At 46.1% G+C, this 56,386-nt stretch carries 49 protein-coding genes; 21 read left to right on the forward strand and 28 right to left on the reverse strand.

Annotated features, from left to right (window positions below):
* Positions 1-114: 114 nt before the first annotated feature.
* The 18 genes from DXA87_RS12075 (at position 115) to DXA87_RS12165 (ending at position 15,789) form a co-directional block, all read left to right on the forward strand.
* A complete protein-coding gene (locus tag DXA87_RS12075; RefSeq protein WP_117504573.1) occupies positions 115-747 on the forward strand; it encodes a hypothetical protein in 633 nt (210 codons plus the stop codon).
* Between the two features lie 13 nt (positions 748-760).
* A complete protein-coding gene (locus DXA87_RS12080) occupies positions 761-1,681 on the forward strand; it encodes a DUF4316 domain-containing protein (RefSeq protein ID WP_117504575.1) in 921 nt (306 codons plus the stop codon).
* On the forward strand, positions 1,681-2,379 hold the full coding sequence (locus DXA87_RS12085) for a hypothetical protein (RefSeq protein ID WP_117504577.1): 699 nt from the start codon (positions 1,681-1,683) through the stop codon (positions 2,377-2,379). The genes DXA87_RS12080 and DXA87_RS12085 overlap by 1 nt, the downstream gene beginning before the upstream one ends.
* The gene (gene mobC / locus DXA87_RS12090) at positions 2,376-2,720 is read left to right on the forward strand and encodes a plasmid mobilization relaxosome protein MobC (RefSeq protein ID WP_117468891.1); all 345 of its coding nucleotides are present in this window, start codon (positions 2,376-2,378) and stop codon (positions 2,718-2,720) included. The genes DXA87_RS12085 and mobC overlap by 4 nt, the downstream gene beginning before the upstream one ends.
* Positions 2,721-2,805: 85 nt before the next feature.
* Positions 2,806-3,096, forward strand: coding sequence for a CD1845 family protein (locus DXA87_RS12095; protein WP_117504579.1), 291 nt, complete (start codon positions 2,806-2,808; stop codon positions 3,094-3,096).
* Between the two features lie 88 nt (positions 3,097-3,184).
* Positions 3,185-4,594: a relaxase/mobilization nuclease domain-containing protein gene (locus tag DXA87_RS12100; RefSeq protein ID WP_117504581.1), complete on the forward strand. Its 1,410-nt coding sequence runs from the start codon at positions 3,185-3,187 to the stop codon at positions 4,592-4,594.
* Positions 4,595-4,856: 262 nt separating this feature from the next.
* A complete protein-coding gene (locus DXA87_RS12105; RefSeq protein WP_002578893.1) occupies positions 4,857-5,240 on the forward strand; it encodes a GntR family transcriptional regulator in 384 nt (127 codons plus the stop codon).
* Positions 5,233-6,093: an ABC transporter ATP-binding protein gene (locus DXA87_RS12110; protein ID WP_004611597.1), complete on the forward strand. Its 861-nt coding sequence runs from the start codon at positions 5,233-5,235 to the stop codon at positions 6,091-6,093. Before DXA87_RS12105 ends, DXA87_RS12110 begins: the two co-directional genes overlap by 8 nt.
* Positions 6,086-6,736 (forward strand): ABC-2 transporter permease, encoded by a 651-nt coding sequence (locus tag DXA87_RS12115; protein ID WP_117468893.1) that lies wholly within the window; start codon positions 6,086-6,088, stop codon positions 6,734-6,736. The genes DXA87_RS12110 and DXA87_RS12115 overlap by 8 nt, the downstream gene beginning before the upstream one ends.
* Positions 6,737-6,864: 128 nt before the next feature.
* The gene (locus DXA87_RS12120; protein WP_074021989.1) at positions 6,865-7,044 is read left to right on the forward strand and encodes a cysteine-rich KTR domain-containing protein; all 180 of its coding nucleotides are present in this window, start codon (positions 6,865-6,867) and stop codon (positions 7,042-7,044) included.
* 80 nt (positions 7,045-7,124) lie between these two features.
* Positions 7,125-7,748 (forward strand): VanZ family protein, encoded by a 624-nt coding sequence (locus DXA87_RS12125; RefSeq protein ID WP_025580950.1) that lies wholly within the window; start codon positions 7,125-7,127, stop codon positions 7,746-7,748.
* 575 nt (positions 7,749-8,323) lie between these two features.
* Positions 8,324-8,581: a sugar ABC transporter permease gene (locus tag DXA87_RS12130; protein ID WP_117504583.1), complete on the forward strand. Its 258-nt coding sequence runs from the start codon at positions 8,324-8,326 to the stop codon at positions 8,579-8,581.
* Between the two features lie 131 nt (positions 8,582-8,712).
* The gene (locus DXA87_RS12135) at positions 8,713-9,105 is read left to right on the forward strand and encodes a winged helix-turn-helix domain-containing protein (RefSeq protein WP_117504585.1); all 393 of its coding nucleotides are present in this window, start codon (positions 8,713-8,715) and stop codon (positions 9,103-9,105) included.
* 505 nt (positions 9,106-9,610) lie between these two features.
* On the forward strand, positions 9,611-10,033 hold the full coding sequence (locus tag DXA87_RS12140; RefSeq protein ID WP_015542925.1) for a hypothetical protein: 423 nt from the start codon (positions 9,611-9,613) through the stop codon (positions 10,031-10,033).
* Between the two features lie 600 nt (positions 10,034-10,633).
* Positions 10,634-10,849 (forward strand): DUF6870 family protein, encoded by a 216-nt coding sequence (locus tag DXA87_RS12150; protein ID WP_005361189.1) that lies wholly within the window; start codon positions 10,634-10,636, stop codon positions 10,847-10,849.
* A gap of 135 nt (positions 10,850-10,984) precedes the next feature.
* On the forward strand, positions 10,985-12,613 hold the full coding sequence (locus DXA87_RS12155; protein ID WP_117504587.1) for a recombinase family protein: 1,629 nt from the start codon (positions 10,985-10,987) through the stop codon (positions 12,611-12,613).
* The gene (locus tag DXA87_RS12160; protein WP_117504589.1) at positions 12,614-14,263 is read left to right on the forward strand and encodes a recombinase family protein; all 1,650 of its coding nucleotides are present in this window, start codon (positions 12,614-12,616) and stop codon (positions 14,261-14,263) included. It abuts the gene before it with no gap.
* Entirely contained in the window at positions 14,248-15,789 is a 1,542-nt protein-coding gene (locus DXA87_RS12165) for a recombinase family protein (RefSeq protein WP_117468782.1), read from the forward strand. Before DXA87_RS12160 ends, DXA87_RS12165 begins: the two co-directional genes overlap by 16 nt.
* A 23-nt stretch (positions 15,790-15,812) precedes the next feature.
* On the opposite strand, the gene DXA87_RS12170 is transcribed toward DXA87_RS12165, so the two are convergent.
* Both DXA87_RS12170 and DXA87_RS12175 read right to left on the reverse strand, forming a co-directional pair.
* Positions 15,813-16,802 (reverse strand): site-specific integrase, encoded by a 990-nt coding sequence (locus tag DXA87_RS12170; protein WP_117504591.1) that lies wholly within the window; start codon positions 16,800-16,802, stop codon positions 15,813-15,815.
* 17 nt (positions 16,803-16,819) lie between these two features.
* Positions 16,820-17,041, reverse strand: coding sequence for a hypothetical protein (locus DXA87_RS12175; RefSeq protein ID WP_022356662.1), 222 nt, complete (start codon positions 17,039-17,041; stop codon positions 16,820-16,822).
* 335 nt (positions 17,042-17,376) lie between these two features.
* Here DXA87_RS12175 and DXA87_RS12180 point away from each other — a divergent pair, with 335 nt between their 5' ends.
* Positions 17,377-17,910 (forward strand): helix-turn-helix transcriptional regulator, encoded by a 534-nt coding sequence (locus DXA87_RS12180; protein ID WP_117504593.1) that lies wholly within the window; start codon positions 17,377-17,379, stop codon positions 17,908-17,910.
* A gap of 14 nt (positions 17,911-17,924) precedes the next feature.
* Positions 17,925-18,530 carry a hypothetical protein gene (locus DXA87_RS12185; RefSeq protein WP_117504595.1) on the forward strand — a complete coding sequence of 202 codons (606 nt, stop codon included), beginning with the start codon at positions 17,925-17,927 and terminating at the stop codon, positions 18,528-18,530.
* 226 nt (positions 18,531-18,756) lie between these two features.
* Here DXA87_RS12185 and guaA read toward each other — a convergent pair whose 3' ends face one another.
* The 10 genes from guaA to rfbA form a co-directional block, all read right to left on the reverse strand.
* On the reverse strand, positions 18,757-20,301 hold the full coding sequence (gene guaA, locus DXA87_RS12190) for a glutamine-hydrolyzing GMP synthase (protein ID WP_117504597.1): 1,545 nt from the start codon (positions 20,299-20,301) through the stop codon (positions 18,757-18,759).
* 373 nt (positions 20,302-20,674) lie between these two features.
* Positions 20,675-21,823 carry a beta-aspartyl-peptidase gene (gene iadA, locus DXA87_RS12195; protein ID WP_117504599.1) on the reverse strand — a complete coding sequence of 383 codons (1,149 nt, stop codon included), beginning with the start codon at positions 21,821-21,823 and terminating at the stop codon, positions 20,675-20,677.
* Positions 21,824-22,160: 337 nt separating this feature from the next.
* Complete coding sequence (gene uvrA, locus DXA87_RS12200) at positions 22,161-25,010, reverse strand: excinuclease ABC subunit UvrA (RefSeq protein ID WP_117504613.1); 2,850 nt, start codon at positions 25,008-25,010, stop codon at positions 22,161-22,163.
* 289 nt (positions 25,011-25,299) lie between these two features.
* Complete coding sequence (locus DXA87_RS12205; RefSeq protein ID WP_117504601.1) at positions 25,300-25,791, reverse strand: hypothetical protein; 492 nt, start codon at positions 25,789-25,791, stop codon at positions 25,300-25,302.
* 106 nt (positions 25,792-25,897) lie between these two features.
* The gene (locus tag DXA87_RS12210) at positions 25,898-27,142 is read right to left on the reverse strand and encodes an FOG: Glucan-binding domain (YG repeat) (RefSeq protein WP_015552510.1); all 1,245 of its coding nucleotides are present in this window, start codon (positions 27,140-27,142) and stop codon (positions 25,898-25,900) included.
* Positions 27,143-27,479: 337 nt separating this feature from the next.
* The gene (leuA, locus tag DXA87_RS12215; protein ID WP_117472428.1) at positions 27,480-29,153 is read right to left on the reverse strand and encodes a 2-isopropylmalate synthase; all 1,674 of its coding nucleotides are present in this window, start codon (positions 29,151-29,153) and stop codon (positions 27,480-27,482) included.
* Positions 29,154-29,729: 576 nt separating this feature from the next.
* Positions 29,730-31,088, reverse strand: coding sequence for a phosphoglucosamine mutase (gene glmM / locus DXA87_RS12220; RefSeq protein WP_117472430.1), 1,359 nt, complete (start codon positions 31,086-31,088; stop codon positions 29,730-29,732).
* Between the two features lie 316 nt (positions 31,089-31,404).
* Complete coding sequence (gene rfbD, locus DXA87_RS12225) at positions 31,405-32,253, reverse strand: dTDP-4-dehydrorhamnose reductase (RefSeq protein WP_117472432.1); 849 nt, start codon at positions 32,251-32,253, stop codon at positions 31,405-31,407.
* A gap of 31 nt (positions 32,254-32,284) precedes the next feature.
* A complete protein-coding gene (gene rfbB / locus DXA87_RS12230; protein ID WP_015552506.1) occupies positions 32,285-33,322 on the reverse strand; it encodes a dTDP-glucose 4,6-dehydratase in 1,038 nt (345 codons plus the stop codon).
* A 160-nt stretch (positions 33,323-33,482) separates the two neighbouring features.
* Positions 33,483-34,385 carry a glucose-1-phosphate thymidylyltransferase RfbA gene (gene rfbA / locus DXA87_RS12235; RefSeq protein ID WP_015552504.1) on the reverse strand — a complete coding sequence of 301 codons (903 nt, stop codon included), beginning with the start codon at positions 34,383-34,385 and terminating at the stop codon, positions 33,483-33,485.
* A 430-nt stretch (positions 34,386-34,815) separates the two neighbouring features.
* Between rfbA and DXA87_RS12240 the strand changes: the two genes are divergently transcribed.
* Positions 34,816-36,153 (forward strand): MATE family efflux transporter, encoded by a 1,338-nt coding sequence (locus tag DXA87_RS12240; protein WP_117470444.1) that lies wholly within the window; start codon positions 34,816-34,818, stop codon positions 36,151-36,153.
* Positions 36,154-36,430: 277 nt separating this feature from the next.
* Here the strand turns inward: DXA87_RS12240 and prfA are convergent, their stop codons facing one another.
* From prfA to DXA87_RS12320, 16 genes are all read right to left on the reverse strand, one after another.
* Positions 36,431-37,504: a peptide chain release factor 1 gene (gene prfA / locus DXA87_RS12245; RefSeq protein WP_015552502.1), complete on the reverse strand. Its 1,074-nt coding sequence runs from the start codon at positions 37,502-37,504 to the stop codon at positions 36,431-36,433.
* Positions 37,505-37,517: 13 nt separating this feature from the next.
* A complete protein-coding gene (locus DXA87_RS12250; protein ID WP_242990616.1) occupies positions 37,518-38,681 on the reverse strand; it encodes a HemK/PrmC family methyltransferase in 1,164 nt (387 codons plus the stop codon).
* Entirely contained in the window at positions 38,678-39,679 is a 1,002-nt protein-coding gene (locus DXA87_RS12255) for a DUF1385 domain-containing protein (protein WP_021905622.1), read from the reverse strand. The genes DXA87_RS12250 and DXA87_RS12255 overlap by 4 nt, the downstream gene beginning before the upstream one ends.
* A 260-nt stretch (positions 39,680-39,939) precedes the next feature.
* Complete coding sequence (rpmE, locus tag DXA87_RS12260) at positions 39,940-40,149, reverse strand: 50S ribosomal protein L31 (RefSeq protein ID WP_015552500.1); 210 nt, start codon at positions 40,147-40,149, stop codon at positions 39,940-39,942.
* A 222-nt stretch (positions 40,150-40,371) separates the two neighbouring features.
* Positions 40,372-41,109: a GntR family transcriptional regulator gene (locus DXA87_RS18645; RefSeq protein WP_282433270.1), complete on the reverse strand. Its 738-nt coding sequence runs from the start codon at positions 41,107-41,109 to the stop codon at positions 40,372-40,374.
* A gap of 252 nt (positions 41,110-41,361) precedes the next feature.
* Positions 41,362-42,360, reverse strand: a complete 999-nt coding sequence (locus DXA87_RS12270; RefSeq protein ID WP_021905624.1) for an SIS domain-containing protein — start codon at positions 42,358-42,360, stop codon at positions 41,362-41,364.
* 31 nt (positions 42,361-42,391) lie between these two features.
* Complete coding sequence (locus DXA87_RS12275) at positions 42,392-44,131, reverse strand: hydantoinase B/oxoprolinase family protein (protein ID WP_117504603.1); 1,740 nt, start codon at positions 44,129-44,131, stop codon at positions 42,392-42,394.
* A gap of 1 nt (position 44,132) precedes the next feature.
* A complete protein-coding gene (locus DXA87_RS12280; protein ID WP_117504605.1) occupies positions 44,133-46,196 on the reverse strand; it encodes a hydantoinase/oxoprolinase family protein in 2,064 nt (687 codons plus the stop codon).
* Between the two features lie 374 nt (positions 46,197-46,570).
* The gene (locus DXA87_RS12285) at positions 46,571-47,476 is read right to left on the reverse strand and encodes a PfkB family carbohydrate kinase (protein ID WP_117504607.1); all 906 of its coding nucleotides are present in this window, start codon (positions 47,474-47,476) and stop codon (positions 46,571-46,573) included.
* A gap of 19 nt (positions 47,477-47,495) precedes the next feature.
* Positions 47,496-49,304, reverse strand: coding sequence for an amidohydrolase (locus DXA87_RS12290; protein ID WP_117504609.1), 1,809 nt, complete (start codon positions 49,302-49,304; stop codon positions 47,496-47,498).
* 49 nt (positions 49,305-49,353) lie between these two features.
* The gene (locus DXA87_RS12295; protein ID WP_117472446.1) at positions 49,354-50,355 is read right to left on the reverse strand and encodes a dipeptide ABC transporter ATP-binding protein; all 1,002 of its coding nucleotides are present in this window, start codon (positions 50,353-50,355) and stop codon (positions 49,354-49,356) included.
* Positions 50,356-51,339, reverse strand: a complete 984-nt coding sequence (locus DXA87_RS12300; protein ID WP_117472448.1) for an ABC transporter ATP-binding protein — start codon at positions 51,337-51,339, stop codon at positions 50,356-50,358.
* A 19-nt stretch (positions 51,340-51,358) separates the two neighbouring features.
* Positions 51,359-52,774, reverse strand: coding sequence for a M20/M25/M40 family metallo-hydrolase (locus DXA87_RS12305; RefSeq protein ID WP_117472450.1), 1,416 nt, complete (start codon positions 52,772-52,774; stop codon positions 51,359-51,361).
* Positions 52,775-52,803: 29 nt separating this feature from the next.
* On the reverse strand, positions 52,804-54,474 hold the full coding sequence (locus DXA87_RS12310; RefSeq protein ID WP_117504611.1) for an ABC transporter substrate-binding protein: 1,671 nt from the start codon (positions 54,472-54,474) through the stop codon (positions 52,804-52,806).
* A gap of 20 nt (positions 54,475-54,494) precedes the next feature.
* Positions 54,495-55,361: an ABC transporter permease gene (locus DXA87_RS12315; RefSeq protein WP_117472454.1), complete on the reverse strand. Its 867-nt coding sequence runs from the start codon at positions 55,359-55,361 to the stop codon at positions 54,495-54,497.
* A gap of 14 nt (positions 55,362-55,375) precedes the next feature.
* Positions 55,376-56,386: ABC transporter permease (locus DXA87_RS12320; protein ID WP_348982226.1), on the reverse strand; the 1,011-nt coding region annotated here is incomplete at its 5' end.

Here is a 56,386-nt window from a genome sequence, read left to right on the forward strand (position 1 = left end):
GACTCTGAGTGGTCGATTCCTCCGGGCTCTAACAAAGAATACTCCAGTGCTTTGAAATGAGGTTAAGTTGCGGACAAAACATATATTTTAACAAAAACGATAGGAGGCGATTTTTTGAATATCAACACGATTACTGCGGAGGATCTTCGCCGTACGCCGGATAAGGAAGGACTGATTTTACAGGGCTGTGGCGGGGATCTGACAGAATGGGTAGACGGAATCAATGAAATGCTGACACAGGCAGGCATATTGAAAGATGGCAGTCAGTTTGAGAATGTGTTTGCTTTTCAGCACGGAGAACTGACCTGTTTGCTTTACCCGTTTGATGATGTGAAACTGGATATAGGAAAACTTGCCCTGTGGCGTTTACAGACCCATGAAGTCTATGGCGGCACATGGCTGTCGGACTTTGTGCCGAATTATTTAGGCGGATTTATAGAAACACCGGAAGCGTTGGCAGATAAACCGGATTGTCCACTGATCGGAGCAGATGGGAACATTTTTAATCTGCTGGGTATTGCTTCCCGTACTTTGCGGGAGCATGGTCTGAAAGAACAGGCAAAAGAAATGTCTGATCGGGTATTTGCTTCCGGCAGTTATGGAGAAGCGCTCTGTATCATTGGCGAATATGTCAACATCACAGATTCCGAACCGGAGCATAAGAATTCTCTCCGTCAGCAGCTAAAAGCAACAAAACCGGCAGACCCGGTAAAAAAGCAGCAAACTTCCAAACAGCAGGAACGATAAGGAGGGATGCGGAATGGAAAAGAAACTGACCTATGGTGTATGGGCGGTACGAAGCAGCACTTCTATTTTCGGACCGGCACAAAGCTGGTGCAAGGAAAATGGAAAACCGTTGGAATTTGATAGCAAAGCCGATGCTGAAAACTATGCAAAGGAAGCCAACGAGCATACGACAGCAAATGTCCGATACTATGTGAAAGAAAAAGAACCGGAACCCGGTGCTGTTCGGAAAGGAACATCTCAACCGGAGCTGGATGCACGCAGCCATGAAGAAGTGACACCAAGAAATGATGCATCGGAAAAACAAAATGAGATTCCGGGCAGACAGATTCCTTCTCAAACAGATCCGCTGGTAGAAATCCGCTCTGCGGTTCATAGTAATTACGCAGGCATGGTCGCTATGCTGGGTGCGGACAACCGTGTGTATTTGGGGCGTGAGGAACGCTGCCATTGTCAGGATATGCAGCCATCTTACTATGACAATCAGGATGGTTCCCTGTGCTTTGTCTGTGATCAGCCCGACATGTATTATTTTCTTTATGGAGAAGGCTGGGCGCATACCCAGACGGAAATGCTGGAACGAGGGCTTACCCTGCGCCAGTATGAAGAATTTGCGAGACTGCAAAATGGCGTCCTTGCACAGTTTACCACACAAAGAGAAATCCTGTTTGCCGGACAGCCATTTCAAGCGCCAGAAAGTTATCTTCGCAATGCGGAACTTTATGAGGAAGGACAAACCGGCAACTACAATATGCTGGATGGCAGGCTGAACAACGAACCTCTTGTGCGTCCGGATCTGACAGATGGACAGACGGATGAAGAAATCCGGGAGCTCGTGCCGGAAGCAAAGCCGTCCTTGATGGACCGTCTGAAAGCAGATAAACCGGAGCATGAAGCAAGGCAGATGATCCCTCCGGTGCCGGAAAGGGAACGCTGATGGCTGGGGTAAGATTTGAGGATGTAGATCTTCTGGGTGCTCTTTCCCGTATCGTAGATCTTCATACCCAACATTATAAAGAGGACTTTGACCTGGATAAAGAACTGATCTCAAAACTGGCTGTGTCAGACCGTTCAGAGGATAAACAGCTTCTTTGGATGTCACGCCCCTGCGGAACCTATACCCTGCGTGAACGGGAAGTTTATCTGGAGGGCAGCCATGAAAACAAAGTGTGGCGGTTTTACCAGGAACAGACAAATGATCCCGTTTTGGCTTATGCTATCTCTTTGAAAGAAGTCAGGGACGGAAAAATATTTGGCGATCTCTATCCGCTAAATTACAGAGAACATGTGGAACGGATGAAAAAACTGACCTGTCCAATCGGAAATGTAGCCGTTGCATTTGAGGATGGAAATATTATCACGATTCCCTATCAGGAACGGAGACAGCTTATGAACCGGCTTATGCCAGAGCATGGAGCACCTAAAACAATGACGTATCTGCCAGAAAATGAGCCGGAGTTGATGATGATCCTAAAACGGGAACGCTTCAAACGCAGCTATCATGCGGCAGCCGGAAATCTGGAGGAATATCTTGATAAGCTGGAAAAGACCACCTTGCGGGAAAAACTCAAAAGAGCAAAGACGGTGGTTTCAACACAGGAGGTCTCATCTCATAAAAGAGGGTTGGAACGATGAAGGGCAGGCATAACAAAAAATCTGTCCGCGTCGAATTTGTCATGTCCGAAGCGGAGGCCGAACTGGTAAAAGAACGCATGGCGGAACTTGGCATTACCAATCTGTCGGCATATCTGCGAAAGATGGCCGTAGACGGTTACATCATTCACCTTGATATGGGAGACATTCAAGAAATGATCCGGCTTCTCCGCATTTGTTCCAATAACTTAAACCAATATACCAGACGGGCCAATGAGACCGGCAATATTTATGCCGCAGATATAGAGGACATCCGCACCCGTCTGGACAGCCTTTGGGATGGCATGGACAAACTGATCCGGGGATTTGCAAACATTTCATAAACAGCCGGAAAGCCGTTGCTTTCTTTTTGCCGTCACGGTAAAATTTTTATAAGGGCAGATACCCTTCTGAAAGGAGGCAAAGCGTATGCGTTTGATAGGTAAATTACTGGCACTTCCCTTTATGCTGGTTACGGGGATTCTTTATCTGGTATGTAAATTTTTGGTGGTCCTTTCCGGTGCGGTACTTGGGATTCTTTCCGGGATCATCTTTTTGGCAGCATTGGTGCTGTTCTTTGTCTCAGGATTTTTGCCGGGTCTTGCCTGGCTTATGATCGCCTTTCTTATCAGTCCATACGGTCTGCCTCTGGCGGCTGCATGGCTGGTAGGGATCATTGGCGGGACAAACAGTGCCTTAAAGGATTTTATATTTGGTTAAGCAGATTTGGCGGGGCGCATAGGCAGCCCCGCTCTTTTTCTGCAATTATAACTTCTCTGATTGAAATTAAGTTAAGGAGGTGACGAAAATGGCGACCACAAGACTGATGCCTCTGCATGTAGGAAAAGGTCGGGACATCTCTACTGCGATTGCAGATATTATTGATTATGTAGAAAATCCGCAGAAAACCGATTTTGGAAAATTCATTTATGGCTATGAGTGTGATACCCGGCTTGCTGATGTAGAGTTTCTTCTTTCTAAACGACAGTATGCAAATCTGACCGGCAGAAACCAGGGGGCGGATGATGTGATCGCCTACCATCTCCGTCAGGCATTTAAGCCCGGCGAAGTTACGCCGGAAGAAGCCAATCAGATCGGCAGGGAGCTGGCGCTAAAACTCACAAAAGGAAAACATGCCTTTGTCGTCTGTACCCATGTAGATAAGCACCATGTCCATAATCACATCATTATCAACTCTACTACACTGGACTGTCAGAAAAAATTTCGCAACTTCTGGGGCTCTACCTGGGCAATCCGGCGAATGAATGACAAGCTGTGTTTGGAGCATGGACTTTCGATTGTTGAAAATCCGAAACCCAGCCGGGAGCATTATGGCACATGGCTGGGAAATAAAAAGCAGCCTTCCTTTCAGGAGCAGATACGTATTGCTATTGATGCTGCATTAGAGGAAATGCCAAAAGATTTTGAGGAACTTCTAAAGAAGCTGGAGGCTGCCGGGATTGAAGTTAACCGTGAAAGAAAACATCTTCGGTTCCGAGTTCCGGGACAAGAAAATTATACCCGATGCGATACGCTCAAAGGCGATTATACAGAACAGGCCATCAAAGAACGAATTGCCGGTACACGGACAGTAAAATCCCGCCATACTTTTTCAAAAAAACCGGTTTCCAAAGTTGGATTGCTGGTAGATATAGAGGCTGCAATCCGTTCCGGCAAAGGTCCCGGTTATGAGCGTTGGGCAAAAGTGTTCAACTTAAAACAGCTTTCCCAGGCAGTGCTCTACTTAAAAGAACATGGCGATATGGGTTATGAGGATCTTCTGGAAAAAGCCAACGCCGCTACCACTAATTTCAATACCTTATCCGTTCAAATTAAAGATTTAGAGTCAAGAATGAACGCCAATGCCGAGCTACAAAAGCAGATCGTAAACTATGCGAAAACGCGGGCTGTCTATGTAGAATATCGCAAAGCCGGGTACAGCAAAAAATACCGAATAGTACATGAGGCTGAAATTCTGCTGCACCAGGCGGCAAAGAATCATTTTGACGAGCTAGGAATCCAAAAGCTCCCCTCTGTTAAATCTCTCCGGGAGGAATACACCGATCTTCTGGAACAAAAACGGAAAGCCTATTCTGCCTATAAGCAGGCCAAAAATGATATGAAAGAACTTCATAATGTTCGGGCTAATGTGGAATATCTATTAGAGATTTCTTCCCCACCGCTACCGCAGCGCAGCACAGAAAAATCACGTCAATAAGGTTTGTCAGCTTTTCGTTTTCAGCGTTCCAACGGAACGCGCAGCCATTGCCACCCGCAATGATCTCAGGGGTTTGGGGATATGTCACCAACAAGCATTTAGCAGGAATTCCGGGAACGGGATTTCTGCTAAATACGCAATCTTACGTAAGATTGCATTGCTTGCCAGTAAGTTTAGCTCCATGTATTGACATCTTAGCCGCGTTTGTGTTATACTGTTATACACAACAGCATAACAGTTAAAACACACGGAGGATGCAGAAATGAAACTGATTATTTCAAATGTATCTGGCGTCCCCATATACGAGCAGATTAAACAGCAGATCAAGGCGGCTATTTTATCTGGCGAGCTTCAAGCCGAAGAAACTTTGCCCTCCCTTAGAACACTTGCCAAAGACTTAAAGATCAGCGTCTTAACAGTGACAAAGGCATACACAGAATTAGAGCAAGAGGGCTTTGTTAAAAATGTGCAGGGGCGTGGATGTTTCGTAATGGGGTCTGGTTCAGAACTGATTAAGGAGCAGCTTATTTGCAAAGTAGAAAACAATCTCACCGAAGCAATAAAAGCTGCAAGAATGGCAAATCTATCCACAGAGGAATTACATCGCCTTTTGGACATTTTAACGGAGGTAAAAACAGATGACTAATTATTTAGAGGTAACGAATCTTTCGAAATCTTTTGATTCTTTTCAGCTTCACAATATCAGCTTTACTTTGCCAAAGGGATATATTATGGGCTTGATTGGCCCGAATGGTTCTGGCAAAACAACGACAATCAAACTGATTTTGAATATGCTCAAGCGCACCGGTGGCACAGTCAAAGTGATGGGGCTGGATAATATCGCAGAAGAACAAAAAGTAAAATCAGAGCTGGGCGTTGTTTTCGATACAAATTATTTCAGTGATGATTGGAAAGTGTCGCAGGTTGAAAAATCCATTTCGGTATTTTATCCAAATTGGGACAGCCAGAAATTTGCGGATATGTTACGGAAATTTCACATTGCACCAACCAAAAAGGTAAAAGAACTTTCCAAAGGTATGCAGATGAAGTTAATGCTTGCCTGTGCGTTTTCATACGACGCCAAACTGCTGATCCTCGACGAGCCGACCAGTGGACTTGATCCGGTTTCCAGAGATGAACTTTTGAAAATTCTTTCAGAGTATATTGAAGATGGCGAGCATAGTGTTTTGTTCTCCACCCATATCACAGGCGATTTGGAGCGTGCAGCCGATTATATTACCTACATCAGTTATGGCGAGCTGTACTTTACTGGCAGCAAAGATGATTTTGTAGATATGTTCCGCATTGTAAAAGGTGGAATTGAGGAACTGTCCGATGATCTGAAAAATAAGGCGGCTGGTATTCGTACATTCCCTACGGGATTTGAGGCTCTGATGAAAACCGAAGATATTAGCGGTTTCCCTAACCTGACCGTTGATCCTGCCACCATTGATGAAATTGTAGTGTTTACAAGCAAGAAAGGTGACGATTATGAGTAATATTTTGAAATCCACAAAATTAGATATTGCATTGGTAAAACCATATTTTAAGACGATTTGCTTTACCCTGCTCCTGCCGATTGTGTTTGCCGCAATCAATCGTTCTTTGCTGACAGGGGTATCATTTGCTATGTGCTTTATTGCCATGACGACGGGATATACCTTTTCCATCACAGAAAAAAACAGCATGGATCGTCTGTTTGGTATTTTACCTGTTCGTAAAAGCGAGCTTGTGATCGGACGCTATGTTTTTGTCCTTGCAATGGGGCTTCTTTCCTTGATTATTTCTTTGATTGCACAGCCGCTTGTCTTGAAAGTGCTGGGTGAAACAGTTGGCGTATTTGATATTGTAACTGCCGCTATTGCAGGAGTATTCTTATTTGCACTCTATACCGTGTTCCAGATTCCGGGATATTACAAGTACGGCTCAATCAAAGGACGGGTATTTATGTATATTCCAGTGGCCGGTTTTTTGGTGACTTTACTTCTTCTCTCTAAAATGCCAGCTATCGGGAACTCAATTATTTCAGTCGTTGAATCTTCTCCGATACTTCTCGTTTTCCTTGCGGTTTTTGCTATTGTTGTGATGTATGCGGTTTCAATCTTCTTGTCCATTCGGATTATGAAGAACAAAGAAATGTGAGGTGATTGTATGGATTTTACAATTTTGGTAGTTGTGCTTTTGCTTGGTGTTGGCGTTCCTATCCGTAATAAACTCATACGGAAATATCGGGATAAGAAAAAGAATGATCGCAATTCGGAGTGAACAATATGGAGAAAACAGAGTTCATCCGCTGCCCAGTCTGCGGGAATAAAACACGCGACAAAATTCGGGAAGATACCGTACTTAAAAATTTTCCTCTCTTTTGTCCAAAATGCAAAAGTGAATGTCTAATCGACATTGAACAATTAGACTTACGATTAGCATTATGGGAATACCGTCGTTACTAATGACAGTATTCTGTTTGCTTTATGAGAAAATGCTCAATGCTGGAATGGGCAATAAATTTGAATTTGACAAGGAGATAATAATGATACCAATTTCTGATATTCTCATCCGCTCAATTAGTGGGTATGTGTTTATGGTTCCAGTCTTCGTACTGTATTTCTTGTGGCTCAAAAAATTGGGGAGAACACAAAGTTTTCTCCATACCGCTGCAGTGTTTGTTTTTGGTTATTATTTATTCGGACTTTTGACCGTCACAGGCATCGGCTTTACAAGCACAATGACCTTTCGCCCGAACATTTCTTGGACTCCATTTATCGGTATGATAACTGGGCCAATTGATACCATTCTGAATATTATTCTGTTTGTCCCGTTGGGATTTTTCCTGCCGCTGCTGTACAAGAAATATCATCACATGAAGACGGTTGCATTGACTGGCTTTCTGTTTTCTTTGGCTGTTGAAATTGTCCAGATGTTTGGCTGGGGTTCTTCCGACATCAATGACTTGATGACAAATACCGCTGGAGCCTGTATTGGATTTTTAGTTTATTGTCTGCTGTCAAGAATCTTGCCTGCCAATCTGAAAAAGCAACTTCAATCCAGCCGTGTCAATGCTGTGGCTGAAGTACTTCTCTTTGCTATTTGCACATTTGCCATTATGGTCACGGCTCAGACTTGGTTTGTCCATGATGTGCTGAATGTTCCATAAATTGTATCGGAAACAATCGGTCTCAGATATAAAAAAATAGTGTCTTCTGTTTGACACACCTGCAGACCGATTTTTCCGTATTGAACTTAGTCGCGTCAACGAAGCCACTACCTATGGAATTTCAATCTTTTCCTTCCTGTTATGCTTGGACAGATTGAATAATTCTCTTTGTGTTATATCTATTATTTTTAGGTAATAGTCCACAACGGCTTCTAACATGAAGGTACAAAAAATAAAAGTTGATCCTCAATCAACCCTATTATTGTACTCTTCAATTCATACTTTTCGATCTCAATGGTAGTATGGTTAGATAGACATCTGTTGCCGCTATCCCTTGGTAAGTTACCCGTTCAGCTTACCTACAAATTTAGAATACAATAAATGGCATCATTTGAACAGACTATATTTTTTTAAAATAACTGTTCTACTATGAGAGCTTCGGTCTGTTTGCTGTGCTGATTCTGGTACAGTTGGCGGCCACCGGCGCAGCAGCGTTCCGCTTTTACTACAAACAAAGAAAAGGCTGAATAGAAAATAGGTATCATCAATCAAAAATATCATTGGAGGTATAACTTATGGAAAAAGAAACAATGGGAACTGTAATTTCAGTTACAAAACAATGGTGGTTAAAAGTGAATCGTAAACCTGCCCGCGTTCATGCGATGGATGGCGCAGCCTTTCCGCATACTATCAAGGTCAAATATACGATAGACGGTAAAGATTACATCTGCCGAAAATGGATTGGTGCAGGAAACAACGTTCCTGACAAGGGAACAACGATTAAAGTTACCTATTGGGAAGATAAGCCATCGAAAGCAAGAATTGAGCTCTAATCAATAAATTTATCAAAATATGGAGGTGATGATGTGATGGGACATTAGCTGTTTTTGATATTGAAGAATCCGGCAAGAAGATTGGTGAAAAGTTATTTCTGCTTCTTAACGAGGAACAAAAGAATGCTCTAATGCAATATATTTTGGAACAAGGAGTCAGTCATGGAACAGTATTCAATTCCTGTCACACTTTCTCCGCAGCAGAGAAGAATCCTCTTACAGAAATACAAGAAGGCGAGCTTTATCTATGTCTGGAACACCGCACTGTCAGGGTTAGGGAACGGATTATCAACTTGACAAGTAAGGAGTTTGATATACTGGCATTGCTCATTGCCAATCCCAAACGTGTTTTTACTTACGAACTGATTACCGATTTGGTTTGGAAAGAGGATTGTGATTTCTATTCGAGAAAAGCGATTCATAATCATATGAGTAAGTTGCGTAAGAAATTGCGTTTTGAACCGGATCTTCCAAACTACATTGAGAGTGTCGCCGGGATCGGCTATAAATTTGAACAACTATAATATGAGCCCACAAGGTGTCGGTTCCCCTTGTGGGCTTGCTTTTTGCAGCATATATTCTAAGGAGCAGAATATGTAGAAAATTGCGAATATAAAGAGTAAAAAGCGAATGTCTGCGGACTGATACAGGAAACATAATCGATATAATTTTCTCCCAAGGAGGTATCAAGCAGCCGATTCAGGCCCCTCCTTGATGGGAGGAAATGCCTATGCGTCTATGCAACACAGATCCGCAGATAAACTGCTTTACATTCAGTCACCTATACGTCGTAGTCCAGCTCGTATGGATTGTGGCGTTTTTGGTTTCGACAAAGTTTGAGCATTTTCGCTGTCAACCTCCCGGAAAAATTTCATACTGTTGCTTTGGCGCGCCTGTTCTTTGTACGGGCGCGCTTTTTTGTACCCTTTTTTTAATCAGAAAGAGACTTAGACCTTATCGCTGCCGCAGCCCACCCTCTGGTTTCGATTTTTGCCATCAACTCAAACATCGAAATTGGAGGAAATTACTATGAAGAAAATCAATCTTCGGGATTATTACCCGTATTATACACAGGACATGATCGTTGAGGTGCCGGATGAAGTTGCTTTGTTGCTTCGGGAATATATGTTGTTGGAAGAAGCCTATCGGATTCGTACATACCGCTATAAAGCATTTTACTCTCTGGATCGAGACGAAGGTATTGAGCGTGAGATATTGCAAAAGCCTCTTAACCCGGCAGAAATTTGGGAACAGCGTCAAATGACGGAGTTGATTTATAAAGGTCTTTCCAAACTTCCGGTAAAGCAGCGCCAACGGATCTATGCACACTTTTTTCTTGGCATGAGCAAAGCAGATATTGCCAAAGCGGAAGGAACACACAAAAGCCGGATCACCCGTTCTATTGAAGCCGGATTGCGTAGTCTGGAAAAATATTTCAAAGAAATTTTATAACAGACGGCAACTTTGCCCCTAAAAATGTACTGAATAGTAGAGGGACATATTCGGTGGGACAAGCTGGACGGGTGTGGTAAGGAAGCATATACATCCTCCCACCCCAACTGCAATATCAATTTGTCTGCCATGCCCCTTGCTTGTTCCTTGACAACCGAATATACGCTGTTACAGGTACTTCATTCTGTGTTCCGAGCGGCAGATGGGGCGGCGCGGTGACAGGCAGCCTAAGGAGGTGATGAATCCAAGCTGTCCGAGCGATAAACGCAACCTACGAAACCGGTTGTGGCAAGCCGGACGCGATAACGACACAGATCATAATGGTACTTCTTCACAGCTTCCTAAAGACTTGGGGAGAGTTCCTGCGGCGTTTGCTTGCTCTGGCAAAGCGGCGGCGTATGTGGGACTATGATGCGGTGACGCTACCCGCAGCCTGTAACAGCCCCGTCCTTATAACAGAAGGACTTGCCGGGGTGCGTGGCAAATACGGCAGTAAAATCGAAATCAGATATAATGGGCCGGATTTATGTGTGCAATAACCATAGATCCGACCTATTCATGTGGTTTTGATAACACAGTTTTCAGAAGGGAGTTGATACTATGGAATTGAACACCATTGTCAGTGAAGTGGGTACGCTGGTAGACATTCGGGATGTCTCTGTCAACAAAGAACTTTCCCGTGATGAACGGATTGCAGAATTTGTTCAGCAGATAAAAAATCCATACCATTTTAAGTGTGGCCGTTTTACTGTACAGGCCAGCTTTTCTGCTGAAGGAGCTACCCTGGAAGAATGTATCAAGGGTATTTTACGATAGGCGCAATTTTAAGAAAGGGGCTGACTTTTCCGTAAAAGCATGGTAGAATAAGAATCGGAAAAGGAATTGAATATGGCATAACCACACTTCTTGAATTGCGGGGATTTTTCTGTGCAACGAAAGGAGTGTTTTTTTATGCAGGTTTACAAAGCGATTAAGTACATCCGTCTTTCTTATACGGATGATAAAACAGTAGAAAGTGACAGCGTTGCCAATCAGCGGCGCCTGATCGATGATTACATAGCCCGACACCCGGAAATTGAGGTTGTGGCAGAAAAAATTGACGATGGTTATAGTGGAGTTTTGTTTGATCGCCCGGCATTTCAGGAAATGATGCGGATGATCGAACAAGGCGAAGCTAACTGCGTGATTGTCAAAGACCTCTCCCGCTTAGGTCGTGAGTACATAGAAACAGGCCGTTATATGCGCAGAGTATTTCCAGCCTATGGAGTGCGTTTTATCGCAATTAACGATAATGTAGATACGGAAAATGACGCTGCCGATGATCTCACAGTTTCTGTCAAAAACATTATGAATGAGGCTTACTGTCGGGATATTTCCGTTAAGACACGGAGCGCCCTGGAAGTAAAACGGCGCAGCGGGGATTTTGTGGGTGCTTTTACCATCTATGGTTATGTGAAAGCCGGCGATAAACACAAGAGCCTGGAAGTAGACGAATATGCTGCCAATGTTGTGCGGGATATTTTCAGAAAACGGCTGGAAGGATTCAGCGCTTCCCATATAGCGGATGAACTGAACCGATTAGGAATTCTTTCACCGTTGGCGTATAAGCGCAATCACGGAATGCCTCATGCAAAAGGTGGCTATACAGACCGAAAGGATTGCAAATGGTCTGCAACTACAATCATCCGCATTTTACAAGATGAAACTTACACCGGAACACTGGTCCAGGGCAAGCAGACAACGCCCCATTTCAAATTAAAAGAGCGTGAGGACAAACCTTCTTCGGAATGGATTCGTGTGGAGGGAACCCATGAGGCAATCATACAAAAGCACGATTTTGATCTGGTGCAAAGGCTCCGCAGGATTGACACAAGGACTTCTCCCAAATCGGATAAGGTTTACCTGTTTTCCGGCATTTTGATCTGCGGCTGCTGTGGCTGCCGTATGACCCGCAAGACGAACCGCTATAAAGATAAAGAGTATCACTATTATTACTGCCCGACCGGCAAAAAGAATGGCTGCACATCGTCGGTCATGCTGAAAGAGTCGGATCTGATTGAATGTGTACAGGACAGTTTGAAAGGACATATTGAAAATGTTGCTTCTCTGGATGCCCTGCTGTCCAGTATCAGTCAAGAACGGATTAACCGGGAATTGGCGCAGGAATATGCCGCACAGATCAGAGTAAATGAGAAGCGTGTGGCACAGACCGAGGGCTTTAAGGCAAAACTCTATGAAAATCTGGTAAGTGGAATTCTGACAAAGGAAGAATTTCTCTCTTACAAGCGAAAATACAATGCAGATATTGAACTGTTCCAAAAAGCAATCGCTGAATGGAACGAAAAACTTACAGATGTATTAGAAAACCGAAGCGAACGAAACCGTTGGATCAACCATTTTATGAAATTTTCTACTATGGAGGATATTGACCGTCGGGCAGTCATGCAGCTTATCCGAAGCATACGGGTAATGGGTAAAGATGAACTGCATATTGAATTTAATTACCAGGATGAATATCAGAAAGCAATCTTTTTGGCAAAACAGATTGCTACAAAAAATGAAGAAAGGATGGTGGGTTAAATGGCAAGAAAAAGCAGAAAACAGACGGCAGTTCCTATGCCGGCACCATCTTTGTATGTACATGTGGCTCTGTATATCCGTCTTTCTGTGGAGGATAACAAAAAGCGAGGCTGCTCAGTAGAAAACCAAAAACTGGTACTGAATGACTTTCTTTCGGATAAACCGGACTTCGTTGTGTATGATACTTATATCGACAACGGAGCAACAGGGACAAATTTTCACCGCCCTGGATTTCAGCAAATGCTATCTGATATTGAAGCAGGCCACATTAACTGTGTGATTGTTAAGGATCTTTCCCGATTAGGGCGAAATTCTATTGACACAGGTTATTATATCGAACAATATTTTCATGCACATAATGTTCGGTTCATTGCTGTTACGGATCAGTTTGACACAGCGGATTCCGGAAATCTTCATGGTGGTATCATGCTGCCTTTGAAAAATATGATCAATGAAGCCTATGCTCTGGACATTGGACGAAAAATCAAAGCACAGGCGCGGCAGGCTATGAAAGATGGCGACTATATTGGTGCACGGGCACCTTACGGTTACAGGAAAGACCCTGATAATTGCCATAAACTTCTGGTTGATGAAAATACTGCCCCTGTGGTAAAACAGATTTTTGAATGGGCACATGAGCATGTGTCTCTGAACCGGATTGTCCGCAATCTAAATGAGATGGGGATTCCGGCACCGAGCCATTATAAAAAGGCTACTGGCGAGATTACCAGTCCGGGCCTGATCGGAAGCGGCAAATGGCAGACCCGTACAGTGATGAAAATTTTAGAAAGCGAAGCCTATACAGGCGATCTGGTGCAAGGAAAAACAAAGATTGTAGATCATCAGCAGGTCAAGGCTGGAGAAGATAATCTGATTATTGCCAAATGCACCCATGAACCGATCATTAGCTATGAATTGTTTAATGCAGTTCAGGAATACAGAAAACAGATCTGTGAAGAAAGCAAAGCAACTCCAAAACGCCCCTACACGCCAAACATTTTCAAAGGCAAAGTGTTCTGTGCTGATTGTGGCAGAAGCCTTCACCGGCAACGTGCCGAGCGCCGGAAAGGCCCCGATACTTATTGGTTCCACTGCCTTACAAACAGCCGGGTAGAAAAAGATAGCTGCAAAGGCGCAACGATGCAGGAAAAGGAACTGATTTCTACTGTTACGGCTATTCTTGAAAAAGAGCTGACAGTTGCGCTGGGAATGTCGCTGCCTCTCTTTCAGTTGGAGGCAAGACAAAAACAGGAAAAAGATAAGCTGAAAATTCAGATGTCGGCCAAACGGCAGGAAATTGAAAAAACACGCCGGCTGATCCGTGGTCTATATGAAAATATTGTGCAGGGTATTTTGACAAATGATGAATACTTTGAATTGAAGGCGGATTATGAATATGCTATCAAGGCTCTGTCTGGTGAGATTGAAGTATTTGAAAAATCTATGGACTCCCTGGACAACCAGCTTGCCCGATACCGTGCAATGGAAAAGGATGCAAAAACACTGGCACAGGATCATGTGCTGACTGCAGAACTGATCGAACGGCTCATTGAACGAATTGAGATCGATCACGAGCGGAATATTCATGTGACCTTCCGTTTCAAAAATGAATTTCAGGGAAAGGCGGTGGAACCGTGCGCAACTATGTGATTGCCCTTTATATCCGTCTTTCTGTGGAAGATTTCAAAACTGAAAGTTTGAGCATACCAAATCAAAAACTGATTCTTCGTGAAAAAGCTATGTCTCTGCCAGAATGGGATTGCAGTGAGATTTTGGAATTTATTGACAACGGTCATACAGGGACAAACTTTGAGCGTCCGGCGGTGCAGGAACTTTTAACAATGGTTCAGGCCGGAAAAATCAACTGTATTATTGTAAAAGACCTTTCCCGATTTGGACGTAACAGCATTGAAACCGGCTATTTTATTGAGCGGGTATTTCCTCTTTATCACACCCGTTTTATTTCCGTCAGTGATGATTTTGACACAGCTAATTTCAAAGGTGACACCGGAGGGATTGATATTGCTTTCAAGTATCTTATTAGCGAGTGTTATAGCCGGGATATGTCCATGAAAACCAAAAGTGCAAAATATGCAAAGATGCGTCGTGGAGAATATCAGAGTGTCATCTGTCCTTACGGCTATCGCAAGAGTGCAGACGGACGTATGGAACTGGACGAGGATGTTGCCCCGAATGTGCAGATGATATTTCAATGGGCGTCTGAAGGCAACACCGCAGCCGAGATCACAAGAAAACTGTATGCCATGAATATCCCCACCCCTGGGGAATATCGCAAACTTAAAGGCAAGGACTATTACAATGTTTCCCGAACAAACGGCGTTTGGAGTACATCAACGGTCCTGCGTATTTTAGAAGATCAAAGATATATCGGTACCTATGTAATTGGCAAGAGAAAGGTAAAAGAGATTGGCAGCCGACATACACAGTTAAAGGATGAAAGTGAGTGGTTCAAAATACCGAACCATCATCCGGCTATTATAAGTGTGGATCTATTTGAGAAAGCCAATGCTTCTATTAAGCGTTTCTCTCTGTCAAATAAAAAGCCGCGTGATTATCTGCTCCGTGGTAAGGTATTCTGTGGATGCTGCGATCATGCAATGTCTCTACGAAATGGTGCGTGGTTTTATTGCCGTCATTCCGAGGTGGCTGAAACGCTTCCTTGTCATGGTGTGCGCATAAAGATGGCTGATCTGGAGCAGGTTGTATTTGAAACAATTCGGGCTCAGATGTGTCCGGCATTGGGAATTGACAGCAATAAGGATAAATTGGATTTGCAGACAGTCCAGCAGGCCGAACATGAAGAAAAACTCCGTTCTATTCAAGACAGCAAGCGGCATCTTTATGAGCAGTATGCACTCGGAGAGATTGATTTGGAAACCTATCGAACACGAAAAGCGGTTTATGACACGGAACTGGTACAAGCCAAAAATGTTCATGCTGTCATTACTGCACAGACAAAGCAGATAAAAAGTGATTATGAGATCAAGTTGAAACAACAGGAAATTATGCAGGAAGTCGGAAACGCCAACATGCTGACAAAAGCTCTGATTGACCGGCTTATCAACAAAGTTTACGTCTTTCCAGGAGATCGGATTGAGATTGAATATGCAACACAGGATTTCTTAGAAACAAAGGAATCCGAAAAGGAGGTATAACCGTGAACCCCCATTTGAAACAGCTATGGGCAGCTATGAGGCTGCCCGAAAACTTCAAAAAAAGTTATAAATTTTTTTGTCGTGGGCTTGACATACGGGTGTCGTAAATCATGAATACGGATTCGCTTTACTCCTGCAGCTTTCGCACCTCTGTCCATCTCGTGATGAAGATAACTTTTTGTGACTGTGAAGATTCGTTCTTTCTTCTTCAGTCCGTAAAGCATCTGCAAATACTCCTGCATTTCTTCACAGAGGAACTTCGGCATTTTGATAATGCGGTTACTTTTCTTTGTTTTCGGTGTGGTAATCACATCTTCTCCGTGTAATCGTTGATAGGACTTGTTGATTCTGACCGTTTCTTTTTCAAAATCAAAGTCAGCGGCGATCAGTGCCAACAGTTCGCCCTCCCGGATACCACACCAGTAGAGCATTTCAAAAGCGTAAAAGGAAACAGGCTTGTCCATCATCTCAAATGAGAATTTCTTGTATTCTTCTTTCGTCCAGAACAGCATTTCCTTGTGTTCCTCACTTCCCATATTTCCCGCTTTAGCGGCTGGATTGGAACGCAGCTCATAATACCGCACCGCATGATTAAAGATAGCAGACAACTGATTGTGCAGCGTTTTCAGATAGGTCTGTGAGTATGGCTTTTTCTTTTCATCCCGATAGGCAAGCATCTCATTCTGCCATGCGATAACCTCTTTTGTGGAAATCTCACTGATTTTCAGCTTGCCGAAATAAGGCAAAATCTTCGTGCGGATGATATGCTCCTTTGTCAGCCATGTGTTCTCTTTCAGACGGCTTTTCATATCCCGGATATACAATTCGGTAAAGGCTTCAAAACTCATATCCATATCAGAGGAGTTCTGTAACTGGAACATTCGCTCCCATTCCTGTGCTTCTTTCTTGGTAGCAAATCCACGCTTACATTTCTGCTTGCGTTCGCCTTTCCAGTTGACATATCTCGCCATCACATACCATGTTCCATTGCTCTCGTTCTTGAATACCGGCATTATTCATCCTCCTTTCCTTATTCCTGTCCTGCCTTGTAGGACATAGTGGTATCCCCTTGGGGATTTCCTGCTCCGTAGAGTCTTTCATAGAAATACTGGCGGTTTACCCGCCCTGAAATTGTAATAAAGCCTTTTGCTTTCAGTTCCTCATTCAACTGACGGATGAGCTTGTAGGCATACGGCTTTGATACGCTTAGTTCCTGTGCCACTTCTTCGGCACAAATAAATCTGTTTTTCATATAATCAGTCCTTTCTTTCATTTTTTATCGCCGTTCTATCCGAATGAAGTTCCAGCAGGTATTCCCTGTTCGGCACTGTGCTGTCCCGATATATCATAATATGTCAGGCGCTCGCTTGCTGTCTGGCAAGGTCTTGGCGGTTTATACTGTTCGGACGGTCATTTTGTTTTTATTAAGCTTATTTGCTTAATTTCAAGTCCATTATACTAAGCATATTTGTTTGTGTCAAGTGGCTTTCCGGAAAATATTAAGCTTTTTTGTTTTGCATTATCTTGACTTTTCCTAAACATATCTGCTATACTCATTGTAAAATACATACAAGGAGTGGACACGTTATGGCGATTGGAGAAAGAATACATTTTTTCCGCATTCTGCGTGGAATGACACAAAAATATCTTGGTACGATTGTCGGCTTTCCTGAGCGAAGTGCCGATGTACGTTTAGCACAATACGAAACAGGAACAAGAAAACCGAAAGCAGAACTTACTGCTGCACTGGCACAGGCTCTGGATGTTTCCCCTCATGCCCTCGATGTGCCTGACATTGACAGCTATATCGGACTGATGCACACTTTGTTTACCCTTGAAGATTTGTACGGTCTGACTGTCAGTGAATCAGACGGAGAAATCTGTCTGAAAGTCGATACTTCCAAAGGCAAAGACGCTCACGAACTCCGGAAAATGCTGTATGCCTGGAAAGAGCAGGCTGACAAGCTATCTTCTGAAGAAATCAGTAAAGACAAATACGATGAGTGGCGTTACCACTACCCGGAGTTTGATACTACGCAAACATGGGCAAAAGTTCCTTCGCAGGCGCTTAGCGATGCTCTGGTCGAAATGTTCCAAGACCGACTCAAACCAGATAAATAAAGGGGGAAAATAAAATGCCTGTCGTTCCTATTTACCTCAATATAGATGATAAAACGTATCAAGGTATTAAAGCAGGTACCTTAGAGTTATACGGCTTAGCTAAAAATGCCAATACAAAAAGAGTGGCTAAACATATTCCTACAGTGGCTGATGCAACTAAAAAAAGTGCATCAAAAGCTATTGATTTTGTTCGAGCACATCAAAAAGGAACCTTCATAATAAGCGGTGTCCTCATTGCTGGAGGTACTATTGCTGGTACAGTTGGCTATATTGCACATCGTAAGCAGAAAAAACTCGATAAGCAATTTGGATTAGCTTTACAGGAGTATTTAGACGCTGCTCGTAATGGCACTTTGAACCTTGACATATTGAACAGTCTCATTAGTTCCATCGAAGTAATCGAAAACAACACTCAAAAAAAATCTATTAACCTCAATATTTCAGCAGCTCAATTTAGTGATTTAATAAACTGCATATTTGATTTCACTAAACGCTTAGCTGAAGCTAATAACTTTAATACAAATTCCATAAACCGACCAAAATATTTTAAAAAGAAAACCTCTGATGATTTGAAATATTATTTGAATATGCAAAAACAAATTTTTGAACAAGCAGCATAAAGACGACAAAAAGCCCTTAGCCATGCGTTTTATACCCACAGCTAAGGGCTTTTTAGATAAATATGGATTTATTTGTTGCACAACCACCTGTCAATTATTCTCTAACCCTAAAACCACCGGGTTACAAGAATAATGGCTCTCATGCAACTGTTATCAATTTGTTATCAAAAGACTTTTAAAAGTGCCGCAAACCCGCATAAATGCCGGATTCACTAAACATTTTTGTTTATTCGAACTCAATCGTAGCCGGCGGTTTCCCTGTGCAGTCATAGAGTACGCGGTTAACATGCGGTACTTCATTGACAATACGGCTAGATACAATTCCGAGAACTTCCCACGGGATCTCAGCGGCCTCGGCAGTCATAAAGTCGATGGTGTTTACGGCTCTCAGGGCAATCGCATAGTCGTAGGTTCTCTCATCACCCATAACACCTACGGAGCGCATATTAGTCAGTGCTGCGAAGTACTGGCCGATATTGCGGGCGATTCCTGCCTTTGCGATCTCTTCGCGATAGATTGCGTCAGCTTCCTGTACCATCTTTACTTTCTCCGGTGTTACGGCGCCGATAATACGGATACCAAGTCCCGGACCCGGGAACGGCTGACGGTATACGAGCTTCTCCGGAATTCCGAGTTCCAGACCGGCCTTACGAACCTCGTCTTTGAAGAGGTCGCGGAGCGGCTCAATGATCTCTTTGAAATCAACATAATCCGGAAGTCCTCCGACATTGTGGTGGGATTTGATCACTGCGGATTCTCCGCCGAGACCACTCTCTACAACGTCCGGATAAATCGTTCCCTGTACAAGGAAGTCAACAGCACCGATCTTCTTTGCCTCTTCCTCGAACACACGGATAAACTCCTCACCGATGATCTTTCTCTTTCTCTCCGGCTCCTCAACGCCTGCTAATTTATCGTAGAAGCGCTGCTGTGCGTTTACGCGGATAAAGTGCAGATCGTACGGGCCATTCGGTCCAAATACTTCCTCGACCTCGTCGCCTTCATTCTTACGGAGAAGACCGTGATCAACGAATACACAGGTGAGCTGGTCGCCGACTGCCTTTGCGAGCATAACGGCTGCAACAGAAGAGTCAACTCCACCGGATAACGCGCAGAGAACTTTTCCATTTCCAACTTTCTCGCGGATCGCTTTGATGCTGTTTTCAACAAATGCGTCCATCTTCCATGTGCCGGCACATCCACAGACTTCATAGATGAAGTTATGGAGCATCTTTGTACCTTCCTGAGTATGAAGGACTTCCGGATGGAACTGGATCGCATATAATTTCTTCTCCTCGCACTCAGCGGCTGCAACCGGGCAGTCCGGAGTATGTGCGACGATTCTGAATCCAGGTGCTTCTTTCTCGATGTAGTCATTGTGGCTCATCCAGCAGATCGTCTTCTCGGATACATCTCCGAAAAGCTTGCTTGTCTTATCCACAGTCACTTCGATCTTGCCGTACTCACGAACCGGTGCCTTGCATACATGTCCGCCGAGAACGTGGGACATCAGCTGCGCGCCGTAGCAGAGTCCGAGTACCGGAACGCCCATCTCAAACAGTTCCTTGCTGCATGTAGCAGCACCTTCCTCATAAACGCTGTTCGGACCTCCGGTTAAGATGATTCCTTTCGGATTCATTGCCTTGATCTGTTCGATCGGAGTCCGGTAGGAGTAGATCTCACAGTATACATGGCATTCACGGACACGACGGGCAACCAGCTGATTGTACTGGCCGCCGAAGTCGATAACAATAATTTTTTCCTGATTCATCGGGTGCCTCCTGAAATATGTGCATGTACTTCTTGATAACTGCCCGGCAATCCGCATCGATTCATGCCGGAATGCCGGACAGATATAAATTTTCCTATTTGGAACTAATTATAAGGGATTCATGGAAACTTGGCAAGTGCTTTCCCTCAAAACCTGTACTTTAATGAGTATGAAGGATTACAGTACACGGGCACTCCTTGCCCGCGCACTGTAACAGGATTTTGCCGATGCTTCGCATTCCGAATCGGCAAAATCCACTACCACCACTGTATTGTACGGAATTTTCAGTTCAGAAAATTCCTACCCATGAAAAGTAACTATGAAGGTTCCTGTACATAATCAGGCATGTTTGCACCTCGCGCAGGCAGCAACATTATTTCTCATACGTTCCCTTTTTAAGGATTTTTCCGTCTCTCATCATAGGCACGCCCATAGCGATCACCGTATCAAGAGAGAGATCTTCATTCATGATCAGGATATCGGCATCACTTTCTTCCTTCACAGCACCCTTTTTCGGATATAATTCCAGAGCCATCGCCGGATTCTTAGTTCCGAGAGCCAGAAGTTCCTCAAAATCCATATTTTCTTCTTTTACCATGTAGACGATCTGACGGTAGATCGTATCCACATCGGAAACACCGATCTCCACAAGTTTTCCTTCTGCGTCATAGTTAGACCAGCTTCCCTGTCCATCGGAGCTCATGGTCACCTTCTCCATTGGAACGCCTTCTTCTTTCGCTTTCTTGACAGCGTCTGCAACAGAGTGGAACTTGCTTTCAGATTCCCCACAGGTGAGGTCGATCGTTCCGCCCATCTTCGCGAACTTAAACGCATCCTCTAAGAGGTTCGCGTTGCGTCCCACGTGAGTCGGCTGAAATGTTTTCGGCGGGATCGAGGTGCGCTCTAATGCCTCAAATACCGGTTTTAATGCTCTCTTATCTCCGCCCATGTGAAGGCAGATAAATCCAGGTTTTCCACTCAGCATTCCTGCGGTGCGGACATCACTGGCCAGACGGATCAGTTCTTCTGTCGTGATATTCGGCGCACGGTGATCAGAGATCGCAAGCTTCACTCCAAGGATCTCATCGATAAACATAATGTCCTTGCTGACACTTCCGGTCACGGTCGTACTCGGATAACCATAGGCTCCGCAGATCGCATAAGCGGAAATTCCCTCTTCTTTTAACGCTTTTACCTTTGCTAAAAGATTCTCCACGCTTCTGCTGATTCCGTCAGTTCCCAAAAGTCCAAGTACAGTTGTAACACCACCCTTGATCAGGCTGGACAGCTGGACCTGCGGTGCCTGAGTGTGGAAGCTTCCTTCTCCGCCGCCTCCGGTCACATGGACATGACGGTCGATAATACCCGGAGTCACGATCTTTCCGGTTCCGTCGATTACTTCACATCCCTCATACTCCGGCAGATGATCCGCAATTCTTTCGATTCTTCCTCCGGCAATCAGGATATCCTTCACTCCGAGATATTCCGGTGCGTAAACTTTTGCGTTTTTTACTAACAGCATGGGCTTATTCCTCCTGTGTAATCCCTGTTTTACATAACTGCCCGACAGCGGGAAATTCAGTTCAGACAAACCAGCGTACGGCTGAATTGTAATAGAAATTACTGTCGGGCAATTATGATTTTCTTATTATTTTAGTATAACATACCGCCGGAAGTATTCCAAGTGATGATTCAAAACTTTCATTTTTTTACTCGTTACAGTACACGGGCACTCCATGCCCGCGCACTGTAACAGGATTTTGTCGATGCTTCGCATTCCGAATCGGCAAAATCCACTACCATCACTGTATTGTACGGAATTTTCAGTTCAGAAAATTCCTACCCATGAAAAGTAACCTTTACTCGTCTGAACCGGCATCTCCGTTCTCAAGATACCGCTTGACATACTGCCCCGTATAGGACTCCGAAACCTTCACGATCTCCTCCGGCGTTCCTTTCGCGATCACGGTACCGCCGCGGTCTCCGCCTTCCGGTCCCATATCGATAATATAATCCGCGGTCTTGATCACATCCAGATTGTGCTCGATCACAACCACCGTATTTCCACCTTCGGAAAGCTTTCTTAAGATCTCCACCAGCTTATGGACATCCGCGAAGTGGAGTCCTGTCGTCGGCTCATCGAGGATATAGATTGTTTTTCCGGTTCCGCGTCTGGAAAGCTCTGTGGCGAGTTTGATCCGCTGCGCCTCTCCGCCGGAAAGCTCCGTCGAGGGCTGTCCGAGCCGGATATAAGAAAGTCCCACATCGTTCAATGTCGCGATCTTTCTCGCGATAGACGGCACATTCTCAAAGAACTTTAACGCCTCCTCCACGGTCATATTCAACACATCGTAAATGCTCTTTCCCTTATACTTCACTTCCAGGGTCTCACGGTTGTACCGCTTTCCACCGCAGACCTCGCAGGGCACATAGACGTCCGGCAGGAAATGCATTTCGATCTTGATGATTCCGTCACCGCTGCAGGCCTCGCATCGGCCGCCCTTCACGTTGAAGCTGAACCGTCCCTTTGAGTATCCCTTCGCCTTCGCATCGGTGGTCGCTGCAAAAAGATCACGGATCAGGTCAAACACACCAGTGTAGGTCGCCGGATTCGATCTCGGCGTTCTTCCGATCGGGGACTGGTCGATGGCGATGATCTTATCCAGCTGTTCCACACCATCGATTCCGTCGTGATCTCCCGGGATCGTCCGGGCACGGTTCAGCTTTTTCGCCAGCGCCTTATAGAGGATCTCGTTGATCAGGGAGCTCTTTCCCGATCCCGACACACCGGTCACGCAGGTCATAATTCCAAGTGGCACATCCACATCGATATTTTTCAGGTTATTCTCCCTCGCGCCGCGGATTTTGATCCAGCCCGTTGGGCTTCTTCTCTCCTTCGGCACCGGAATTTTGATCCGGCCGCTCAAATACGCACCGGTGATCGATTCCTTACACTTCATGATCTGGGCTGCCGTTCCCACAGCGACCACATTTCCGCCGTGTTCCCCGGCTCCCGGACCGATATCCACGATACAGTCCGCCGCCCGCATCGTATCTTCATCGTGCTCCACGACGATCACACTGTTTCCGAGATCCCGGAGATGTTCCAACGTTTTCAGCAGCTTATCGTTATCTCTCTGGTGCAGTCCGATACTCGGCTCATCGAGGATATAGGCAACCCCCACAAGTCCGGAACCGATCTGGGTCGCCAGACGGATTCTCTGTGCCTCGCCGCCGGAAAGGGTACCGGTCGCCCGGGATAAGGACAGATAATCCAGTCCCACGTCGATCAGGAAGCTGATCCTCGCCCGGATTTCCTTCAAAATCTGTTCACCGATCATCTTCTGCATCTCGGATAGCTTCAGATCATCGATAAACTCCCTGAATTTTACGATAGACATATTCGTAGCCTCGTAAATATTCAGCCCACCTACCGTCACCGCCAGAGAAGACTGCTTTAAACGCTGTCCATGACAGGTGGTACACGGTGTGATCCGCATAAAGCTCTCGTACTCTGCCTTGCTGGCCTGGGAGAATGTCTCCCGGTAACGGCGGTTTACGTTCTCGATCAGACCCTCAAAGGCCACGTCATAAACACCGGTTCCCCTCTGTCCTGTATAGTGGACCTTTACTTCCTTTCCGCCGGTTCCGTAGATCAGGATATCATGGATCTCCTTCGGATAATCTTTGAACGGAGTATCAAGATCAAAGTGATACTCTGCCGCCAGGGCATCTAAGATCGCCCTTGAAAAGCTTCCCGGCTTCGCGCAGGACTGCCAGCCGAGAACGACGATTGCTCCCTCATTGATACTCAAGGACTTATCCGGGATCATCAGATCTTCATCAAATTCCATCTTATATCCCAGACCGAAACAGTCCGGGCAGGCGCCGAACGGGTTGTTGAAGGAGAAGCTTCGCGGCTCCACCTCCTCGATGCTGATCCCGCAGTCCGGGCAGGAAAAGCTCTGGCTGAAGTTGATCGGCTCGCCGTCAGCTACATCCACGATCATCAGACCATCGGACAGCTTCATCACTGTCTCTATGGAGTCCGTCAGACGTTTCTCGATCCCCGGCTTCACAACGAGACGGTCCACAACGATCTCAATATTGTGCTTGATGTTCTTCTCCAGCGTGATCTCTTCTGACAGCTCATGTAGATTTCCGTCGATCATCACACGGACGTAACCACTGCGTTTCGCCTGTTCCAGAACCTTCTCATGACGTCCTTTTCTTCCACGGACCATTGGCGCTAAAAGCTGGATTTTCGTCCGCTCCGGCAGTGTCATGATCTGGTCCACCATCTGGTCCACTGTCTGCTTGCGGATCTCCCTGCCGCACTTCGGGCAGTGGGGGATACCGATCCTAGCGTACAGAAGACGCATATAGTCGTATATCTCCGTCACGGTTCCTACGGTGGAACGCGGGTTGCGGTTCGTGGATTTCTGGTCGATGGAGATTGCCGGGGAAAGTCCCTCGATGCTCTCCACATCCGGTTTTTCCATCTGGCCTAAGAACTGGCGCGCGTAGGAAGATAAGGACTCCATATAGCGTCTCTGTCCCTCCGCATAGATCGTATCAAATGCCAGAGAAGATTTTCCCGATCCCGAAAGTCCGGTCAGGACCACCAGCTCATTTCTCGGGATATCCAGGGAAATATTTTTTAAGTTGTGCTCGTTGGCACCTCGTATTTTTATATATTGCTTCGGCATTGTGTCTCTCCTCTTTGCCATGTCTGCTTTTGCTTTATCATTCTCACAGAGCTCCGGGACTATACGTTTTCCAGGTATTCCGGACATTATCCCATGTTACGGTCAGTATACCACAAATTCGCCTCATATGCAAACGTTTGTTCGTTTTATGTTTTACCACTTTTCATCTGCACAGACTGCGCAGACCGTTTCAATCGGCATATCCATCTGTCTTTTCCCCCAAAAACGCGAAAGACCCCGGCAGCTGCCCGCCGGGGTCTCTCTTTATGGGTTTCTATGAAATTCTACATTATCTGTGTGTACTGTTTTTCAGCATTTCCCTGCTACGAGATCTTCTATACGCATATAAATTTAAGACTTCCAGAACTATTGATACAAATTCAGTCGGTAGAAGCAGCATAAACATATGGTACACCGGGATATACGTTATGAAAAGCTGTCGACATATCTTGTATGAGATAAAAGCTATAGGAACTATGAGTAGTATCCATCGTCCGTCTCTACTTCTTAAACTATCGTAAACAGCCAGTGCATATAGAATTTCAAGCACAAATATAATGCATGATACGCTTGAAATATTCGCAACATTACTTGCCAGTACTTCATCGACTAATTCTGGATTTTTTACCAGCTCGTTCCAATATTCATATGTAATGACTCCTGCCGGAGGGATATATTCTTTATGTCCGTTTTTCAGAATAAAACCAATAAAGAATATATTAAACAAAATAACTGTCAAAGATGATAAATAAAAAAATTTGCTTTCTTCATAGCTATTCATTCCCTCCTAATCATATGAGATAATGTAATAGACACACTTTCTTTTCAATTCAATAAAAACATCGCCGTCATCATCCTTTATATAATCAAGCTTTTTGTATCCATTCCTACCAGGAAACTTCTACATTATATCCACCGTTCTGATCCTTCGTGATCTTATATTTCACGCCGTCCGCATCTGTCACGGTTCCGCTGGTCTTTACCTTACCGGATTCGTTGACCACATATGTCTTTCCGTCAACGGTGACTTTCTCGTACTTCATTCCTTCTTCCGCACTCACAAGGCGTCCGTTCTCGTAGAGACTTCCGTCCTTCACACCCGTGAATCCGTCGCCTCTCGTTCCGATACTGCCGGAAGTTGTGAAGTAGAATACTTCGTTGTCATGGTTATCGTCGTTGATCACGATCCGCCCGGTCTTCATCTTTCCGTCACTGTCAAAGTAGAACTTTCTGCCGTCGCTCAGCTCCACAAGACCTGTCTTCATGCGGCCCTTTTTATCAAAGCAGTAGGTCTCGCCCTTGATCTTTGCTATTCCGTATCCGCAGGCCTCCGTTGTTTTATAGGATGTGGAGTATGCGCGGCCATCTTTAAAGTAGTACCAGTTTTCCTCAGCGTCATCCGGGGATGCCATATATCTCCAGCCGTTCATCTGCTGTCCGCCGCTGCGGAAGTAGCGAAGGGCATTGACATCGCTGTTGGAGAGGTCGTCACGTCCTGTAGATGTGTAATCAGACTCATTTACCCAGCCAGTCAGCATCCTTCCGCTGTGGTCAAAGATATAGGTCTCACCGGAGATCTTCAGCTCACCATCATAGATCAGCTTTCCACTGGAATTAAAATAGTACCAGTACTCACCCCAGTCATCCTCTCTGTCCGCCAGTTTTCTCCAGCCCGTCGTCATAGCTCCGGAATCTTCTAAATGATAGATCTTACCATCGATCTCCACCCAGCCGATATCCAAAACGGAATCCGTAAAGTGGTACCACACGTCATTGATCTGTTTCCAGCCGTTTGTGTACGCCTTTCCGTTCGCTCCAAAATATCTCCATCCGCTCTCGTTCCAGCGGCTGTTGTTGATGTACTTCCATGTGTTTGTGATCATGACACCATTCTCGTTTACATAATAAGTATCATCGATCAGGCTGTTTGTCTGCATCACTCCATTGTAATCCATATAATACCATGCATCCTTGGAGCATACCCAGTCATTCCGAACGAGGCGTCCGTTGTTGTCATTGTAGTAATACCATTTTCCATTCTGCTGCGACCAGTCCGCAAAAGAGGTCGTCGCCATTCCTGCGGTTAAAATCATCGCCGCAACTGCTGCACCTGCAAAATATCTCTTCTTCATAGAAACCCTCCTCTTCTAAATATTTCCGTTTCCGGAATATACTTTTTCACTTTCCCACCGGTTTCCTTTTCATCGTTCCCACGGTGGCTATTTGTTTTCGATATCTCCGTTAGATATCTTTCGTTTTTTGTTTGTACTTGTATTATACAGAAAACTTCCTAAAAACTCTTCTCTTTTTCCTTACATTTCATTAAAAATATGACGCAAAAATGCGGCAAAAACAGGATTGCATTCCCATTTCTGCCGCATTTAAAATTTTCTTATGATTTGCCGCCGGACACTGCAGTTTCTCCCTATGTCTTACCGCAGCACTGAACGTATATCCGACATTTTTATTTTACTCTGCATCTCCAAACAGACGGTTAACTGCACTGAAGATACCTCTTAAGGATGCTCTCGTGATGTTGGAGCTGATGCCGACACCGTATGTCACCTTGCCGGTCTTCTGATCCATCAGGTGGATATAGGAAGCCGCCTGTGCCCCGGAACCGGATGTCAGCGCATGCTCGCTGTAATCGAGAACCTTGATTGAGATACCAAGCTCCTCCTCCAGTCCGCGTTTCACAGCATCGATTGGGCCGTTTCCGACACCTTCAAACTGTTTTGTCTCGCCGTGGTTAGAGTAGGTAACAACAGCAACGGTTGTGAACTGGTCTCCGGACTCGAAATCTGTGGTCTTGCACTTGCGGAAGTGGTACGGTTCCTTGCGGTCGAGATACTCGATGCGGAACTCTTCCATGATCTGTTCCGGTGCGACCTCTCCCTGCTTCTCTGCGATCTTCTGGATCACATCCGCGAACTCTTTGTGCATGCCGCGTGGAAGCTTGAATCCAAAGAAGCTGTCCATAACGAAAGCAACACCGCCCTTTCCGGACTGGCTGTTGATACGGACCACCGGCTCGTACTCTCTTCCGATATCGGACGGATCGATCGGCAGATACGGAACCTGCCAGATCTCGCTCTTTCTTTCCATAAGCACATGCATTCCCTTGTTGATAGCATCCTGATGGGAACCGGAGAATGCAGTAAATACCAGCTTTCCAGCGTACGGATGACGCGGATCGATATGCATCTTTGTGCAGCGCTCGTAAACTTCCGCGATCTTCTTGATATCGCCGATTTCAAGCTCTGGGTCGATTCCCTGAGAGAACATATTGTAGGCGATGGTCAGGATATCCACGTTTCCGGTACGCTCACCATTTCCGAACAGGGTTCCCTCAACGCGGTCAGCGCCTGCAAGCATTGCAAGTTCTGCAGCAGCGACACCTGTTCCGCGGTCATTATGCGGATGAACGCTTAAAATGATGCTCTCGCGGTTCTCCAGATGTTTGCTCATCCACTCGATCTGGTCTGCAAATACGTTCGGCGTCGTCATCTCGACAGTGGACGGAAGGTTGATGATCATCTTATTGTCCGGTGTCGGTCCCCATGCTCTCTGGACCGCGTTGCAGATATCAAGCGCATAGTCCATCTCTGTTCCGGTAAAGCTCTCCGGGGAATACTCCAGGATCACTTTTCCGTCATAATCTTTCATGTACTTCTTTACCATATCGACACCGTCGATTGCGATCTGCTTGATCTCCTCACGGTCCATATGGAATACAACATCACGCTGTAAGGTGGATGTAGAGTTGTAAATATGCACAACTGCCTTCGGGATTCCCTGAATGGACTCGAAGGTTCTCTTTAACAGGTGATCACGGCACTGGGTCAGAACCTGAACCGTCACATCGTCCGGGATCAGCCTGCGTTCAACGAGCTGTCTTAAAAAGTCAAATTCGATCTGGGAAGCGGCCGGGAAACCGATCTCGATCTCCTTGAAGCCCATCTGCACCAGCATATTGAACATTTCAATCTTCTCTTCAACGACCATCGGCTCTACAAGGGCCTGGTTGCCGTCGCGCAGATCCACGCTGCACCAGATCGGCGCCTTCTGGATCTCTTTATTCGGCCACTCCCGCTCCGGGTAATTCATGACCGGTACTCTCTGATATCTCTTATAATTCATCATAGTTTCTTTCCTCCGCTTTTCTGATAAAAGTTATTTTCATTCCTGCATTTCATGAATTTCTGTGATCATGCAGTCTTTCCAGGCACTGCAGTTTCCCTCCAGCTTCATAGTTGCAGGCCACGGAGTCGGTAAACCACGCTGTACTTCTCAATTATAAACAATGTTACGCTTTTAGGTCTAACCCCATTTTCATCAGTCCTTTTTTTGTGAAATTCAATCGACGGTCGCGTTTTTGACCGTCCTTTTCCGTTTTTTCATTATATCACTGTAAAAAAGGAATCGCAAGGATCTATGCCATAACATTTAGATATAGGAGATATGAAGTGTTACAGTACACGGGCACTCCATGCCCGCACACTGTAACAGGATTTTGCCGATGCTTCGCATTCCGAATCGGCAAAATCCGCGGTCATAACAGTATCATACGGAATTTTCAGTTCAGAAAATTCCTACCCATGAAAAGTAACTACGAAGTCACTGTACACCTCCCAAGCCTTTCTGAGATTATAACCATATGTAAAATGAGGCAGCAAATTATTTCACTGCCTCATCCTTCATATTTTATATTTCAAGCGATCAGCTTTCTGTCACATGACCTTTTTTCTTCAATACATCGATCACCTGATCCACATACTTTTCGCAGATCTCCGGTGTCTCCGCCTCGACCATAACGCGGATCAGCGGCTCTGTTCCGCTCTGGCGGAGGAGAAGTCTTCCGTCATTTCCGAGTGCCTCATCAACAGCCTTTCCTGCTGCCTGCACATCCGGGTCATTTAATGCCGCCACCTTGTCTGCCACGCGGACATTTTTTAAGAGCTGCGGAAGGATCGTAACCTCGGAAGCAAGCTTTCCGAGCGTCTCCTTCTTCTCCAGCATAACCTCCATGATCTTTAAGGACGTCAGGATTCCGTCACCGGTAGTCGCGTACTTGCTGAAAATGATATGTCCGGACTGCTCACCTCCGAGGCAGTTTCCGGTCTTGGACATGTTCTCGTATACATATTTGTCGCCGACAGCCGTCTTCTCGTAGCCGATGCCCTCACGGTCAAGTGCCTTGTAAAGGCCAAGGTTTGACATAACTGTGGTAACGATCTTATTGTTGCGCAGAAGTCCCTGTTCCTTCATATATTTTCCGCAGATATAGAGGATCAGGTCGCCGTCCACGACGTTTCCGTTCTCATCCACAGCCAGGCAGCGGTCCGCGTCACCATCATAGGCAAAGCCCACATCGAGACCTTTCTCCTTCACGAATTTCTGAAGGTTTTCAATATGAGTGGAACCGCAGTCGCGGTTGATGTTCAGTCCGTCAGGCTTGTCATTGATGACGTATGTGTCAGCGCCGAGGGCATCAAATACGCTCTTCGCAACGGAGGAAGCACTTCCGTTGGAGCAGTCGAGACCGACTTTCTTGCCCTTGAAGGATCTCGTCGCAATGGAGATCAGATAACCGATGTAGCGGTTTCTTCCTGCCGCGAAGTCCTGCGTTCTTCCGATATTCTCTCTCTTCGCGAGCGGGATCTCTTCCATCTCTCCGTCTAAGTACTTCTCGATCTCTGTGATCACGCTCTCCTCGAGCTTCTCGCCGTTGCCGTTCATGACCTTGATTCCATTGTCATAGTACGGATTGTGGCTGGCGGAGATCATGATCCCACAGTCAAAATCTTCCGTGCGGATCACATGGGACACACTCGGAGTTGTTGTTACATGTAAAAGATAAGTGTCAGCGCCGGATGCCGTGAGTCCCGCCGCAAGGGAGTACTCAAACATATAGCTGGAGCGTCTCGTGTCTTTTCCGATCACAACTCTGCAGTGGTCTCCCTTGGCCTGTTTTCCATAATACCAGCCGAGAAATCTTCCGACTTTATACGCGTGTTCCACGGTAAGATCGACGTTTGCCTCGCCGCGGAAGCCGTCGGTACCAAAATATTTTCCCATTCCTCAATTTCCTCCATATACCGCGAACCTTATAGAGAATCGGACATTTCCATAAAACAATATCCTCATTCTCTATAGAGTCCGCGGTTTTCTGTCTCTTCATAGATTATGCGCATCTGCACCAAACTGTCCGGCATTGATACGCTGCTGACAGGACTTCGCAGATCCTGTTTTCTCTGATAAAACAGGCTGCCGGAGAACATGTCTTCACCGACAGCCGTATGTCTTTTTATAAGCAGGACCGGTCCTTCGCCGCCAAATCCTGATCTTTATCCCAGTCCGGTAAGGCTCCACCTCTTTCAGGCAGTGAACCCTTCTACCAGGTGATCTCCTTCAGATATCTCGCAACCGCGTCCTTCCACTCCGGAAGACGCTCGAAGCCGTTCTCTGTAAGCTTTTCCTTGCTCATCCGGCTGTTCATCGGGCGTTTTGCCTTTGCTGCCGGATACTCATCGGAATGCACCGGTGTCACCTTGACATCCATGCCGGCTGCGCGGAAGATCTCGCACGCGAACTCATACCAGGAGCAGAGTCCCTCGTTGGTCGCATGGTATCTGCCGTATTTGTCGGTCTGGATCATATCAACAAGGAGTCTTGCGAGATCGTAGGTGTAGGTCGGGGACCCGATCTGGTCATCAACGACAGATGCAGCTCCACGCTCCTTTCCGATCCGCAGCATGGTCTTGATAAAGTTCTTGCCGTTTACGCCGAATACCCAGGCGATGCGGACGGTAAAGAATTTCTCTACCAGCTCCTCGACTGCAAGCTCTCCCTCATATTTGGACTGTCCATAGACATTCAGTGGATGTCTCTCGTCATCCGGCTCCCACGGGCGGGTTCCCTGTCCGTCGAACACATAGTCCGTGCTGATGTACATCATCTTAATGCCGAGCTTTTTGCAGACTTCCGCGATATTTCTTGTCCCGCCTGCGTTGACCTTCATGCAAACATCCACATTGTCCTCCGCTGCGTCAACTGCTGTATAAGCGGCACAGTGGATGACCGCCTCGACATTTGCCTCCGTGATCACACGGTCGCATGCCTCTTTATCGGTAATATCCATCTCCGCAAGATCGACTCCGATCGGAGTCAGACCGCGTTTTTCCATCTCATTTACAACGTCATGACCAAGCTGGCCTTTTACGCCTGTTACTAAAACTCTCATGTTCGCGTTATTCCTTTCACCTGAAAGTGCCTTACTTTAAATCTTTACCGAGACGGTCGCCGTACATATTATCGAAGTAATTGCTGTACTCACCGCTTAAGATGTGCTTCCACCAGTCCTCGTTGTCCAGATACCACTGGATCGTCTGCTGGATACCGGTATCAAAGTTGTATTTCGGCTTCCAGCCAAGCTCTGTCTCAAGCTTTGTCGGGTCGATGGCGTAACGTCTGTCGTGGCCCGGGCGGTCTGTTACGAATTTAATGAGGCTCTCCGGCTTATTTAATGCCTTTAAGATCGTCTTAACGACCTCCAGGTTTGTTCTCTCATTGTGTCCGCCGACGTTATAAACCTCACCGACACGTCCGTTGTGGATGATCAGGTCGATGGCCTCACAGTGGTCGGAAACATGGAGCCAGTCGCGGACATTCTCGCCTGTTCCGTATACCGGAAGCGCCTCGTCAGCCAGAGCACGGCTGATCATCAGCGGGATCAGCTTCTCCGGGAAGTGGTACGGGCCATAGTTGTTGGAGCAGCGGGAGATCGTCACCGGGAGTCCGTAGGTTCTGTGGTAAGCGAGAACGAAAAGGTCAGCGCTTGCCTTGGAGGAAGAGTACGGGCTGGAGGTGTGGAGCGGTGTCTCCTCTGTGAAGAAGAGATCCGGGCGGTCCAACGGAAGATCTCCGTAGACCTCATCAGTGGAAACCTGATGGTAACGCTTGATTCCGTAGGTACGGCATGCGTCAAGCAGCGTTGTAGTTCCCATAACATTTGTGCGGACAAAGCTTTCCGGATCTACAACGGAACGGTCAACATGGCTCTCCGCTGCGAAGTTTACAACGATATCCGGTTTCTCTTTTTCGAAGAGGTCGAATACGAATTTACGGTCTGCGATGTCGCCCTTTACGAACTTGTAGTTCGGCTTATTCTCGACCGGCTTTAATGTCTCAAGATTTCCGGCGTATGTTAAGAGATCGAGGTTTACGATCTGGTACTCCGGGTATTTGTTTACCATATGGTGGATGAAGTTGCCGCCGATAAATCCGGCGCCGCCTGTTACGATGATTTTCATGTGTTTATTTCTCCTTCATGAACATGATCCTGACTGCAAAATTTCCCTACAGGAATACACTCAGCTCATGTTCCATCCTTTCCTGTATCAGTTCAGAAGCTTCCACTCAAACGCTTTGTGTTTGGGCGTGAGTGCGCTGAAAGCCTGCTGTTTTTTCTCTTTACTTATCTGCGTGTCCCGGCAGTTTGTCGATATATTTTCCGTCGATGACATCCTTTAAATACTGGCCGTACTGGTTCTTCTTATAGATCTCGTATGCGGCCATAACTTCTTCCTTGGAGATCCAGCCATTCGTGTAGGCGATCTCTTCCAGACACGCGATCTTTCTGTGCTGGTGGGTCTCGATGGTCTTAACGAAGTTTGTGGCCTCAACTAAGGACTCGTGGGTACCGGTGTCAAGCCATGTAAAGCCCTGTCCTAAAAGTGTTACATCCAGCTCGCCGTTCTCAAGGTAGATGCGGTTTAAATCTGTGATCTCAAGCTCGCCTCTTGCGGACGGCTTTAAGTTCTTCGCATACTCGACAACGCGGTTATCGTAGAAGTAAAGACCGGTCACGCAGTAATTGGACTTCGGTTTTTCCGGCTTCTCTTCGATGGAGATCGCTTTTCCAGTCTCATCGAACTCAACGATACCGAAACGCTCCGGATCATCGACATAGTAGCCGAATACGGTTGCGCCTTTCTCCTTCTCTGCTGCCGCACGGAGACGTTTCTTTAAGCCCTGTCCGTGGAAGATATTATCTCCTAAGATCATCGCAACAGAGTCACCATTGATGAATTTTTCACCGATGATGAAGGCCTGGGCAAGTCCGTCCGGGCTCGGCTGTACAGCGTAGGATAAGTTCACGCCGAACTGTTTTCCGTCACCTAACAGCGCCTCAAATCTCGGGGTATCGTCCGGTGTGGAGATGATGAGGATATCTCTGATTCCTGCGTTCATCAGCACGGATAACGGATAATAGATCATTGGTTTATCATAAATTGGTAAAAGCTGTTTGGAAGTTACCTTCGTGAGCGGATACAGTCTTGTGCCGCTTCCGCCGGCAAGTATGATTCCTTTCATATGCTCTCCTTTTCTCATCTGTTTTTGGGCACACTACGCCCTATACTGGGGTCATTATAGCATAAATGCCTTTTCTTTTAAAGGTACTTCCTCTTATAATTCTCTTAAAAAACATGAAGATTTTTGTGGATTTTTTATAATTTCCCCATATTTCACATCATACCTATGATGTTCGCTGTCCGTTTCCCTCTGCAGACATCTGTTTTTCCTTCTGACTCTTTTCTTAACTGCCCTTGCACCTTCTTCGACATTCATTTCCCTTTGCAGTTCTATTCTTAAATATTCTTATAGACTATCCCTTTGTTTAAGAAAATTCGCTGAAATCATACCACAGGACCATACTTAAAAACCGGAACTTTTCCCAATTGCAAATCTTATAAAAATATGTTAGAACCTATATTATATTTTTTTCTGGAGGATGTATCTACATATGAATAATCGTCTTTTCAGCCGGAACGACCTGGTGCGCCTGATCATCCCCCTGATCGTGGATCAGTTTCTACAGGTCGCCGTCGGTCTTTCCGACTCCATCATGGTCGCCCGGGTCGGGGAGGCAGCCGTCTCTGGTGTTTCCTTGGTCGACACGGTCATGCTTCTCATCATCAATATCTTCACGGCTCTCGCCACCGGCGGTGCGGTGATTGCCGGACAGTATCTTGGAAGAAAAGATCCGAAAACCGGCTGCGAAGCGACCGCCCAGCTTTTTAACTTCACATTCCTGTTCTCGATCTTTATTATGATTCTCGGCTACCTCGGACAGAACGTGATCCTGTACCATGTATTCGGAAAGATCGAGCCGGAAGTCATGAAGGACAGTCGTACCTACCTGCTGATCGTTCTGTCTTCCATCCCGATGATCGCCATGTACAACGCGGGAGCCGCGATCTTCCGTGCTATGGGAAATTCCAATATCGCCATGAAGACCTCACTACTCATGAACTCCATCAATGTATTCGGAAACGCACTTTTAATCTTCGGATTCCACCGCGGTGTCGAGGGCGTTGCGATCCCGACGGTCGTGTCCCGAGGTGTTGCCTGCGTGGTGATTCTTATTTTGTTAAACAACCAGAAACATGAACTTCACATTTTGCACCCATACCCGTTTAAGATCAAGTGGAATGTGCTGAAAAAGATCCTCTATATCGGAATTCCGAACGGCCTGGAGAACAGTATGTTCCAGCTTGGAAAGATCGCCGTTTTAAGTCTCGTCTCCGGTCTCGGAACCGCATCCCTGGCAGCGAACGCGGTCGGCAATAATATCGCGAACTTTGCGATCCTGCCCGGCATGTCCTTCGGCTTTGCACTTCTCACGGTCTGCGCCCAGTGCGTCGGCGCGGGAGATTTCGAGCAGGTAAAATATTACACAAAGCATATGATGCGCGTGGAGTATCTCTGCCTGATCGCATCAAACCTCATCGTGATCCTGGCGCTGCCGTTTATCCTGTCGGTCTACAATCTCTCCGACGAGGCCGCCCAGTATGCAAACGATATTATCCTGTATCATGCTGCCTGCGTTGTGACGATCTGGCCGCTGTCCTTCACGCTGCCGAATACGCTGCGCGCCGCGGCGGATGTGAAGGTCACCATGGTGCTCTCCATCATCTCCATGTGGGTGTTCCGGTTTGGTTTCAGCTACCTGCTGACCATGGTGTTCCATATGGGAATCTTCGGTGTCTGGGTTGCTATGACCATCGACTGGCTTGTCCGCGGAATCTTCTTCGTCTGCAGGTACAGGAGCGGGCGGTGGCAGAAGATTATTTTCTCATAAAGAGAATGTGCCTTTTGTGAAATAGGGAATTTCTTGGAATTTCCCATTTTTCAAGTCGAACGTCCATGAGACTTGACACGTAATTCTGGTCAGCGCAAGCTTACATATTCTTTACAGAATCACTGCGCATCCTCGCGGAGCGTTTCTCTCAGTCGGAGACCTAACTCCCACTGAGACTAATTTGTTATGACTCACCACCTGAAGAGGTGGGAGTCTTCTCGACTGAGATAAAAAATACCTTCGAAGATCATTTCTGGTCCTCGAAGGTATTTTTTAATTAGTTCTCATTCATTTTTGCAAGCTTCGCCGCCTGGTCTGCTGCGATCAGGCTGTCGATCAGCTCCTGAATATCGCCGTCCATGATGGCATCGATCTTATAGAGTGTCAGCTTGATCCTGTGGTCTGTCACACGTCCCTGCGGGAAGTTGTAGGTACGGATCTTCTCGGAGCGGTCACCGGTACCGATCTGGCTGCGGCGCTCTGCCGCTTCTTCATTCTGGCGTCTCTCAAGCTCCATATCATATAACTTGGAACGCAGTAAACGAAATGCTTTCTCCTTGTTCTGCAGCTGGGACTTCTCAGTCTGGCTGTAGATTACGATTCCTGTCGGGATATGTGTTAAACGTACCGCGGAATCGGTGGTGTTGACACACTGTCCGCCGTTACCAGACGCACGCATAACATCGATACGAATATCCTTATCATCAATCACAACGTCAAACTCTTCTGCCTCCGGCATGATCGCAACGGTTGCGGTAGAGGTATGGATCCGTCCGCCGGACTCTGTCTCCGGGACACGCTGTACACGGTGAACACCGCTCTCATATTTTAACTTGGAGTAAGCGCCATGTCCCGTGATCATGAACTCCACTTCCTTCATTCCACCGATTCCACTCTCACTGACGTTGATCATCTCTGTCTTCCAGTGCTGGCTCTCCGCATAGTGCACGTACATGCGGTATAACTCGGAAGCGAATAACGCCGCCTCGTCTCCTCCTGCACCGGCACGGATCTCAACGATAACGTTCTTCTCATCGTTCGGGTCTTTCGGAAGAAGCAGGATCTTTAACTCCTGTTCCAGCTCCTCGATCCTCTTCTTCGCATCGGCAAGCTCTTCCTTCGCGAGTTCCTTCATCTCCTCGTCGCTCTCCTCGTCGAGAAGCGCCAGGCTGTCCTCGACATCCTGTTTCGCCTGCTTATACTGCTTGTAGGCGTCAACGATCGGCGCCAGGTCTGCCTGCTCCTTCATCAGCTTGCGGAATTTTCTCTGGTCTTCCGCCACCGACGGGTTATTTAATTCCAGCATCAGTTCTTCGTAATGCCGTAACATGTCATCCAAACGGTCAAACATCTATAAAACCTCCTCATACGCCTGCGGTCTGCCAGGCGCCGCACACGACGCGGTCTTTTCCTGCCAGATCCTGAATCACTCTTGTATCCTTAAAACCATGGTTATCCAGCAGTTCCTTCACCGCCATCCCCTGGTCATATCCGATTTCAAAATACACATGTCCTCCCGGCGTCAGATGTTTGGCACATTCTTCTGCCAGAATTCTGTAAAAATAAAGTCCGTCTGCAGTCCCGTCAAGAGCTCCCCGGGGTTCATGGTCCCGCACTTCCGGTTCCAGCTCTTCGATAACTGCGCTGGGGATGTAGGGTGGGTTGGAAACGATCACATCAAACTGTTCTGTCTCCGGAAAATTGCTGAACATGTCACTGTGGCGGAATGTTACACCTGCCTGCGACAGCTTGCTGGCTTCAGAAACCATGCGTTCTTCAGAATTATCCTGTTTATTCTGATTGTTTGTCAAATTCGTGCAATTCTGTATTTGTTCTGTCCTGCTGCTGACTGCATCATTATTTACATCGTTGTTTTCAAGAATCTCTTCTGAATTTCTTTTTGCAACCTTTAACGACTCTTCCGAGATATCCGCGCCTTCCACATGCGCATATCCTCCAAGCTTCTTCAAGCTCACCGCAATACAGCCGGATCCAGTACACATATCAAGGATCGAAATATCCTTATCCTTCTGCTCCTGCAGCACAAGCTCCACCAGCGTCTCTGTATCCTGCCTCGGGATCAGTACATGCTCATTGACAAAGAACGAAAGTCCCATGAACTCCTGTTGTCCTATGATCTGCTGCAGCGGAATGCGGGCTGCGCGTTTTTTCAGTGCGTGCTCATACGCTGACAGTTTCTCTTTCAGCCACAGTTCTGCACAGTCCAGCGCGTTACCGCTCTCTAAAAGATCTCCGTGCTGCTCCTGCACAGCGATCTTCTGTGCCGTGCTTCCGACAATGTTCTCCCTTGCGCAAAGAAAATACTGCGCCCTGGAGATCCCGAAGCTCTGCTCAAACAGATACCAGGCGTCAAGATCCGCCTCCACAATCCCCGCATTCTTTAAGATCTTTTTTCCGTAGTTTAGGACATCTGCCCAGATCTTAAATTCACACACACTATTTCCCGCGCATAGATCATCTCCGGACCGACCTGTTCCAGCCCCGACAGCGTTCTTCATCTCGCTCATGCCGTTATCTCCTGCGCGTTCTTCCCTGTCTGATCTTCTCTCTCAAAATATCCTGCCGGATACTGCTCCGGGAAATTTTCTTCCAGATATTTCTTCCAGTCAAACACAGCCTCGACCGCGACGATCGCTACCTCGATCATCGAGTCATCCGGCTCCTTTGTCGTAAGTCCCTGCATCCACATGCCCGGACGGCTGACGATGTCCATGATCTTCGAATTGCTGGTTCCTGCAAGGCGGAGCACCTCATAGGAGACACCCGCGATCACCGGGATCAGGACGATCCGGCTGACGATCCGAAGCCAGATCGTATCTACACGGACCACCATGAAGAACAGGATGCTGATCACCATAACGATCAGAAGAAAGCTCGTTCCGCAGCGCTTATGCTCTTTGGAGCTTTTTCTTACATTCTCCACGTTGAGCACAAGGCCATGCTCTAAGCAATTGATGCATTTATGTTCCGATCCGTGGTACATGAACGTCCGCTTGATGTCCTCCATCCGTGAGATCACCTTAATGTAGGTGATGAAAATCGCAATTCGGATACAGCCTTCAAGAATCGCCATCACAGTCTCAGAGTGGATAAATTTCCGGAAGATTCCCGCGATCAAAAGCGGGAGTACCATAAAGATCGCAATCGCCATAAAGATGGAGAATACCATCACCGCCGACATAACGACATTATCTACTTTTTCACCAAATGTATCGATCAAAAATTTCTCGAACTTTCCCGGCTCCTCGTCCTCCTCATCGTCCTCAAAGAAGCTTGCCGACCATGTCAGGGAACGCATTCCCAGGATCATGGAGTCCGCGAAACTAAAGATTCCTCTCACAAACGGCAGGGAGAAAAACTTTACTTTTTCTGTCATGCTCACATAGGTATCTTTCTTGACAACGATCTCGCCGTCCGGCTTTCTGACAGCCGTGGCGTAATTGTCCTTGTTCTTCATCATGATACCCTCTAATACTGCCTGTCCCCCGATACCGGAATATTTCAAGATTTTACCTCCATATATGTCTCATAGTGTCATACCAGAATCGCTCCGCACTTCGTGCTCCCGCGATTCTCCACAAACATTCATAATCCGCTCATTTTTCTTACGAAAAATGGCTGCTTGTTCATGTTTGTGCGGGAATCAAAGAGAAAAAATCCCCTGCAAGCAAGCTTGCGTTGATTTTTTCTCCTTGATTCCCTGTATGACAAAAAAGGCTGAGTTTTCAGAGTTATCCAAAAGCTCAACCTTTCACTAATCAAACCTTATTTGTCTGTTTTCATACCATACTTACGGTTGAACATCTCGATACGTCCGCGAGCGGAAGCAGCCTTCTGCTGACCAGTATAGAATGAATGGCATTTGGAACAGATTTCTACGTGAATGTCTTTCTTGGTAGAACCAGTTACAAATTCATTACCGCAGTTGCAAACGACCTTGGCCTGATAGTAATTTGGGTGGATTCCCTGTTTCATGATTTTCACCTCTTTAAAATTTTTGGTACATGACTGACAGTCACGTTACGTTAATAAAAAATAATACAGCTTTACAGCCATATGTCCTGTTCCGCCAGAACAGCTTAATAATTATAGCATATGCATACTGCTAATGCAAGTATATTTTCCGCGGTTTTTCATGATTTTTGCAGGTTATCCACAATGACCGCAGGCAGCCCGTCATTTTTCCACTTCCCGCTGCTACTGTTCCACAGATTCACAGACATAGAGGGAACATACCTCACCGTTAAAGACCTGGGCACCCGCGTAGAGAGGCTCCCTGTCGTACGTATAGGCAACACTCTTAATATACAGAAGCGGAGCTCCTTTCTTTACTTTCATCAGCTTTGCCTCTGCTGCTGTGGCCCGGCATAACTCGATCTGCTTTTCTGACGTGATAACACGCACCTTCGCCTCCTCCTGAAGGCATTCAAACAGAGAGTTATCATCAAACTTCTTCTCCAGGAGGAATGAGTATTTCACTGGAAAATAGTTTCTCTCGATCGTCACCGGTTCACCATCGGCTGTCCGCAGCCGGGAAATATAGATCACGTATGCTCCCGGCTCCAGATTTAACTGTTTCCGAATCTTTTCATCAGCGTGAACCAGCTTGTTCTCCAGCATCTGTCCGCACGGTTTCATATTCATATGATGACACATCTCTGAGAAACTCTGAAGGTTTTTAATATCTTTCGCAAATTTCTGGCGACAGATAAAAGTTCCCTTTCCCTGTTTTTTCTCGACCAGCCCCTGACTTACCAGATCATCCACAGCTCTGCGGATCGTGATCCGGCTCACTTTATACTGTTCTGCCAGTTCCGCCTCCGTTGGAATTCTTCCTGTTGCATTGTATACTCCGTTTTCAATATCGCGTTTTAGACATTCTACGACCTGTACATATAACGGAACAATGCTGTTTGGATTCATATTCGCTTCCATACTTCCCCCCTTCTGCTCTTTCAAATATTACCTTTGGACATACAATATTGGCAAATAGATATATAATGTTATATACCTTATGATACTATTTGTATTGTCCCGTGACAAGTTATTTTTCTTGTTTTTTTCAAGGTTTTCCTATATTTTCACATTTCTTTTGCACTTTCCTGCAGGGCACATGATTACATAAAAACAGGCTGATGTCCACCTCTGATGGACATCAGCCTGCCTCGTATATCGTCAGCGTATCAATTAATAATCAAATTTCCACATGTAACGACGATAGGTCATCGGATGCATTCTCACATCTGCCATCGCGGAGATGAACTGTTTGGAGATCGGGTGGAACAGAAGAGAGTTAAAGTACTCTGCAACTCTCTCATCCAACTCGCCTAAGCCCAGCTCCTCGGCATCAATGATCCAGTGATGTCCGCCGAACTGATTTAAGAAGCGCTCGGCTCTCTCATCCACCGGACGTGTGCGTCCAACGCTCTTAAATAACAGAATTGCCAGATCCTTGTCGCATGTCTCAAATGCGCCATGGAAATATTCACCGGAGTGGATCGGAACACAGTGGACGGTCTGCATCTCCTGGAAGAAGCAGAATGCGTCAGAATAGGAAACTTCCCATGCAGCTCCGCTGGACATTACGTTCCATACGGTGTCATCCTTATATGTCATGGCGAATTTTGCTGCTTCCGCGCGAACATCCTTGTATGCCTTACCGTAGATCGTCTCTAACTTCTCGAAAGCTTCCAGAGCCTGATCATATGCCTCATAATTATCGTACTCTTTTAAGAGCCAGAACGCGATCTTTAATGCTGTACCCTGACTGTTGTAATGAACAAGTGTCGGGTCCTTATACCACTCGTCTGCGTGATAATATGTTACATAATAATCAGCTGTCTGGGCTGTCAGGGAATCCGCGTAGCCGGATAATCCGATGGTGACTGCGCCCTTTGCCTTAGCCACTTTCAGCGCTTCTACGGTCTCTGCCGTCGCCTTTGTGGATGTGCCGATCACAAGAGTGTTTTTATCTACATTCTTCGGGGTCGCATTGACGAACTCGCTGCTGTTGTAACCCTGAACACGGATGGAACTCTCCTGATTTAATAAAAAGCGTGCCGGATAGGAAGATGCGAAAGAGCCCCCGCAGGCTACAAAGATCACCTGCTTTAAGCCGCCGTTTTTATCCAGATCTGCTTTTGCCTTTGTCATCACATCGATGACTTCCTGCATCCCTTTGATCATAGAAATATCCTCTCTTTCTTACAATTGATTTTTATCCACGGAGTGCTTTGGTTGCCTGCTCATCTACATGGTAATTAACTCCATCGGATACAACAACCACACCGTATTCCTTCTTTGCTGCCTCTGCAGATACTTTTTTCTCTTTAACGTCCTTCAATACCTTTTCCGGATCGCGTTTCATCGGATCACCGTAACCGCCGGCACCAGGTGTTGTAACACGGATCACATCGCCCTTCTTTAACGGGAAGCTTGTCGTCTTATGGCCCATCTTTGTGACGGTGCCGTCTGTCGCAACGCGGTAGAATGCGCCTGCTGCGCCCTCTTTGCCGCCTGCAAGTCCCCACGGATGGAATTTATGACGATCACCGAGTCCTGTGTATGCCACATCATCCTGCAGCACTTCAAGCTCACGCTCAATTCCAAGACCGCCGCGGAACTGACCTGCTCCGCCCGTATCTTCCTTCAGTTCATATTTTCTGGCAAGGATCTTCGTGAACTCCATCTCTGTTGCCTCGATCGGCATGTTGGATGTATTCGTCATATTTACCTGGACACCCGACAGACCGTCTAAGCCCTTGGAAGCTCCGCCGCCTCCGGCGATAACCTCATGGAAGATAAATACGCTGTCTGTACCGATCGCACCTTCACCAGCTAAGATCGTCGTGGTGCACGCGCCGTTTCCTGCGGTAACCACGGTATCCGGGAAGATCGGAGCCAGGGCACCGAAGATCGCGTCCGGAATTCTCTGCTGGCAGTCGATCTGCGCGCCGATCGGGCTCGGCTCTGTCGGATTTACAATGCAGCCCTTCGGAGCAATGATCTTGATCGCACGGTTGATTCCCTCATTGGCTGGGATATCGTCGCCCATCAGGGCTTTTACTGCGAAAAATACTGCCGCTTTTGTACACGGATACGGTACGTTGATCGGAGCTTTGATCTGATCTGCAGTTCCTGTAAAATCGATCGTTAAATTGTCGCCCTTGATGGTTACTTTTACCTTGATCGGAAGCGGATCCGGATATTTGTCTCCGCAGCCGTCTACATAGTCCGTGTAGTTATACTCGCCGTCCGGAAGCTCTGCAACGACAGCGCGGACACGACGCTCGGAGTAGCCTACCAGTTCCTTCATGCACGCAATCAGGTCATCCTGGTAGCGGGCATATGCCTCCTGGATTCTCTGCACACCGATCAGGTTTGCAGACATCTGTGCAGTCAGGTCTCCCTCACGTTCCTGTGGAACACGGGTATTGTCAAGGAGGAGATCAAGAACGCTGCTGATTGTCTCGTTATTTTCGCGGATACGGATCACCGGAATACGGATACCTTCCTGGAATAAGCTGTCAGCGTCACCGGATGTGGAACCCGGTACTTTACCGCCGATATCGGAATGATGGGCAATGTTTGCGATCCAGCCCACCAGCTTGTCGCCTACAAAGGCCGGAGCCGCGATTACAATATCCGGCAGGTGGTTGCCGCCTCCGTGATACGGGTCGTTAGCGATAAACATATCGCCCGGGCGGACATTTTCTTTTCCGAATTTTTCATAAATATTTGGAACTACACTCAGCATGGAGCCTAACAATGCAGCTAAACTTTCTACCTGCGCAACGCTGTTTCCATCCGGATCGATCACAGCCGTACAAACGTCACGGCGTTCCTTCATATTGGTGGAGTATGCACTGCGGACAATGATTCCGTAAGTCTCCTCAGCAATGGACATCAGGAGATTGCGGACAACCTCAACAGTTACGGTATCGATCTGCTTTGCCATCTTACTTCTCCTCCTCATCACGAATCTTTAAGTTATGATATCCATCTACATGGATCGTCCAGCCCTTCGGCACTACAAGTGTGGTATCCATCTGTTCGCAGATACACGGACCTGGGATCGCCTGACCCGGAACGAATTCTTCTCTTAAGTATACCGGAGTCTCAATATACTCGTCGCTGTTCTGGAAGAGGACCTGACGGACTTCGATCGGTGCCGGGATCGGTGCTTCCGGATGAAGCTCTGATGCCTTAAGATCCGGTTTGTCGATCACGCCGATCGCGGAAACACGGTAACTTACAAACTGAACGATTGCGTCTTCCTTGCAGTAACCGTAGCTTCTCTTGTGCTCTGCATGGAAATCAGCCAGTGCTTTCTTTAATGTCTCCTCTGTCATCTTTCCAGCCGGTACCGGAATGCTGATCTCGAAGTTCTGACGCTGATAACGCATATCAATAGCAAACTCAAAGTAACGGCGGTCTGCCGGAACCCCTTCTTTGTCTAAAAGACCGGTTCCCTGTTCTACCATATTGTCAAACTGCTCGTTGATGCTGTCTAAGTTGTCAGCCTCACCGTTCATAACTTTTGTTCTGGATAAGTCAAACTTTGTATCAGCTAAGAGTAAACCTAAGCTGCAGAGTGTGCCCGGATGCGGCGGAATAAGAACTTCCTTCATTCCCAGTTCTTTTGCTACTTCGCACGCATGGAGCGGACCTGCGCCGCCGAATGCCATCAGGCTGAATTCACGGACATCGTAGCCTTTCTCTACGGATACGCTTCGGATCGCACGGACCATGTTGGAGTTAACTACGGTGATGATTCCGTTTGCTGCACGTTTCATATCAAGATTAGATTTATCACAGATCTTTGTCTTGATCGCATTCTTTGCCAACTCAATATCCACGTCCATTCTGCCGCCGAGGATCTTCTTCTGGTTCAGTTTTCCTAAGACGATGTTTGCATCTGTTACGCACGGATTCTCGCCGCCGCGCATGTAGCATGCAGGTCCAGGAGTTGCGCCGGCACTCTTCGGTCCTACCTTTAACGCGCCGCCGTCATCGATCTTTGCGATGGAGCCGCCGCCGGCACCGATGGTGATGATGTTGATCATCGGGATTCTTGCCGGATATCCCTCAACGTAACGCTCGTTGGATACCTGCGGTGTATAGTTCTCGATCAGGGAAATATCTGCGCTGGTACCGCCCATATCGAATGTAATGATCTTGTCTGCTTCGCACTGTTTGCCGATATAAGCCGCTGCAATAACGCCGGCACTCGGTCCGGATAACGCGGTCTTGATCGGGCAGTCAATCGTCTCTTTAATGGAAATGATGGAACCGTTGGACTGTGTTACATACGGCTCAACCTTGATGCCGAGCTGTGCGATAGACTCGCGGAAGTTGTTTACATACTTCTTCATAACCGGTCCTAAGTAGCTGTTCATGACCGTTGTACTCATACGGCTGAACTCACGGAACTCCGGTGCCAGCTTGCTGGAAATCGTTACGTAAGCTTCCGGGAACTCCTCATGAATGATCTCTTCGATTCTTTCCTCATGAACCGGATTGATGAAGGAGAAGAGGGTGCACACTGCGATAGCAGCAACTCCCTGGGCTTTTAAGTAGCGGACCACTTCTCTGGTCTCTTCCTCATCAAGCGGTGTCTCAATGCTGCCGTCATAGCGGATACGCTCTGTAACGGTGCAGTTTAAGCCAGACGGAACTAACGGATACGGCTTCTGTGCCTGGAGGTTGTAAAGAGACGGACGGCGCTGTGTTCCGATCTCCATCAGGTCTTTAAATCCCTTTGTGGTGATAAGACCAAGGCGGCAGCCTTTCTTTTCGATCAGCGCATTGGTTCCTACTGTGGTACCATGTGCCAGATAGCTGACTGTCTCCGGTTTTGCCTTCTTTATCTCTAATACATCCTGCACACCTTTTACAATTGCCTTGGACGGGTCTGCCGGTGTAGAACTGTCCTTATAATTGAACAATTCGCCGGTTTCCTGATCAAAAACAGAGAAATCTGTAAACGTTCCTCCAACGTCTACGCCAATCATATAAGACATATTATTTCCTCCCATGTATTGGTTGTTTGTAAGCTGCTCTGTCCGAGCATGACTATTTGCATGTCCGGCGCTTCAAGTTGACTTCATACAGCTTGTATTGTTATATATCATCATATATTCTTTAATGATAAAATACTTTATTTTCGACCATTTGTCAATACTATTCTTCATTTCTTTCTCATAACAAGCTGCTCCGATTCTTTCAAGTCGAATGTCCGTGAGACTTGGCGCGTGATTCTTGTCAGCGAAGCCGACATATTCCTATCAGAATCACTGTGCATCCTCGCGGAGCATTTATCTTAGTTGGAGACCTAACTCACACTGAGACAAATTTGCTACGACTCACCACCTAAAAGAGGTGGGAGTTTTCTCGACTAAGATAAATCTTTATACACCCGCTCATATACAGAATCCGGCACTTGAACGCCTCCACCAAAAGCGCCTTTGATCAGACATGTTTTTGCTGAAAAAGCTGCGGCAGTCTTTAATGCTACTGGCAAAATCTTCATTCTTATTTCCGGATCTTCCCAATTTGCTTCTGACTCCTCTTCTAATTTTTTCAAAATTGTCACCAACATGGCCGTCGCAAAGCTGTCTCCCGCCCCCATTGTGTCCACAGGGATCACATAGTCCGGCAGTTGACGGTAAAAATGGTGTCCATCATAAACTGTCGCACCTTTGCTTCCGCGGGTAGCTGTCACAACCCCACAGCCTTTTTCATGCAGTTTTCCGCACAACCTTTCCGTTGCTTCATCGCTTAAATCGCTGCAGGAAAGGAACGCAAAATCAATATACGGGCAGACACGGTCCACACGGTCCTCCTCATTCCAGCGGTAAGAAAAGTCGTAGCTTACAAATGGTGAAAGCACATGCAGATCAGGAAGCAGATCATCCGTAAATCCATTGTTTGTCGTGTGGATCAGATCAAAGCCGTCCGCATACTCAAGATCCTCTTTCTCAAGACGGATCGGATGTTTCTGGATTACTCCGCCTTTATTGCTTCCCTTAAACACACGGTCCCCATCGACGATCATCACTCTCGCAAAACCATTTTCTCCGGCATAGCTGCGACAATGGCTGTATCCAACGCTATGGGCGTCGAGTGATGCCTTCACATGACCGGCAATCGCGTCATTTCCAAAAACGCCCATAAAATCTGATTTTACGCCAAGCATACCTGCGTATACCGCAAAATTAACTGCCTGCCCACCTGGATACATCGTCCTCTCATTCAGGTAGATATCACACACATTGTCACCCAAACCCAAAACCTTAACCATTTTTGTATCCTCTTATTTTTTACTCAAATAAAAATTTTACCTGGCAGCCAGTCACTTCTGCCGCCCCTGTGGCTACCATGTCCACACCTGTAAAAAATTCTCTGAGATCATCACTGCGAATGTCTTCCTGCTGCTTTACAGTCACCAGGATCTTCGTCAGTTCTGGAACCTTAACCATATCCTCATCGCCTGTTTCCATGATTCTCGTCTCATAGCCAACCTTATCGAATATATCTTTGTTCCCATATGCCAGACCCAGAGTGAAAAATTCCAGCGCCTCTAATGCATTTCCATTTTTGGACAGGGCTTTACCTGTCTGTCTTTGTGCTAATCCATCGTCACACAGACCGGTAAACTCAACCTGCACTTTCCGGGACTTGTTAAAATCAGACAGCTTCCTCTCCATATCCATTTTTTGTGCAGACATTTCCCCGTTCTCTACAGTTTTCCTTGCAAGGAGCGGCAGATATGAATATGCTTTTCTCTTTTCCTCAAACTCTTTCCGAACCTGCTCCAAAAGAAGCGGCTGTTCAAATAACTCAGCTCCCGTCAGTGCCATTACCTTTGCCGCTACCAGCATTCCCTTCATGCAGATATCACTGCGCCCTTGGGCAACCTCCTGCCAGGAATGTCCCAACGTATCCTTTATATAGCACGCTGCCACACACTGTACAGTAGGCGTTGCAAAGCTTACATCGCAAATATCTGTTGAACCAGGCTTATGGATATTAATTTCGCGGAAAGGATACAATACATCATTATACGGTTTTCCTTTCACCTGCCTGATAATATCTTCTGCCTGTTCCTCATACAACAGTCGCATTAAATCGAAGGTTGCCTGTTCTCCGTTTTCCGGAAGAGCCTGATGCATATGTTCTGCATATTTCCAGTCTGCTTCCGTCATTGGAACAGTGCCCACTATCTGGTATTTTTTATACATAGTGCGTTCCAGCGTCCGGTTCGGAAGCAGCTCGGTTGTTCCTGTCTTATAATCCGCCGTCAATACGCATCCGGTCATGACAGCCGCGCCGTATGCTGCCATATGTAATAGCTGAAATCCTTCTTTGACCTGGCTACTCACATGAGCGCGATATGCATATAGAATCCGGGCTTCAGGCACTTCTCCATCGTTTGCATCATCGCCCGGTGAAAGAATTGTAGAACGTACGACAAAGCATGGATCGAGATAATGTCTGACATTTGTCGCGCCCATCAAAAAGATCTGCAGCGCATCAGCAGCGCGTTTTCCCTTAAAGCTGTAAATTACTTTTTGCTGCGCGTGAAAGTTGATCGACCATATACCGTTATCGTCTGTCGGATGCCAACTGATCGCTGCGGCGCAATCATCAAACACTCCAGCCTGTTTCATCAGCACTTTTCCGGCACCGCCTTCCTCGGCCGGGCATCCATAAAAACGGACGGTTCCTTTTATTCCGTTTTCCTTTAAATAGTCTTTCACCGCGATTGCAGCAGCGACAGCCGCTGTTCCCAAAGTATGATGACCACACCCGTGACCGTGTCCACCCTCGATGATCGGTTCTCTTTCAACGGAATCTGCTTTCTGGCTCAGATTTGGAAGCGCGTCAAATTCTCCCATGAACCCGATTACGGGCTTTCCCTCACCCCAAGAGGCAATAAATGCGGTCGGCAGACCGGCAACCCCTTTTGTCACGGAAAAGCCTTCCTGTTCAAGAAGTGCTGAAAGGCGAGCAGAAGATTTATATTCTTCAAAAATTGGTTCCGCATAATCCCAGATATCAAGAGCAGCATGAATATACTGCTCCCTTTTATCTTCAATTGTCTTCAGAATACTTTCCTGTGTGTTCATCGTTTCCATTCCTCCATCCATGCAAATATCCCTGTTTGGTCACATCACGTCATTTTTCTTCATGCTTTGTTTCTGACTGCTGCTCTTCTGCCAGCCAACATAATACCTGATGTCCCGGTTCAACTGTTACAAACGGCGGTACTGTTTCTGAACATTCTTTTTTTGCATAAGGACAACGCTTATGAAAATGGCATCCTGATGGGGGATCGGCCGGATTTGGGACATCTCCCTGAAGAATGATCCGTTCCCGCTTTACCTCCGGATCAGGCATTGGAATTGCCGACAACAGAGCCTTTGTATATGGATGGACCGGATTCTCATATATCTGTTTTTTATCTGCTATCTCTACAACCCGTCCCAGGTACATAACAGCCACGCGATCGCAGATGTGATGTACAACACTGAGGTCATGAGAAATAAAGATATAAGTCAAATTCAGTTTGTCTTTCAATTCCTTTATCAGATTCAACACCTGCGCTCGTATGGAGACATCCAGTGCTGATACTGGCTCATCACAAATGATCAATTTAGGATTCACCGCCAGTGCTCTTGCGATCCCAAGACGCTGTCTTTGTCCACCGGAAAATTCATGCGGGAAACGATTAATATACGCACGGTTAATCCCAACCAAATCCATGAGCTTATAAATTCTCTCTTCTTTTTCCTTGCCCTCGCAGATATGAAACACTTCGAGCGGTTCTCCGATAATTTCGCCAACCGTCAATCTTGGATTTAACGAGGCGCCCGGATCCTGAAACACGATCTGCATTTCCCTGCGTTTCAGACGCATTTCTTCTTTCTTTAATCCGCAGATATTAGTGCCTTCAAAAATGACTTCCCCGCTTGTTGGCTCTATCAATCGTAAAATACTTCTTCCGAGTGTCGACTTTCCACAGCCGCTTTCTCCGACAATTCCAAGAATTTCTCCCTGCTTTACCGATAAGTTAATGCCGTCCACGGCTTTTACACTGCGACGGTCCTTATTCAGAAAACCGGACTTAACTGAATAATATTTCTTTAAATTTCGTACTTCTAATAAATTCCCTGCCACCTATACCACCTGCTTTCGATTTTCATGTAAAAAGCATCGTACCTTGCGATCACCTATCTGATATAAATCGGGAACTTCTGTTTTGCATCTCTCCGTCGCATAAGGACAACGAGGCCAGAATCCACATCCGGCAGGCATATCATACAGGCTTGGAACATTTCCTTTTATCACATATAATCTGTCCTTCTGATCGTTAATATTAGGAAGTGCGCTGATCAGACCTTGCGTATATGGATGCAGTGGATCTTTAAACAGAGAATGGACATCACAATATTCCATTACCCTTCCCGCGTACATCACAAGCACATAATCAGCCATTTCCGCAATAACACCCAAATCATGCGTGATCATCATAATAGATGTATTCAGCTTTTTCTGTAGTTTACGCATTAAATCTAAGATCTGCGCCTGGATCGTCACATCAAGAGCCGTTGTCGGTTCATCTGCGATCAAAAGTTCCGGATTGCACGACAGCGCCATGGCAATCATAACCCTCTGGCGCATTCCTCCGCTCAGTTCATGTGGATATTCGTCCACTCTTTTCTCGGGAGACGGAATACCTACAAGCCTGAGCATTTCGATGGCGCGCTCTCTTACTTCCTTTTTTGAGACTTTCTCATGGGCAGTTATCATTTCTGAAATCTGGGTTCCAACTGTATAGACCGGGTTCAACGATGTCATCGGCTCCTGAAAAATCATCGCGATTTCTTTTCCACGGATTTTTTCCATCTGCTCCGCAGAATAATTCACAATATTTTCCCCTTTAAAGATAATCTCCCCATCTACAACCTTTCCTTCCGGAGGCAATAGCTTTAATATTGACATCGATGTAACGCTCTTTCCGCATCCCGACTCGCCTACGATACCAAGGGTTTCGCCTTTTCGTATGGTGAAATCAACTCCATCGACAGCAGGAACTTTTCCAGTTCGATCAAAGAAATATGTTTTCAGATCTTTTACCTGTAATATTACATCATCCTTCATTACACATTCCTCCCCGCATCTATTTTTTCTTGCTGTCCGCGTATTCAGGGAATAGTTTCAGATAATATATCATGGATTTTTCGAAATCCAGTACTCCTTTGACTGTGCAGTATTCATTGCTGGAATGCTGCCTGGATCCATGTCCCATACCGCCTGTGACGTATGGGATCCCCAATATCTTCTCGAACAGGAAATATGGTGCGGAACCCGGATTCCAGGGCCAGATCTGCGGTCTTGTTCCCATCAGCTCATATGTTTTCTTCAAGGTCTGAACAGAAGAAGAATGATAAGGTACGCTGGACGGATCATATGGCTTTCCATACTCCTCGATCTCGATATCCTGGAAGCCTCTGGAATCCAGATGTTTCCGTACTTTCTTCAGCATTTCGTCCGGCTTCATTCCCGGAACAAGGCGGATATCCATCTTAACCGTTACTTCGTGCGGTAAAAGTGTCTTTGAACCTTCACCGATATAGCCGCCTTTGATACCATCAATATTCAGAGTCGGAACCGTCAGCATCTTTTTCCACAGATCCAGACCGGTTAAGTCCCACTTGAATTTTTTGACGTCATACGCTGTTTTCCACTCTTCTTCATCCAGAAGGTCCGCGGAAGCAGCCAAAGCCTCGTCTTTTTCCTTTTCCAATGGTAAGATTCCATCATAAAAACCATCGATCAAAATTTCATTTTCATTCTCGCCGATCATCGATGAGAGCGCTTTTGTCATTCTCCACACAGGGTTCGCAACCCAGGCTGCAAAAGCGCCATGGATCCCTCGGTCTGTCGGACCGCCCCAGTCTCCGCCTTTTGACTTCAGTTCAAAGCTTACAATTCCCTTCACACCCATAAAGATGGAAGCAATTCTGTTTTCCTCTCCAAATGATGGGAAAAACATTGCATCGCAGTCTTTAAATTTATCCTTGTTGACTTCCAGGAACTCCTGGAGGGATTTGGAGGAAAGTTCCTCCTCCCCCTCTATCAGGAATACAAGGTTTACCGGAAGTTTTCCGGCAATTTTTTTATATGCCTTTATCGCTCTGAAGAAAGCGACTGTTGGTCCCTTTGTATTTACTGCACCACGACCGATAATGCAGTCTCCGTAATCTCTGAACGGATGGATTTCTGCTGCCCACGGATCTGAAATCCAGTCAGGCTCCTCAGCCGGAAGCACATCGTACATGCTGTAGATAAGAAGCGTGTGCTCTGCTTTTTCATCAATGCGACCGTAAACAATGGGATTACCAGGTGTCTCAATCAGCTCAGAGGTGCCGCCGCACTCTTCGATCATTTCCTTCACGCGTTCCGCTGTTTCCCGGATACCTTCCCCTGTCGCTGAAATGGATTTCATACGCATAAAATCCTGGACAGCCTTTAAATCATTATCAAAATTCTCGTCAAGATATGTCAATACTTCCTCGATTTTCGGTCCTTCCATCGCTATGCTATCTCCTTTCCGTCCACGGATCAATCTGCAAGTTTCCATTTCCATACTTCGAAATTAAACCATACAAAATTCTCGATCGGAACTTCTGCTAAACGTTTTGAATATGCCCATAAATCATTCTGATGGTATAACCAGATATACGGCTGATCTTCTACCAATGCTTCCTGATATGCGTCATAGCACTTTTTCCGCTCTTCCTTTGTTACTTTAGAAACGCCTTCGTTAGCCAGATCAAACCACTTTGGATCTTTTACAAGTGAATAGTTTCTTGCGTCATTCGGTTTTAAAATTACGCTGCTTTCGTTCGGATCGATATTACTTCCGCCTCCGAGAAGACCTAAATCAGCTTTTCCTTCGCGGAGCATCTGAAGTAATGTAGTGAAATCATATGTCTCAATTTTTACTTTCACACCGATTTTTTCAAGGTCCTGTTGGATTAGGAGCGCAGACTGCTCTCTTACCTGATTTCCTTTCGGAACGATCATCAGATACTCTTTGTCAAAATTAAATCCTGCTTCTTTCAGCATTGTCTCTGCTGCTTCCGGGTCATATGTATTAGGTTTCAGGTTCTCATCATAATACGGATGATATTTTGGCATCGGTCCGACAGCAACCTGACCTTCTCCCAGCATCAGCTGATCAACCATCACCTGTTTGTTGATCGCTTTATCAAATGCATTTCTCACCTTCGCGTCCTGGAAATCAGGATCCTCATCAGACAGATTAAATAACATATACTGATAAGAATAATCTTCTACAGAAGCAGCCACAAGAGAGTCTGAGCCCTTGACAGTTGCCCAGTCGGATAACGGGATACTTCCCATGCCAACCACATCAATATCTCCATTTAAGAGTCCTGCTGTCAGGTTTGCTGCCGGCACAACACGAACGACTAATGTCTTAAAATCAGGGCATCCCTGATAATAGTCTTCAAATGCTTCCATCTCTAAAGTCTCACCTGCAGTATCTTTCACATATTTAAATGGTCCGGCACCAACTGGACTTGTCCAGAAAGAAGAGTTATTGATATCCGCATAATTTCCAGTATCTAAAATATGTTCCGGAAGAACATAAAGGAAGCTTAAGAATGCGTTTAAAATAGTATCCTGATCCTTCGGCTCTTTAAATGAAAATTTTACCGTGTAATCATCGACAGCTTCTACACCTAACTGATCTGTGTCTGCTGCAATGCCGTCATCATCGGTTCCCGCTAACACATTAAACGCGGAACGATAATAGTTATCCACATCTGGATTCGTCATTGCCTTACAGGTAAATACAATGTCATTTGCCGTCAGTTTTTCTCCGTCATGCCACAATGCATTTTCAGCTAATTTGAAAGTCATCGACTTGTTATCATCTGCTATTTGCCACTCAGTCGCAAGGCGGGGTTCGATAACTCCATCATGTGTTCTTGTAACCAGACGTTCAAATAATTGATCTGCTACCGCGTTTCCGTAATTTCCTGACGTATTGTAAATATTCAATGTGTCCCAGGAAGAAATAACTGCCATAGTTACTACTTCATCTTTAGGACCTTTCTGCGCTGTTTCTGTTCCCGTTTTTTCCGCTGCAGCAGTTGTTTCCGTTTTCCCTTCTGTCTGTGTGGTCGTTGTACCACTTCCTCCGCATCCGGACAGCGCTGTCATTGCCGCTAATAAAATTGCCAGCATTTTTGTCGTCTTCTTCATTTTCTTTTCTCCTCCTATAATTATTTTTTTGCTGTTTTCGGATCTAACGCATCCCGTAAACCGTTTCCAATAAAGTTAATCGAAAGAATTGTGATTACCAGTGCCAGTCCCGGCGGAACCCACATCCATGGACGGCTAGTCAAGATCGTGATGGACTGTGCATTATAAAGCATATTTCCCCAGGAAGCAGCCGGCGGCTGAACACCCATTCCAAGGAAGCTTAACGAAGATTCCAAAATAATCGCGGAGGCGATCCGAAATGTAATGGAAATAAAAATCGGAGCGACCGCGTTCGGAAGGATATATCTGGTAATGATCAACTTGTCTTTTGCTCCAATCGCCACAGCACCTTCAATGTAATCCTTTTCTCTTATGCTCAAAACACTTCCATAAATCTGTCTTGCGAATTTCGGCCATCCGAGCACACCTATCACAACCGTAACGGTGATAATTGACGGACCAAACATGGATACCAGAAACAAAATCAGAATCGTGGATGGAAATGACATGAAAATATCTGACAGACGCATTACCACAACTTCAAATGCCCCACGATAAAATGCTGCCAGCATACCCAGAGGAATTCCCACGATCACGCTGACCGCCGTGGAAAAAATTCCAACTGCCAAAGACACCCGGCCACCGTAAAGTAATCGGCTTAATACATCTCTGCCGACATCGTCTCCTCCCAACAGATGTTTCGCGCTAGGCGGCATATTGAATGCCAACGGATCGATCTCAGCTTCCGAAAACGGAAGGAACGGAGGAGCTATGATAACGATCAGTGTGATAAGCACCAGTGTGAAAAAACCGATTACCGCCAATTTGTTGTTACAATACCTCTTGATAAAGTTTTTCGCTTTCGACTCTTTTTTACTGTCTTCCACCTTTCTCACCTCCCTTAATTATACCGGATCCGTGGATCAAGAATTCCGTAAACAAGATCTGTTAAAATATTAAATACCAGCACCGCAATTGCGACCAACACTGTAATCCCCATAACAACCGGATAATCTCTGGCATCTATGGACTTGATCATCAGGCTTCCGATTCCCGGCCAGGAAAAAACCTGCTCCGTGACAACTGCTCCGCCAATCAGCAGCGGTATTTCCATACCAAGATATGTAACCACCGGTATCAAAGAATTTCGCAGCACATGTTTTATTATAACTTTCTTTTCTTTGATTCCTTTTGATCGTGCTGTTCTGACGAAATCCTCCCTCATAACCTCCAGCATGCTGCTTCTTGTATACTGGATCAGGCTTCCCACTAGCTGCATTGCCAGGACAACCGACGGCATAAATAAATGGCACAATAATGAACCTATGGTCTCCTTTTTTCCAACATCGTACATGCCGCCAATAGGAAGGACTTTTAATTTCACTGAAAAAACATATAAAAAAATCAATGCCAGGAAGAAGCTCGGAGTTGAAGTCGCCAGGAATGAAAATACCGACGAACCATTGTCCCAGCCTTTATTCTGATATCTTGCTGACTGAACTCCTAATGGGATTGAGATCAGACAGGCAATGATCACTGCCGCAAAGGTCAACAGAATTGTCGGACCAAGACCTTCCAAAATCATTTGCATTACCGGCTGTCCTGTTCTGTATGAATCTCCCAGATTTCCCTGGAAAAAGTTTTTGATCCAGGTGAAATACTGGATATACAACGGTTGATCCAGACCAAGCTTTATCCGCTGTCGTTCAACTTCTGCCGCTGAAATATTCTGGTTGTTGAGCAACAACTCTAATGGGCTTCCGGACGCCATAGAAGAAATTAAAAAAACCAGAACTGTAATTCCAAAGAAAGTTGGTATTGCTATCAAAGCACGCCGTAATACATACTTTTTCATTCTATTTCTCCCTTCCATTGATTCACGAAAAACGCATGAGTAAATAAATTGTGAACA

This window comes from Desulfotomaculum sp. OF05-3, assembly GCF_003435535.1.
GTDB lineage: Bacteria > Bacillota > Clostridia > Lachnospirales > Lachnospiraceae > Pilosibacter > Pilosibacter fragilis.

Coding starts and splice junctions, on each gene's coding strand:
- DXA87_RS12080 (WP_117504575.1), top strand. CDS start 761: ATGGAAAAGAAACTGACCTATGGTGTATGGGCGGTACGAAGCAGCACT.
- DXA87_RS12085 (WP_117504577.1), top strand. CDS start 1,681: ATGGCTGGGGTAAGATTTGAGGATGTAGATCTTCTGGGTGCTCTTTCC.
- mobC (WP_117468891.1), top strand. CDS start 2,376: ATGAAGGGCAGGCATAACAAAAAATCTGTCCGCGTCGAATTTGTCATG.
- DXA87_RS12095 (WP_117504579.1), top strand. CDS start 2,806: ATGCGTTTGATAGGTAAATTACTGGCACTTCCCTTTATGCTGGTTACG.
- DXA87_RS12100 (WP_117504581.1), top strand. CDS start 3,185: ATGGCGACCACAAGACTGATGCCTCTGCATGTAGGAAAAGGTCGGGAC.
- DXA87_RS12105 (WP_002578893.1), top strand. CDS start 4,857: ATGAAACTGATTATTTCAAATGTATCTGGCGTCCCCATATACGAGCAG.
- DXA87_RS12110 (WP_004611597.1), top strand. CDS start 5,233: ATGACTAATTATTTAGAGGTAACGAATCTTTCGAAATCTTTTGATTCT.
- DXA87_RS12115 (WP_117468893.1), top strand. CDS start 6,086: ATGAGTAATATTTTGAAATCCACAAAATTAGATATTGCATTGGTAAAA.
- DXA87_RS12120 (WP_074021989.1), top strand. CDS start 6,865: ATGGAGAAAACAGAGTTCATCCGCTGCCCAGTCTGCGGGAATAAAACA.
- DXA87_RS12125 (WP_025580950.1), top strand. CDS start 7,125: ATGATACCAATTTCTGATATTCTCATCCGCTCAATTAGTGGGTATGTG.
- DXA87_RS12130 (WP_117504583.1), top strand. CDS start 8,324: ATGGAAAAAGAAACAATGGGAACTGTAATTTCAGTTACAAAACAATGG.
- DXA87_RS12135 (WP_117504585.1), top strand. CDS start 8,713: ATGCAATATATTTTGGAACAAGGAGTCAGTCATGGAACAGTATTCAAT.
- DXA87_RS12140 (WP_015542925.1), top strand. CDS start 9,611: ATGAAGAAAATCAATCTTCGGGATTATTACCCGTATTATACACAGGAC.
- DXA87_RS12150 (WP_005361189.1), top strand. CDS start 10,634: ATGGAATTGAACACCATTGTCAGTGAAGTGGGTACGCTGGTAGACATT.
- DXA87_RS12155 (WP_117504587.1), top strand. CDS start 10,985: ATGCAGGTTTACAAAGCGATTAAGTACATCCGTCTTTCTTATACGGAT.
- DXA87_RS12160 (WP_117504589.1), top strand. CDS start 12,614: ATGGCAAGAAAAAGCAGAAAACAGACGGCAGTTCCTATGCCGGCACCA.
- DXA87_RS12170 (WP_117504591.1), bottom strand. CDS start 16,802: ATGCCGGTATTCAAGAACGAGAGCAATGGAACATGGTATGTGATGGCG.
- DXA87_RS12175 (WP_022356662.1), bottom strand. CDS start 17,041: ATGAAAAACAGATTTATTTGTGCCGAAGAAGTGGCACAGGAACTAAGC.
- DXA87_RS12180 (WP_117504593.1), top strand. CDS start 17,377: ATGGCGATTGGAGAAAGAATACATTTTTTCCGCATTCTGCGTGGAATG.
- DXA87_RS12185 (WP_117504595.1), top strand. CDS start 17,925: ATGCCTGTCGTTCCTATTTACCTCAATATAGATGATAAAACGTATCAA.
- guaA (WP_117504597.1), bottom strand. CDS start 20,301: ATGAATCAGGAAAAAATTATTGTTATCGACTTCGGCGGCCAGTACAAT.
- iadA (WP_117504599.1), bottom strand. CDS start 21,823: ATGCTGTTAGTAAAAAACGCAAAAGTTTACGCACCGGAATATCTCGGA.
- uvrA (WP_117504613.1), bottom strand. CDS start 25,010: ATGCCGAAGCAATATATAAAAATACGAGGTGCCAACGAGCACAACTTA.
- DXA87_RS12205 (WP_117504601.1), bottom strand. CDS start 25,791: ATGAATAGCTATGAAGAAAGCAAATTTTTTTATTTATCATCTTTGACA.
- DXA87_RS12210 (WP_015552510.1), bottom strand. CDS start 27,142: ATGAAGAAGAGATATTTTGCAGGTGCAGCAGTTGCGGCGATGATTTTA.
- leuA (WP_117472428.1), bottom strand. CDS start 29,153: ATGATGAATTATAAGAGATATCAGAGAGTACCGGTCATGAATTACCCG.
- glmM (WP_117472430.1), bottom strand. CDS start 31,088: ATGGGAAAATATTTTGGTACCGACGGCTTCCGCGGCGAGGCAAACGTC.
- rfbD (WP_117472432.1), bottom strand. CDS start 32,253: ATGAGAGTTTTAGTAACAGGCGTAAAAGGCCAGCTTGGTCATGACGTT.
- rfbB (WP_015552506.1), bottom strand. CDS start 33,322: ATGAAAATCATCGTAACAGGCGGCGCCGGATTTATCGGCGGCAACTTC.
- rfbA (WP_015552504.1), bottom strand. CDS start 34,385: ATGAAAGGAATCATACTTGCCGGCGGAAGCGGCACAAGACTGTATCCG.
- DXA87_RS12240 (WP_117470444.1), top strand. CDS start 34,816: ATGAATAATCGTCTTTTCAGCCGGAACGACCTGGTGCGCCTGATCATC.
- prfA (WP_015552502.1), bottom strand. CDS start 37,504: ATGTTTGACCGTTTGGATGACATGTTACGGCATTACGAAGAACTGATG.
- DXA87_RS12250 (WP_242990616.1), bottom strand. CDS start 38,681: ATGAGCGAGATGAAGAACGCTGTCGGGGCTGGAACAGGTCGGTCCGGA.
- rpmE (WP_015552500.1), bottom strand. CDS start 40,149: ATGAAACAGGGAATCCACCCAAATTACTATCAGGCCAAGGTCGTTTGC.
- DXA87_RS18645 (WP_282433270.1), bottom strand. CDS start 41,109: ATGGAAGCGAATATGAATCCAAACAGCATTGTTCCGTTATATGTACAG.
- DXA87_RS12270 (WP_021905624.1), bottom strand. CDS start 42,360: ATGATCAAAGGGATGCAGGAAGTCATCGATGTGATGACAAAGGCAAAA.
- DXA87_RS12275 (WP_117504603.1), bottom strand. CDS start 44,131: ATGGCAAAGCAGATCGATACCGTAACTGTTGAGGTTGTCCGCAATCTC.
- DXA87_RS12280 (WP_117504605.1), bottom strand. CDS start 46,196: ATGTCTTATATGATTGGCGTAGACGTTGGAGGAACGTTTACAGATTTC.
- DXA87_RS12285 (WP_117504607.1), bottom strand. CDS start 47,476: ATGGTTAAGGTTTTGGGTTTGGGTGACAATGTGTGTGATATCTACCTG.
- DXA87_RS12290 (WP_117504609.1), bottom strand. CDS start 49,304: ATGAACACACAGGAAAGTATTCTGAAGACAATTGAAGATAAAAGGGAG.
- DXA87_RS12300 (WP_117472448.1), bottom strand. CDS start 51,339: ATGAAGGATGATGTAATATTACAGGTAAAAGATCTGAAAACATATTTC.
- DXA87_RS12305 (WP_117472450.1), bottom strand. CDS start 52,774: ATGGAAGGACCGAAAATCGAGGAAGTATTGACATATCTTGACGAGAAT.
- DXA87_RS12310 (WP_117504611.1), bottom strand. CDS start 54,474: ATGAAGAAGACGACAAAAATGCTGGCAATTTTATTAGCGGCAATGACA.